Annotated in this window: 40 protein-coding genes (1 of these 40 running past the window's edge); 11 read left to right on the top strand and 29 right to left on the bottom strand. The window is 55.1% G+C overall.

Annotated features, from left to right (window positions below; all coding sequences use genetic code 11):
• Positions 1–3,889 carry the 5' portion of a tetratricopeptide repeat protein gene (locus RDV48_19540; GenBank protein ID MDQ7825003.1) on the bottom strand. The gene continues 815 nt to the left of window position 1, outside the view, so the window shows 3,889 of its 4,704 coding nt (coding positions 1–3,889); the start codon lies at positions 3,887–3,889; its stop codon lies beyond the left edge, outside the window.
• A gap of 194 nt (positions 3,890–4,083) precedes the next feature.
• Between RDV48_19540 and RDV48_19535 the strand changes: the two genes are divergently transcribed.
• Positions 4,084–5,094 carry a hypothetical protein gene (locus tag RDV48_19535; protein MDQ7825002.1) on the top strand — a complete coding sequence of 337 codons (1,011 nt, stop codon included), beginning with the start codon at positions 4,084–4,086 and terminating at the stop codon, positions 5,092–5,094.
• Positions 5,095–5,097: 3 nt separating this feature from the next.
• Here the strand turns inward: RDV48_19535 and RDV48_19530 are convergent, their stop codons facing one another.
• The 7 genes from RDV48_19530 to RDV48_19500 form a co-directional block, all read right to left on the bottom strand.
• The gene (locus tag RDV48_19530; protein ID MDQ7825001.1) at positions 5,098–6,720 is read right to left on the bottom strand and encodes a phospholipase D-like domain-containing protein; all 1,623 of its coding nucleotides are present in this window, start codon (positions 6,718–6,720) and stop codon (positions 5,098–5,100) included.
• Positions 6,717–8,738, bottom strand: coding sequence for a Fic family protein (locus RDV48_19525; GenBank protein ID MDQ7825000.1), 2,022 nt, complete (start codon positions 8,736–8,738; stop codon positions 6,717–6,719). Before RDV48_19525 ends, RDV48_19530 begins: the two co-directional genes overlap by 4 nt.
• Before the next feature lie 28 nt (positions 8,739–8,766).
• Positions 8,767–9,543, bottom strand: a complete 777-nt coding sequence (locus RDV48_19520; protein ID MDQ7824999.1) for an endonuclease/exonuclease/phosphatase family protein — start codon at positions 9,541–9,543, stop codon at positions 8,767–8,769.
• Positions 9,543–11,150 (bottom strand): DUF1957 domain-containing protein, encoded by a 1,608-nt coding sequence (locus RDV48_19515; protein ID MDQ7824998.1) that lies wholly within the window; start codon positions 11,148–11,150, stop codon positions 9,543–9,545. Before RDV48_19515 ends, RDV48_19520 begins: the two co-directional genes overlap by 1 nt.
• A 54-nt stretch (positions 11,151–11,204) precedes the next feature.
• Complete coding sequence (locus tag RDV48_19510) at positions 11,205–12,569, bottom strand: DUF4912 domain-containing protein (protein ID MDQ7824997.1); 1,365 nt, start codon at positions 12,567–12,569, stop codon at positions 11,205–11,207.
• Positions 12,570–12,797: 228 nt separating this feature from the next.
• Positions 12,798–14,168 carry a radical SAM protein gene (locus tag RDV48_19505; protein MDQ7824996.1) on the bottom strand — a complete coding sequence of 457 codons (1,371 nt, stop codon included), beginning with the start codon at positions 14,166–14,168 and terminating at the stop codon, positions 12,798–12,800.
• A gap of 13 nt (positions 14,169–14,181) precedes the next feature.
• Positions 14,182–14,427: a hypothetical protein gene (locus tag RDV48_19500; GenBank protein MDQ7824995.1), complete on the bottom strand. Its 246-nt coding sequence runs from the start codon at positions 14,425–14,427 to the stop codon at positions 14,182–14,184.
• Between the two features lie 293 nt (positions 14,428–14,720).
• On the opposite strand from RDV48_19500, the gene RDV48_19495 reads away from it, so the two are divergent.
• The 5 genes from RDV48_19495 to RDV48_19475 all read left to right on the top strand — a co-directional run bounded on the left by RDV48_19495 (position 14,721) and on the right by RDV48_19475 (position 22,365).
• The gene (locus RDV48_19495; GenBank protein ID MDQ7824994.1) at positions 14,721–17,270 is read left to right on the top strand and encodes a tetratricopeptide repeat protein; all 2,550 of its coding nucleotides are present in this window, start codon (positions 14,721–14,723) and stop codon (positions 17,268–17,270) included.
• A 129-nt stretch (positions 17,271–17,399) separates the two neighbouring features.
• On the top strand, positions 17,400–18,659 hold the full coding sequence (gene hisS / locus RDV48_19490) for a histidine--tRNA ligase (protein ID MDQ7824993.1): 1,260 nt from the start codon (positions 17,400–17,402) through the stop codon (positions 18,657–18,659).
• Positions 18,660–18,664: 5 nt separating this feature from the next.
• Complete coding sequence (locus RDV48_19485; protein MDQ7824992.1) at positions 18,665–19,117, top strand: biotin/lipoyl-containing protein; 453 nt, start codon at positions 18,665–18,667, stop codon at positions 19,115–19,117.
• A gap of 22 nt (positions 19,118–19,139) precedes the next feature.
• Positions 19,140–20,117 carry a Gfo/Idh/MocA family oxidoreductase gene (locus tag RDV48_19480; GenBank protein ID MDQ7824991.1) on the top strand — a complete coding sequence of 326 codons (978 nt, stop codon included), beginning with the start codon at positions 19,140–19,142 and terminating at the stop codon, positions 20,115–20,117.
• A 19-nt stretch (positions 20,118–20,136) separates the two neighbouring features.
• Positions 20,137–22,365, top strand: a complete 2,229-nt coding sequence (locus RDV48_19475) for an alginate lyase family protein (protein ID MDQ7824990.1) — start codon at positions 20,137–20,139, stop codon at positions 22,363–22,365.
• A 6-nt stretch (positions 22,366–22,371) separates the two neighbouring features.
• Here RDV48_19475 and RDV48_19470 read toward each other — a convergent pair whose 3' ends face one another.
• Positions 22,372–24,111 carry an ABC transporter ATP-binding protein gene (locus RDV48_19470; GenBank protein MDQ7824989.1) on the bottom strand — a complete coding sequence of 580 codons (1,740 nt, stop codon included), beginning with the start codon at positions 24,109–24,111 and terminating at the stop codon, positions 22,372–22,374.
• Positions 24,112–24,380: 269 nt separating this feature from the next.
• Between RDV48_19470 and RDV48_19465 the strand changes: the two genes are divergently transcribed.
• A complete protein-coding gene (locus RDV48_19465; protein MDQ7824988.1) occupies positions 24,381–26,618 on the top strand; it encodes a VIT domain-containing protein in 2,238 nt (745 codons plus the stop codon).
• On the opposite strand, the gene RDV48_19460 is transcribed toward RDV48_19465, so the two are convergent.
• Positions 26,607–29,048: an HNH endonuclease signature motif containing protein gene (locus RDV48_19460; GenBank protein ID MDQ7824987.1), complete on the bottom strand. Its 2,442-nt coding sequence runs from the start codon at positions 29,046–29,048 to the stop codon at positions 26,607–26,609. The genes RDV48_19465 and RDV48_19460 overlap by 12 nt on opposite strands.
• Before the next feature lie 348 nt (positions 29,049–29,396).
• On the opposite strand from RDV48_19460, the gene RDV48_19455 reads away from it, so the two are divergent.
• Positions 29,397–29,858 (top strand): hypothetical protein, encoded by a 462-nt coding sequence (locus RDV48_19455; protein MDQ7824986.1) that lies wholly within the window; start codon positions 29,397–29,399, stop codon positions 29,856–29,858.
• A gap of 78 nt (positions 29,859–29,936) precedes the next feature.
• Here the strand turns inward: RDV48_19455 and RDV48_19450 are convergent, their stop codons facing one another.
• From RDV48_19450 to RDV48_19435, 4 genes are all read right to left on the bottom strand, one after another.
• On the bottom strand, positions 29,937–30,326 hold the full coding sequence (locus RDV48_19450) for a helix-turn-helix transcriptional regulator (protein ID MDQ7824985.1): 390 nt from the start codon (positions 30,324–30,326) through the stop codon (positions 29,937–29,939).
• Positions 30,327–30,931: 605 nt separating this feature from the next.
• The gene (locus tag RDV48_19445; GenBank protein ID MDQ7824984.1) at positions 30,932–32,332 is read right to left on the bottom strand and encodes an ATP-binding protein; all 1,401 of its coding nucleotides are present in this window, start codon (positions 32,330–32,332) and stop codon (positions 30,932–30,934) included.
• Positions 32,333–32,499: 167 nt separating this feature from the next.
• Positions 32,500–33,660, bottom strand: a complete 1,161-nt coding sequence (locus RDV48_19440; GenBank protein ID MDQ7824983.1) for a 4Fe-4S binding protein — start codon at positions 33,658–33,660, stop codon at positions 32,500–32,502.
• Between the two features lie 10 nt (positions 33,661–33,670).
• Positions 33,671–34,051, bottom strand: a complete 381-nt coding sequence (locus RDV48_19435) for a cytochrome c3 family protein (GenBank protein ID MDQ7824982.1) — start codon at positions 34,049–34,051, stop codon at positions 33,671–33,673.
• A gap of 231 nt (positions 34,052–34,282) precedes the next feature.
• On the opposite strand from RDV48_19435, the gene RDV48_19430 reads away from it, so the two are divergent.
• The gene (locus tag RDV48_19430) at positions 34,283–35,347 is read left to right on the top strand and encodes a DUF933 domain-containing protein (GenBank protein MDQ7824981.1); all 1,065 of its coding nucleotides are present in this window, start codon (positions 34,283–34,285) and stop codon (positions 35,345–35,347) included.
• Positions 35,348–35,349: 2 nt separating this feature from the next.
• Here the strand turns inward: RDV48_19430 and RDV48_19425 are convergent, their stop codons facing one another.
• The 15 genes from RDV48_19425 to RDV48_19355 form a co-directional block, all read right to left on the bottom strand.
• Positions 35,350–36,114 carry a sugar phosphate isomerase/epimerase gene (locus RDV48_19425; protein MDQ7824980.1) on the bottom strand — a complete coding sequence of 255 codons (765 nt, stop codon included), beginning with the start codon at positions 36,112–36,114 and terminating at the stop codon, positions 35,350–35,352.
• 42 nt (positions 36,115–36,156) lie between these two features.
• Positions 36,157–39,288 carry a CusA/CzcA family heavy metal efflux RND transporter gene (locus RDV48_19420; GenBank protein MDQ7824979.1) on the bottom strand — a complete coding sequence of 1,044 codons (3,132 nt, stop codon included), beginning with the start codon at positions 39,286–39,288 and terminating at the stop codon, positions 36,157–36,159.
• A gap of 18 nt (positions 39,289–39,306) precedes the next feature.
• Positions 39,307–40,764: an efflux RND transporter periplasmic adaptor subunit gene (locus RDV48_19415; protein ID MDQ7824978.1), complete on the bottom strand. Its 1,458-nt coding sequence runs from the start codon at positions 40,762–40,764 to the stop codon at positions 39,307–39,309.
• A complete protein-coding gene (locus tag RDV48_19410) occupies positions 40,751–41,986 on the bottom strand; it encodes a TolC family protein (GenBank protein MDQ7824977.1) in 1,236 nt (411 codons plus the stop codon). Before RDV48_19410 ends, RDV48_19415 begins: the two co-directional genes overlap by 14 nt.
• A 32-nt stretch (positions 41,987–42,018) precedes the next feature.
• A complete protein-coding gene (locus RDV48_19405; GenBank protein ID MDQ7824976.1) occupies positions 42,019–42,378 on the bottom strand; it encodes a hypothetical protein in 360 nt (119 codons plus the stop codon).
• Positions 42,379–42,403: 25 nt separating this feature from the next.
• A complete protein-coding gene (locus RDV48_19400) occupies positions 42,404–43,504 on the bottom strand; it encodes a hypothetical protein (protein MDQ7824975.1) in 1,101 nt (366 codons plus the stop codon).
• Positions 43,505–43,602: 98 nt separating this feature from the next.
• Positions 43,603–45,090: a trimethylamine methyltransferase family protein gene (locus tag RDV48_19395; GenBank protein ID MDQ7824974.1), complete on the bottom strand. Its 1,488-nt coding sequence runs from the start codon at positions 45,088–45,090 to the stop codon at positions 43,603–43,605.
• 1 nt (position 45,091) lies between these two features.
• A complete protein-coding gene (locus tag RDV48_19390) occupies positions 45,092–46,000 on the bottom strand; it encodes a homocysteine S-methyltransferase family protein (protein ID MDQ7824973.1) in 909 nt (302 codons plus the stop codon).
• Positions 45,997–46,656 carry a corrinoid protein gene (locus tag RDV48_19385; protein ID MDQ7824972.1) on the bottom strand — a complete coding sequence of 220 codons (660 nt, stop codon included), beginning with the start codon at positions 46,654–46,656 and terminating at the stop codon, positions 45,997–45,999. Before RDV48_19385 ends, RDV48_19390 begins: the two co-directional genes overlap by 4 nt.
• Positions 46,657–46,754: 98 nt before the next feature.
• Positions 46,755–47,387, bottom strand: coding sequence for a zinc ribbon domain-containing protein (locus RDV48_19380; GenBank protein MDQ7824971.1), 633 nt, complete (start codon positions 47,385–47,387; stop codon positions 46,755–46,757).
• 188 nt (positions 47,388–47,575) lie between these two features.
• A complete protein-coding gene (locus RDV48_19375; protein ID MDQ7824970.1) occupies positions 47,576–47,797 on the bottom strand; it encodes a hypothetical protein in 222 nt (73 codons plus the stop codon).
• A 207-nt stretch (positions 47,798–48,004) separates the two neighbouring features.
• Positions 48,005–49,042 (bottom strand): radical SAM protein, encoded by a 1,038-nt coding sequence (locus RDV48_19370; protein MDQ7824969.1) that lies wholly within the window; start codon positions 49,040–49,042, stop codon positions 48,005–48,007.
• 3 nt (positions 49,043–49,045) lie between these two features.
• Positions 49,046–49,363 (bottom strand): type II toxin-antitoxin system mRNA interferase toxin, RelE/StbE family, encoded by a 318-nt coding sequence (locus tag RDV48_19365; protein MDQ7824968.1) that lies wholly within the window; start codon positions 49,361–49,363, stop codon positions 49,046–49,048.
• Positions 49,360–49,614 (bottom strand): DUF6364 family protein, encoded by a 255-nt coding sequence (locus tag RDV48_19360; GenBank protein ID MDQ7824967.1) that lies wholly within the window; start codon positions 49,612–49,614, stop codon positions 49,360–49,362. Before RDV48_19360 ends, RDV48_19365 begins: the two co-directional genes overlap by 4 nt.
• 84 nt (positions 49,615–49,698) lie before the next feature.
• Positions 49,699–50,220, bottom strand: a complete 522-nt coding sequence (locus RDV48_19355) for a DUF3828 domain-containing protein (protein ID MDQ7824966.1) — start codon at positions 50,218–50,220, stop codon at positions 49,699–49,701.
• A 421-nt stretch (positions 50,221–50,641) separates the two neighbouring features.
• Between RDV48_19355 and RDV48_19350 the strand changes: the two genes are divergently transcribed.
• Both RDV48_19350 and RDV48_19345 read left to right on the top strand, forming a co-directional pair.
• Positions 50,642–55,918 (top strand): tetratricopeptide repeat protein, encoded by a 5,277-nt coding sequence (locus RDV48_19350; GenBank protein ID MDQ7824965.1) that lies wholly within the window; start codon positions 50,642–50,644, stop codon positions 55,916–55,918.
• 285 nt (positions 55,919–56,203) lie between these two features.
• Entirely contained in the window at positions 56,204–57,664 is a 1,461-nt protein-coding gene (locus RDV48_19345; GenBank protein MDQ7824964.1) for a hypothetical protein, read from the top strand.
• The last annotated feature ends 7 nt before the right edge of the window (positions 57,665–57,671 follow it).

The raw sequence follows: 57,671 nt of genomic DNA, 5'->3' as shown, positions 1-57,671 counted from the left end.
AATTTCTCATGAGGTAGAAGGTGATGCCTTTCCCAAGGCTTATCTCGTAATCCAGCGGAAAAGCCACGATGATCCCGTCAAAGAGGGCCAGGGCCTTATGATAATTCTGGGCCCTCAGGTAGAGAAAGCCCAGGCACTTTGCCACGGGAAGGTAGTAAGGATCGGAGAGGTACACACCTGTGATCTCCGCGATGGCGTCGTTCAGCCTCTGTTGATCGGCCAGAATCCGGGCTCTCAGCATTTTAAAAGATATAAGCATCTCGTCGGGAAGTTCTATCCCGCTGCAGTAATCAAAAAACTCGGAGTACTTCCCTAAAGCTGCGATGATTTCAGCCTTCTTCAGGGCAAGGAGGGGAGAAATCCCCTTTCCTGCGAGAAGCTCTTCCACCATATCGAGAGCCTCTTCAGGCATTCCTCTTTTCAGGTAAAGGTCCGCCACGAAAAAGCCTGCCAGATCCTGAGTCTCCTCCTGTTCGAGAAGAAGCTCGTAATATTCCTGTGCCTGCTGGGGAAAGCTCAGGGCCTCGTGGCAACGGCCTATCCCTGTGAGCGTGGTCCTGTCGCTGCGGTCGGCTTCAAGGGCCTCCATGAAGGATTTCATGGAAGAGCTGTAATTCCCCAGGGAATAGTGGAGAAGCCCCTTCATATGGCAAAGCTCTTTCCCCTGGGGACTCCAGGGCATGAAGCTGTTTTTTATCAGGAAGGAGGCAATGATATCGAGCTTCTGACGGTAGTCATTTTCGTAGAGATAGGCGAAATATTCCTTCCATGGAGTCGAATCCTTCGATGATGCGGCAATCCATTTGTGGAAGGTATATTCCACAAAGTTCGGATCAAGGCTTCTCGTAGTCTTGAGGCGCTCTTTCCAGTATCCAATTGAAAGGGGAAACTGGGATATGAAATCTTCATAATAAGGCTGAGCTTTTTCAGGCGAGCCTTGAAGGTCGTAGGCTTTGCCTGTGAAGAATCGGCAGCACTTGAGTCGCGGATCCTTCTGATAAGCCTCTTTAAGAAGCTCTGCCGCCTCCTGTGCCTCGTAGCGCCGAAGCTTTTCAAGGCCCCTTATCAGAAGCTCCTCGGCTGAGCGCTCATCCAGTGCTGATTTTTTGAAGAAAGAGCCGATTAAGCCTCCTTTTTTCACCGGAACATTTCTATTGCTCACCTGCCTCTCCTCGATAAGGTTCCTGAGCATGGTTATCTGGTGGGAGAACTGGTCGTTGCCGATAAGAGGTGCGAGGCTCTTGAGACACTTTTCGTCGTCTCCCGCAATAAAGGCAAGGGAGGCTTTCAGGGAGCTCCTGAGGGGGCTCTCATCTTCGCCATCTTCTATCACTCCGCCCGCCTCGTCGAGGTTGCAGTAGATGCAGAGAAGGCTGTTGAGATCGCTGAAGCTCCTCGGAATGACGAGGAGTGAGCGGATTCTCCTTGAAAAAGATTGCTGCTCTTCAATGAAAAGGGTCAATGAATTCATTATGGAGGCCCCATCCTGGTTATCCGGCTCGGACTCCATCACTATCTCAGTGAGGGCAAGGGCCTCCTCGTAAGAGGCGAAGTGGAAGAGGAGCTCGGCTCTCTTCAGGAGCAGTCTGGTGCTGTCAGGCTCCACCTCAATGGCACTGTCCAGGATCTGGAGGGCCTCTTCGCTGCGGGCGAGCTCCTGAAGAAGGCTGATGCTGGAAAAAAAGGCATCCATGTTGTCCGGCTGGATTCTTATGGCGTTGTTCCAGGCTTCCATGGCCTTCTCGGAGTCGTCCATGTCTCTCCTGCATTTTCCGATAAGGACCCAGGCGTCAGCTGACTCCTGGTCCAGTGCAAGCACTTTTTCCGCGGCGCTCAGGGCCTCCTGGAAGTGACCCAGGTGAAAGAGGGCCACTCCCCTCTGATACCAGGCCTCCTTGAAGCGGGGATTGATCCTGAGGGCCTCATTGTTGCATTCAAGGGCCTCCTCATTCCTGTGGAGCAGGATGAGAAGCCTCCCTTTTTCATTCCATATCTCCGATGCGCGCGGGTACTGCGCAAGAGCCTCATTATAGCAGAGGATGGCTTCGTCGATTTTTCCCATCTCGGCAAGGAGCGCTCCCTTTCTCCCCAGGATGGGCGCCTTGTCGTCAGTGAGGTTAAGGGCGTGCTCAAAGCACTCGAATGCTTTATCCCTGCCGCCAAGCTTCCAGTGGGCCTCGCCGCACTGGAGCCAGAGCTCCCAGTTCCTCTCGTCGCGCCTCATGCCGTCCTCTATGCAGGCGAGGGATTCCCTTATCCGGCCCATCGCTATCAGCGAAGAGCTTTTGAATATATAGGCCCTGAGGGAGCTCTCATTGATATGAAGTGCCTGATCGAAAGTGATAAGGGCTTCCCTGTGGCGGCCAAGTGAGGCGAGGGAGATGCCCTTGTTCACCCAGTCATCCTCGGTAAAGACCGTCTCGTTCCGCAATACCTCGTAATCTGCCCCGGCGGTTTCACGGTAAATGCTTTCAAGCTCCACCTTTATCTCTGAGAAATCGCTGTACCTTCTGTCGGGATTTTTCTCCAGGCACTTCAGGGTAAGGGTTGCAAGGCTTTCAGGGATCTTATCGTTGAATTCCAGGGGATTCCGGGGAGTAAGGTTCTTCTGGTTGGAAATTACTTCCAGGGGGTCTTCGCTGAAGAAAGGATTCGTTCCGGTGAGCATTATGTAAAGAAGCACACCGAAAGAGTAAATGTCGGTCTTGCGGTTCTGCGTCTTGAGGGAGCTGAAGAGCTCGGGGGCCATGAAGGGGAGGGTTCCCACCATTGCCGTGGAGGTGGTGGTGGTCCTCTTTCTTTTCTCCTTTATCTGGAAGCTTATGAGATCGGCATCGGTGCCCGTTTCGTCAAAGATCTTTCCGAGGCCGAAGTCGCTTATCTTGAGGAGGCCCTCCCTGGTGATGAGGCAGTTGGAGGGCTTGATATCGCGGTGGATAAGGCCCAGCTTTTTAAAGGCATAGTGCATGCCCTCGCAGAACTGGATGGCAAACTTCAGGCTCTGCTCCACGGACAGGGGTGATTCTCTGGTAAGCTTCTCAAGATCTGTTCCCTGGATGTATTCAAGAAATATGTGAGGCTTCCCGTCTATCACCTTGACCAGCTCGGCCTGCACGATGTTGATATGCCTGTCAAGCTTGATCCAGATTTCCGCCTCCTTGATGAACTGCTTGACGATTCTCTCGTCCCAGAGGTAGCGCTCCTGGAAGGTTTTGATGGCGAGGAACCTCACGTTTTCGGGATCAAAGACGATATAAACCGTTCCCATGCCGCCTCTTTTCACTTCCTGCACCGTGAATCTTCCGTCAAGCACCATGTCGCCTTCATTCCACTCCTGGCGCTCCCTGGTGGTGACTGCTTTCTTGTTAAGGCTGTCATCCTGGACTTCAAGGAGGGTTGCGCCCTTCATCTCCTCTTCTGACACTGTTTGTATGATCCTGGTGCAGTAATCAGAGATTTCTTTCAGGGTGGCAAAAGAGGGGAGCAGGAAGATATTGCCCCGGAGGTAGCCGATAAGAGGCTTATCTATGTAAGCCTTGGTGAGACGTGCACAGAGCACGGCGAGCATTCTCTGAAAACCAATCTCCCTTGCCTTGCGGGGTTCACGGGAAAGGGTCCCATGGCCGTGGGATTTTGCCTTGTAGGCGCTGAAATACTTCGTCGAGGCGATGTTGCCGTCTATGTAGTAAATCCTGTCCGTCTCCTGGGATATGAGAATGAAAAGGGGATAGGGGATGTTCTTCTTCTTCAGAATCACGCTGAAACAATACCTCAGGGAGTCCCATGGGAAGAAGCGCTCGCCGTAATCGCCTATGAAAAGAAGACCGCTCTCCTCAAGGCTGAAATCGACACACCTGACGAATTTGAGATGTTCAATTATGTCGCTCATGGTGCAATGTTCTGGAAAAACCTGCAGCAGGAATTAAGTATCCATTACCCAGGTATAATTTACTATAATGGCGTTAATTATACTCTTGAGTATAGCACAAAATTGCCCCTTGTGAAAGGGGAGGGCCCCTCTGGAGGATTGTGCCCCAATGTGCGGAATCAATATGAGAGGAAAGAACTGACGGGAGGACAACCATGGCAAAGGCATGTTTCAGGAGGAGATTCCAGATTATCGCGGCGGTGTCCCTTGTGCTGCTCGTCCTCACAGGGGTATCAATCCTTGCACAGATTGATCTTTCGGAGGCCATCCTGGATTTTGGCGTGGTGACGAGGCCCAGGAACAAGACCTTTGCTCTTACGATCACCAACCATTCCACGTCGCCCTTCCTGGGGAGCGTTGACATCGAGAAAGGCTGGCTCACTGCTGATTCCAAGGATCTCTCCCTTGCCTCGGGCAAGAGCAAAGAGGTGAAATTCACGCTGGACAGCAACGCCCTTATTCCGGGAGATTATGAAACGCGGATCTCTTTCAGGGATCTCATGGGCACCCCGAAGGCCGAGATTACGGCAAAATGCATCATCATCCAGGGGAAAAACGATCCCATCCTGAAGATAAGGACCAAGGCCATCGATTTCAAGGAAGTGGAGCGTGGCGCCCAGCCCAGAGAACTGGTCTATTTTGAGAACCCGGGCTCGGGAATGCTTGAGATAAAGATAATCTACCCCCAGTGGATGAAGGGCGAGGAGCAGCTCGAGGTGCATTTCTCCTCGCCCCGGCCTGTCAATATGTGGGCCTTTACCCATGAGTTCTTTCCCGGCGAGTACACCGGCGAGGTAAAAGTGGAGTCCAACGGCGGCAGTGAGACCATTCCCGTGGCCATCAAGGTAAAGCCCCGAAGCGACGATCCCATCATAGGCTTTGACCCCAAGGAAGTGGACTTCGGGACCGTGAAAAAGGGGAAAAAGGGCCGCGTCAAGGTGAAGATTCAGAACAAGGGGAAGGGCCGCCTCTCGGGGGCCATCATCTATCCCGAGTGGATTGAAGGCGACGACGAAATCAAGGAGATCGAGAAGGAGAAAGAGGTGCTCTTTGTCGCCGATGCCGGCAAGCTTCCCCTGGGCCTCACCAGGGACACCGTGAGGATCACCAGCAAGGATGCGGGTCTCGCCGATATCCCCGTCAAGATCTACGTGAAATCCCGCTAGGCCCTAGACCCAGACTTCACTCCCCCTGCGGATGCGGAACTTTTTCAGCATCAGGAACAGCTCGCCGATATACTCGCGGGCAAGGTTCCCGTCCCTGATGACGGAAAAGACCTCGTCAGAGTAAAGGCTCGCAGAGTACCAGTTCGTCGATTCGGCGATGACAGTCTCCTCGTCAAAGACGGCGAATTTGTGGTGAAGGGGCGAATAGGGCGAGTCTTGATAATAGAGGAGAAGCACCTCTATCCCCTGCTCCAGCAGATGCTGGATAACGGGTTTCAAGGGCCTTACCGATTCACCGTCTTCGGGGAGAGGGAGCTCCTGTTCTGCCCTGTAACCGTTCAGAAGGATCACGAGATACACGCCCCTCCGGTGAGCCTCGGTGAGGGCCTCGACAAGGTTCACCCCCCGCGAGTGGGGGCCTTTGAGAGTGAAGTCTCCGAGGTCAAACATGGCAATAAATATGGAGGTCTGTGCCCTGTAGATCTCATGGGCCAGGGCATCACAGGGCGAGATGAGGGTGCCGTCATGCACGTGTGAGACTCCAAGGGTGTAGTAGAGGTTGTACCAGTCGTTCAGCGTAATGGCAAGGTTTTTGACCACCGCTCCCTTGACAGCCTGGTACACGTGCTCATAGAGGAGGCTCACGGGCGGCGAGTAATAGAAGATGCCGTTTTCCCAGTTTCCTCCCCAGCGGTGGAAGTCCAGGTTATAGGAGGCCGACATGACGGCCTGCCCGTCAAAAAGCATGATTTTCGTGTGCATGCTGGCAATGCCCTCATGGGGCGAATAGGGCGTGTTTCTTACCACGCCGTACACAGGGATCCCTCCACGACGCAGCCTTGCCACATCCCACGACCAGTCGGCTGAGCTCACCTGCTCCCACCCGCCCAGGCACTCAACCTCCACACCCTGGGAGTGGAGGTGAAGCAGGTGGTTGGCAATGTGCTCATTCTCAAAGTTGAATATGGCAAGATGCACGTAGTGCCTGCCATGGGGGTCCCTGTGCTTCGCCTCCAGCACTCTGTCAAGCATGGCATGGATCTCCCCTGCAGGGTGCCCCGGCGCCCCCGGATCACCCCTCGTGAAGAAGGGCTTCATGGGCACATTCTGCCTTTCGGTGCGTATTGAGTGGAGGGCATTCTGAAGCGCATGGGAGCTTATGTCCTCTACGTAATAGGAGCTTCTGCGCTTGAAATGCTCTTCGTGGAAATCCCCCTGCTCCACGTAAGCCCTGAAAAAATCCTCTCGGCGGGCAAATTTGTATTCATACTCCGAAGGGATGGCCCGCCCATCCTTATGGAGCAGGTAGGAAAAGGTGACGATGTTGACAGCGCCATGGAGGCTCTCGTAAGGAAAAAGCACGAGCTGATGGGTCTGCCATTTTTCATGCTCTTGACCCCATGGCTCGACAAAATAGGCCCTCATGAGATAATACTCAATGGTGTTATCCTCCCTGTAAAGTGAGAGCCTTATCACCAGTGACTTGGAGGGGCCGTAGTTTCTGACCCTGAAGCCTATTCCCCCGTTGAAGTGCCAGAGTTCCATGCCGTGGATGTTCTGCACCTTTCTGGGCTCTTCTATCCATTTGTAGGCCGGCATGGCAGAATGTTCAGCGGTTTCGCTCATAGGGGCCTCTCAGTGAAGAAGGTGGAGCCGACAAGGTAGGCGGTGGCAGGGAGAAATGCCTGGATGCAGTGATGGACCGCCAGCAGGTTGTCCCCGTCGGCAGGGTCTTCCCTTCCCGTGAGATGGTGCTTCCCGATCAGATGGAGGAGCTGGGGAATGAATACTGTCTTGAGGATTTCGGCGATATCGCTGTTTTCCATGAGAGCCCGGGCCCTGTGGAGTGCCATTTCTTCAGGATCATGGAGGCGGTAGCCGTCGATCACCTCGCAGGAGCGCCATTCAAGCCTGTCCCTCGCGGCGCGCAGCGGGGCAAGCTCCTCGTCATTCAGGGCCCGGGTATCACCCAGAAGGGCCGCTATATGGCTGCCCACGATCTTCATAAGGTGGGAGCGGTCCATACGGTAGCGATAGTTGAGATCCTTGTTGAGAAAACCAAGGTCTTCGGGGGGGCACGCCAGGGAGATTTCCAGGAAATCATATGAGGCAAGATGCCATCCAAGCTCAATGAAGCATGTCGCGCCGAAGTAAGGGATGTCATTGGCATCCTTCCCGCGGAACCACCACACCCTCAGGGGCTGCTCCGCCTCGTGCTCCCATTCGGGGGAGCCTTCCCTTGTGAACCCGTAATAGATGATGAGCGACGGGATGAGGTCCTCACGGGGGACGGCTATGCGGCATTGATTGATATAGTGCTGCCAGAGGTGATGGGAGCGGTCCAGGACATAGACCTTGAAATCCACCTCAATGAGCGGGAAGATGCCGTTCAGGTGCCTGAAATAGAAGCCGGCGTCAAAGTTGACGCCAAAGAAGTGCTTTTCAAGGTTCCCGAAGTGTACCAGCTTCTCTCTTTCAAAAAAGTAATGCTCGAGCGAAGAGGCGATTCTGCGGTGGAAATAGTGCTGCATTTCCAGTATGCTGCCGCCGTAACGGGGAAGCGAGATTACCTCGTCATGCATGTGGAAGATGATGGGCGGAAGGCCCCGCCTCAGCATGAGGTGGTTCACGAGGCACTTTGCCGTTCTCCCGTTGCTGTCCAGAAATGGGTGGATCCCGATGAGGAGGTAGTAGAGCCTGGCAAGGCTGTAGGTGAACCTGTTGAAGTTCTCGATGTCCCAGTCTACCTTGCCGAGGAACTCTGAAAGCTCCTCAAGGCCTTTCTGGAAGTTTCCAAATTCGAAAGTGAGGCCGCTGCGGTCCTCGAAGTCCTCCCCGCGGAACTCGCCTGCCCTCCATGTGTGGGAATGATCAAGGTCCCGCGTGAGAAAAAAGTGGATTTTTCTTATCCAGTCCAGGTCTATCCTGATCTCATGGCCGATGGTGTCGTAGAGATAGCCGAAGAGCTCCCTCAGGTTCCTGGAGGCTATATACTTGAGGTGCTGCGGTGTGTCCACGTTCACGGCGCCGATTGAGCCCTCCATGATGGTGCTCGATTCCTCGGTGAGCTCAAGGAACATCCTGTTGAGAAGGGCCATGTGGGCATGGGGCGGTGTCTCTTTTGCCATCCTCAGGAAGAGGTCAATGGGGAGCCTCGGCGCAGGCTTCGCCGCAGCGGGAGTCTCCGAGGCGGGGTCTTTACCCAGCTTTTTACAGAGCTCCCTGATGATATACGAAGAGTTCCTGTTTCGCTCCTGGGCCTGAGGGAGATAGATTGAGGCCCGTACTTTCCCGATGGGCACCGAAAAGGTATAGAGAAGGCCCTGGAGCCGCCACTTGAGCTCCTTCATCTGGAAGGAGGTCATATCCTTTGCCAGGTCAATGCTCACACCGTACCCTTTTTTTGAAAGGCTCTCAATGACCTTTTTTCTGGAGACCACCTCCTCCTGGCTCTGTGTGAAGAGCTCGTTGTTGTAATGCCATTTCTTGTAGTAATTGAGGAGGTCCCCGAGGCTCTCCGGCACCCCGCAGTGCTCAAGCTCATAGAGCTCCCTTCCTATGTGGGAAAAATTTCTCTCGAGCGTTTCGTGGATTCTCTGGCAGTTGTGGTCCCATTCATAGACCGGCGCGGTCCTTGTGTTCATTCCCTCTCCCCCCTTTCCCGGAGCGATTTTACCTAATGATGGAGAGGACGCCTGCATGATCGCTCATCCAGGAATCCTTGAGAATCAGGTAGCTGTTCAGGATCTTCATTCTTCCTTTCAGCAGGATAAAATCAATCCTGCAGGAAGGGCTGCAGGAGGGAAAGGTATTCCCTCCCCAGCCGTTGATAAGACGGTAAGTGTCTCTGAAGCTCCTTCTTTTCATCAGATTGAGCGGGCTTGACCACTCCGAGGCGTTGAAGTCGCCTGTTACCACCGTTCCCTGGATACCCCTGATGCCGTAAAGAGAAGAAAGCTTTCTCAGCAGCAGCGTCAGCTGGGCGGTGCGGACTGCCGCCATCCGGTGGTGATCAAGATGGAGGGTCACAAAGATAATCCTTTTTCCCCTTACTGCAATAGAGGCAGCTAGTGCCTTCCTGGGCATGAGGGGCTTCGCCCCCCTCCTGAGCGTCACGTCCAGGTCTATCACTGATGGTGAGGTGATGGGAAACCTCGAGAGAATGGAGATTCCCTCGGGATAGCGGTCATAGAAGGGATGGCAGAAAGCCCAGTAGGTGTGGTACCTGGTTCCCGTGAGGTGTGAAAGGTACCGGGCCACCTGGTAGCTTGTATCCTCTATTGTCTCGCTCTTTACCACCTCCTGGAAGCCGCAGATATCGACACGGTGGGCTGCAAGCTCCCTGGCAATGGCGGGAAATCTTGAAGAGTCGTTGTCCTGTGTCCCATGGAGGTTATAGGACGCCACCACGACTGGTTGTGCGAGAGGTCTTGCTATTCTTCTTCTCATCAGGCCTCCTGCGCCGGTTTATCCGAAGCATAAATGCGATAATCTATCTCACTGAAAATGTTGTTTTTCTCTTCGAGCTTTATCAGGGAGGTTTCATTGACGCGGCGATCCATGATCTCCTCGTAGAGGGTGGTAAAATTGAGCACATGCTCTTTTGTGCGCATCGCGGCGTATTCGACGCATGTGGCGGTCTTGATGATGAAGGCCCAGTCGCTGCTCTGAGCAAGGAGCAGTTCCCTCGCGGCCTGGTTGAGAGCCCTCACGGTGAGGGGATCGCTGGCGTCCCTGAAGGTCGTGGCCAGAGCATTCATCCGCTCCGCTGCCTTGTGGAGGTGGCGGTAAATCCAGTCATTGCACTCTTCAAGCCAATATTCCGAGTAGCCCTTGTGGCCCCAGCTTGAGTGGCTGGGAGTGGCAACGGGGTTCTCGGGGTATATTTCCAGGTAATCCATCGGAGTTACAGGCTTTATGGGGTATTGCTCTTTTGCAATCCCTTCAAAGACCGCTTTCAGGAATTGGGGGCCCTCGTACCACCAGTGACCGTAAAGCTCTGCATCGTAAGGGCAAGTGATGACAGGGAGCCGTCCCATGATCTCTCTCAGGTACTCCGACTGCTTGACCCTGCTCATGATGAAATGGTGGGCATGGATTCTGGTCTTTTCGAGAGCCCGCTCCTCGGCATAAGGCTTTTTCTGGTCCGTGGGACCGGTGATGCGGTAGTATTTGACGCCCGTATTGATCCTTATGCCGCTCTCGTGGATATAGGGGGCTATATACTCCATGGGCAGGTCGTATCCCACGTCGCGGTAGAATTCGCGGTAGTCGAAATCTCCGGGGTAGCCTTCCTTGGAGCTCCAGACCTGCTTAGACGACTCGGGGTCGCGGGCGAAGACCGCAACGCCTGAAGGGCAGTACACTGCCGAGTAAAGGGCATACTTGGGCCGTGGCGTGGCAAGTATCAGGCCATGGGAATCCACGAAGAAGAATTTTATTCCCGCCTCCTTGAGGATCAGGTCATCCTGAGGGTAATAGCCGCATTCGGCAAGCCATATGCCTCTCGGCGAAGAGCCCATGTGCTTGCGGTAGTTTCTGACGGCTATGAAAATCTGCGCCCTTACGGCTTCCTTGTGGAGGGCCATGAGGGGCAGGAAGCCATGGGTGGCACAGCAGGTCATGATCTCAAGTGACCCGTGATCCTTGATTTCCTTGAAAGCGGTGAGGATGTTCATCTTATAACGGTCCACGAAGACTTCCCGGGCCTCTTTGAATTTGCGCTCGTACATGAGGGCCAGAGGGTAGAACTCCTGGTCATTGCGCGTTCTTGTTTTTTCCTTTTCCGCAAGCTCTATGAGCTTCTCGATATGGGCCACGTAGCGTTTCTGGAGCAGTTCGTCGGCAAGCATCTCCATAAGAGGCGGAGTAAGCGACATAGTGATCCTGAAGTTGATATTCTGCTCTATAAGCTGCTGATAGACGCGGATGAGGGGGATATAAGTCTCTGTAATTGCTTCATAGAGCCATTTTTCTTCAAAGGAGTCTCTGTACTCGGGGTGCCTTACAAAAGGGAGGTGGGCATGGAGGACCATTATCAGATAACCCTGTTCCATCGAGCTTAACGCCTCCGGAGGGTAATGCCGGGATGGGGTGGCGCGGAGTGATTCTCAGGGCTTTTCATCAGGGAGAGGGGGGGGAGCCCCATGGGGAAATATCGGGCCATAGATGCCTCCGGAAGGGGTCTGCTTCTGTATGTAGAGTGCCACAAGACGCCTTAGAATCTGAGCCCTTTTCTCGGTCCTTTCGTGGCGGCGCTCTCTTATCGCGACAAGCGTCTCCTTGGCAATGCCGGTCTCAGCCGCTATTCTTTCAATATGGCTTTCAATCTCTCTCTCGCTGAGGCTTTCAAGGCTCTCAAGGGCATCAAGCTCTTTCTGTGCCTCCCTTTCAGCAGGCACTTCCTCCCAGGCCAGGGGCTCCCTGAGGGCAGAAGCTTCATACACTTCTTTCTGGAGGGAGCCTTTTTCTTCCTGCTCGGCGGAAACGGTCTCTAACATCACCTTCTCGATCTTCTCTTCCCTGTCAAGATCCTGGAGCAGCTCAATCTCCTCAAGCTCCTCCTTGGTGATCATCTCTTTGATCTGCTGGTCCTGGGTCTGCTCTCTCTTCACAAGCTGATAGAAGCGCTTGTATATCCTCTCGATTGCCTTCCATTCCTCATCGAGCTCTCCAGACATCGAGGCCTTGGGAGGCGTTATGGTGTTTGAGCGGGCAATTGTCAATGGCTCGTCAAAGAAGGGGACAAATTCAATGGCGCCGCAGTAAGCGTCGAACCCTTCATCAATGGCGAAGTAACAGGAGCGGGTCAGGCCGGTGATGGGGAGCTCGGCGTGGATCTGGGGATCGCGGAGAAGCTCGGCCCTGTTGAGGCCCTTGTATACTTTAAGGAAAAGCTGTCCCTGGGGCACTTCAAGCTCGGGGAGCTGATAAATCAGCTCCTTTCTCTGGAGGCTCAGGTCCCAGTAAGCAAAGGCCATGAAGGGATCGCGCACGAGAAATACCAGGATATCTTCGTTATAGGATTCAGGGAGATCATTATTTCTTGAGGGAGCTGCCCGTTGCGGGACCTTTCCATGGCCGCCGGGGATTTCTTCGCTTTCCTTGGCAGAATCGCCATCGGAGTCCCCGTTCAGGCCTTCGTCGCGGTTCCTGTCGTCTTTGCTCTCCTCGTCATCCTCTTCGTCGCTGTCCTCGTCGCTGTCCTCGTTGATGTCCATGCCGATCTTCCCGGCACTTTGGAGCGGTTCTCTCTCTTCTTCAGGCTTTTTATCTTCTGAAGAAGGTTCCTCGGCCAGATCATCTTGAGCAGGCTTCAACAAAGCGGCGGGAGGGACAGTACCTTCCTCAGCCTCTTCCAAGTCGGAAGCACCGAGCTCCTCAAGTGACGGGATAGCGTCAATAATAGGATCCAAAGGGAAAAGAGCATCGTTTCCTTGTTCGCTCTCAGGATCCCGGCTCTCTTCGTGAAGCATCCATATTCCTCGCTCTTGCGATCTATTCTTGCCTGTTGAGAAATACATAATAAAAACCACAAATATGACGTATTTTCATGAATTCTTGTAATCTCCGGAGAATCCTCTTGGCGCGGTGAAGGCGGGAATTGTACAGGGCACTGTTTCAGGGGGCCATGACGCGGTCTTTTACTCCAGAACTTACCAGACGGCATCATTATACTCGAGAGTGTGACGTTCGTCAAGGTATCAGGAGTGTTTCTCCATATAGCGCTGCACTCTCCCTCTGTCAAGTGTTGCGTATTTTTCCTCAATTCCGATCTGCCGGAGGAAGCGCCTGTTGATGGAAGAGGTGAGATCCTCGAATATTTCCACGAATTTCACGAATTCCACGCGGGGTATTTTCTCATTGAGGTAGATAAACCTTGAAGGGTCAAAGCTGCCGAGGGACATTTCCAGGGCACCCCAGTCCATATCTTCTCCCACCAGTCCTCTAGATGCTGCATATTCCCAGACGGCAGAGCCCGGATAGGGGGTAAGGGGCGCAACGCGCACCGTGGCCAGTTTTCCTGCTTTATAGTTATGGTAGATGAATTCATAGGTTGCCTTGAAATCCTCTCTTTCTTCATAAGGGGCGCCGATGATAAAGGAGCCGTCCACGAGAATCCCGGCGCCGTAGCAGAGATCAAGGGCCCGCTGGTTCTGGGCCACGGTGACAGTGCTCTTCTTGAGGTAGCCGAGAGTGGTGTCGGACCCTGATTCGAGGCCGATATAGACTTTTGCCACATGGAGGCTTTTCAGGATCTCAAGCGTCTCTTCCCTCACCAGGTCGGCTCGTATGGTGGCGCCAAGCGACATTTTCCGGTGGAGCCCCCTTTCCTTCACCATGCGGGCTATTGCTTCAAGCCTTTTTATATCGGCCGAGAAGAGGTCGTCCACGAGGGAGAGCTCCGTAAAGCTCTTCCCCCTGGTATTTTCCTCCAGCTCTGAGACCACGTAGCCAGGTGAGAAGGTCCTGTATGTCCTGTTGAATCCCACGAGGGCACAGAAGGAGCATCTGAAGGGGCATCCCCTTGAGGTTTGCTGCAATATGAAGCGGTTTGTTTCTTCAAGGAGGTCTCTCTTTGGCGGGGGGATAATATCGAGGGGCCTTATAAGAGGCCGCGGATCAGTGATAATGACTTTACCACCGTGGTGAAAGGCAATACCTTTCACCAGACCCAGTTCATCGGCGGGCAGGGCTCCGGTCCCCTGGAACAGCCTCACAAGCTCGAGAAAGGTCTCCTCGCCTTCGCCGATCACCCCGATATCAAAAGCATCGTCGAGGGTATGAGGGAGGGCCGTTATATGAATTCCCCCGAGCACGACGGGAAGTGCAGGCCTTGTGAGCTTCAGGTTCTTCGCGATGGAAAGTGCCTGGGGATAGAAGAGGCTTACTGTTGAGATTCCCACGAGGTCGGCGTCGTCATCGGCGGAGCTTTGATAACCTTCTTTAATCACTATCTGGCATTCAGGGATGTGGTGCTGAAGAAAGGCAGCGAGAGAGCAGAGCCCCAGGGGCATGGCGATGACAGGGGGATAGTAAGCGGTGTCTCTGGCGTCGATGAGGACTATTTTCAAGCGGTCTCCCCGGCTATAATTTCAGTTTTTTCATGATAGCGATGACGATGCTGTCGGTCTTTTCCCTGAAGATGTCCAGGAAGGACTTTTTCACCGCAGCCTTCTGGTCAGGGTTTTTGAAAGTCTGCTCAATGGAGAGGACTGTGAGGCCCATTGCCCTCAGCTTTGCCATGGCATCCTTGCGGTTCTCGGCCTCTATGGTGCCCTTTGTGAGTTCCTTTGCTTCATGATCTCTGGCATGGTATTTGAAGAATGCCATGGCGCCCCCCTCCTAAAAGACTGGGAAAGCCCTCTCTGGTAAATGACAGCGCCTCGCTGCGGCAGCAGAGAAAGAGAGCATATCTGTGTTACACACAAATCATTGAAATCCTCCATATGCTCTGAAAATGGAGAGAAATTCCCCCTGTGCCAATGGAGGATTTTCATTGTGCAAAAATAGAATACTTATCTGCCCGCACAAGGCGGGAGATGATTTTTACTTTTGTGGCGGACCCATAAGGCATGCCAGAGGATGCCATGGGTTAGTTGTTATTTTGTTGCTGGAAGAATACTATGGAGACTCAGAAGATACCGCAGGAAATCACCACTCTGATGGAGATGAGGCGCTGGGAGGATGCTCTTGGGGCCATCAAAAAGCTGATGGAAATCCGCAAGGACGACAGCCAGCTCCTTCTTAAAAAGGCTCAGATCCTTTTTATCCTGAACCTTTTCGCTGAATGTAAAGCACTCTGCCAGCTGAGCCAGGGAGGCGATAACGTGGCAGGCCATCTGGTGCTTCTGGATGCTGCCAGCGAGAACTGGCTCTATAAGAGAGATACCATTCTTTCTGAAATCAGGAAGTATGCCCCTCTGACGCTTGATGATATCCACCGGGATCTGGCTACGATACTGGCCGTGTTCTGTGATATCAAGGAAGCCACCTATTATCTTATGACGGTCCTCAAGAGCAACGACAACCCCCATCTCTGGTTTCTCCTCGCAAGCATTCAGAGGGCTTCGGGGAGGCTGAAGGATGCCCTTGGCTGCCTTGAGAAAGCGAGGGATTACCCGCCTGCCGTCGAGTTAAAGGAGAAGGTGAGGGTGGAAATTCTCCGGAGCGCCCAGAAGACACAGAAAGTCGATACCTACCAGGATACGGTAGTGGTGCAGGAGGCAAAGGCCGGGTACACCGGTGAGGACTGGATGGTCCGCGGGCTTACCAGCACGGCGGAGAAGAACTACGTCGAAGCGCTCAAATCTTTCGGCGAGGCCCTCAAAGCCGATCCCAAGCTGATGGTCTGCTGGTATTACGTGGGCAGGATTCAGCGCCTCCTCGGGGCAGAGGAAAAGGCGGCGCAGTGCTTCAAGAGGTTTATCGAGGGCTTCCCCCAGTCAAGCGGCTTCTACCGTGAAAGGCTTGAGGCCCTTGAGGGATCTGGCGACAGGGAGCAGGTGGAAGACATTTACCACCGCTGGATTGGCTATTTCCCCAGCGATCACCGCTCCTGGATGGCATACCTGAAATATCTCCTTGAATCTCACGATCTCAAGGGAGCCCAGCTTGTCTGCTCTGAGATTCTTGAAAATTACATGAAGAGGTGGTTCCTTCCTATCAACACCTCTCAGTTTCACGTTCTGAAGGGCCTGCTTGAATTGTGCGTGGGAAGGACCTCGGCGGCAATGGAGTCCTTCCGCACCTCGCTCCGTTTTGAGGGCCCTCAGAGCGTTGCCCTCCTGGGCATGGGACGGTGCAGTGAGAACATCGGCCGCCTCATAGAGGCCCAGGAGTTTTATGAAAAAGCTTCCCGCCAGGATAATACCAAATTCATCGGCCTCTATCAGAAGATTGGCATCCATATCAAGAAGAAGGAATTCAGAAAGGCCCTCACTGCAACCGATGAAGCGGTGAAGAGCACGGGAAGCTCCTCGTATTTTCTTGGCAGGAAGGCGGAGATTCTTATTGAAGCCGGTGATTATCAGGGTTTTATCGATTTTATAGCACAGAATGGCATTCAGGAAAGCCTGCCTGTCCATCTTGCCCTTCAGAAAGTGATGGTGCTCTGGAGGGCTGCACGGCTCGATGATGCCCTTGCAGAGCTCGAGAGCCTGGAAAGGAGATACCCCGGAAATTACCTCGTGCTTAAGAATCTTGCCGTGATCCACCTCAAGACCACTCGCTACCTGCAGGCACTGGAGGCCATATACCATATCACTGACAAGATAAAGCGCTTTGAGCCCGAGTTCTTCCTCATGGAGGGAGCCGCTCTCTACCATCTCAAGCGCTACGAGGATGCCCGGGAAGTGCTGGAAGGCTATATGAATCTTTACCCCTTTGATTACCGCCTCTGGATCGTTCTCGCCCTCACGGAATACGAGCTTGGGAACATTGAGGGCGCCGGGCTGTGCTTCAAGAAGGGAAGGGAGTTCTCGGGCGGCACCTATCACACATCCCTTAACCATGGGATTTTTTACTCAATCCGCGGTGAGTTTGAAAAGGCCCTCAAGTGCCTTGATACGCTCCGGGACAGCGGGAGAGCCGATGTACTCTATTATCTGGCAAGGACATGCTGCCACCGGGGGCTCAATGAACTTGAAGAAGCCCACAAGCACATACTTATGGCCCTCAGGATAGAGCCCCAGAACATCACTGCTCTGATGTTTTACGGGATACTGGAATTTGAAAAGGGCACCAGGGAGCAGAGTCTCGAGGTCTTCTCAAAGGTCATCGTACTCGACGGCTCCTATGCAGATGCATGGTACTGCAAGGGCTTTGTAGCCCTTCATCTCAACAATACCGCCCTGGCCAAGGAGTGCATCGACAGGGCAATCGAGCTTAATCCCTCCTTCTATGATGCCTGGATTGGAAGGGCAGTGCTCAACTGGGTAATCAACAACGAGGAAGAGGCGAAGAAGGCCCTCAAGGGAGCAAAAAACATCAAAGCAAAGGACTTCAAAGAATGGCTCCAGTACGCTTCGACGCAGCGGGATCCCATCTCCACCATCAAGATCTATGACAGGATCCCCATTCCTTTTTATATCCCGGAGCTATTCTCCCTCAGTATAGAGGAGCCTATGCATATATTCAATTTTGAAAGGCTTGACGGACTCTTCAAGAAAGGATAGAGAAGGGCCGACGACTCAACGAGCTGAAGGGCAGGCACCGGCAGGAGAAGAAAGCCGCAGCGAAGAAAGTCTATTTTTCTCATCGAGCCAGATTCCCAAGGATAAAGAATCCTCCGGAGGACCAGTGAAATGAACATTAAAGCACCCCGTGGAACCTTTGATATACTTCCCGGGGAGACTCCCCAGTGGCACCACGTGGAGAAAACGGCGCGGGAAATTGCTCACCTGCACGGCTACATGGAAATAAGGACGCCGGTCTTTGAGCATACAGAGCTTTTTGTGCGGGGAATCGGCGAGGGCACCGATATCGTCCAGAAGGAGATGTATGTCTTCAAGGACAAGAAGGGGAGGAGTATGACCCTCCGTCCCGAAGGCACCGCTACAGTGGTCAGGGCCTGTCTTGAGCATAACCTTCATGCCGCCGGCTTTGTGAAGCTTTATTACATAGGCCCCTTCCTGCGGTATGAGCGCCCCCAGGCAGGAAGATACCGGCAGTTCCACCAGTTCGGCATAGAGGCTCTCGGCTCGTCGGCGCCTTCCCTCGACGCGGAGGTCATTGAGGCCACGCACCAGTTTTTCAGCGTCCTTGGCCTCAAGGACCTCCATGTAGAGATAAATTCTATAGGCTGCAGGGAATGCAGGCCGGCATACCGCGAATCGCTGCAGAAATTTCTCAAGGGAAAAGCCGAGGAGCTCTGCGATGAGTGCGGGCGCCGCCTGGAGCACAACCCCCTGAGAATCCTTGACTGCAAAAACAGGCAGTGCCGTGAAATATCGCAGGTGGCTCCCTCAATCTTCGGCTTTCTCTGCCAGGACTGCAGGAACCACTTCGGGAGGCTCCAGTCCTCTCTTGAGGCGGTAAAGCTTCCTTTTACCATAAATCCCCTCATAGTCCGTGGGCTCGATTACTATACCAAGACGGTCTTTGAAGTGATTTCGCAGGATCTGGGAGCCCAGGATGCCCTCTGCGGGGGAGGACGTTATGACCATCTCGCCGAGGAGCTGGGAGGGAAGGCTCTGCCTGCTGTGGGCGTGGCCATAGGGCTTGAGAGAACCCTGAGCATCATGAACAAGCTGAAGCTGCCCTTTCCCCCTGTAAAGCCCCTGGCTGTATACCTTGTGGCGCTGGGCGAGGATGCGGACCTCCCTGTTCAGAAGCTTATGGTGGAGCTTAGAAGGAAGGGATTTCTCGCTGAGAGGGATTACCAGGGAAGAAGCCTGAAGAGCCAGATGAAGGACGCCCATGGGAAAAATGCCCGGTGTGTGCTGATCCTTGGCTCTGACGAGCTGAAGACTCGTTCGATAACGTTCAAGGACATGGTAAGCGGGGAGCAGCAGGCCGTGCCGCTCCCCGCAGTCGTGGAGTTTATTGAGAAACGATTGGAGTGACTCCCATGGAGCAGAAGATTGATACGGAAGTGATACGCCAGCTCATCGAGATGGTGGAGAAGAATGACCTGGAAGAGCTTGATGTCCGGTATGGAAATTACCGTGTCTACCTGAAAAGGGGCTCGTCAACGGCGCCGGTGGCGGTAAAGGTCTCTCCGGAGCCTGCGGCTTTCTTCCCTGAGAGCGTCGCGGAAGAGGAGGCCCCGGTGCCTGAGAACTTCTTGACGGTAAAAGCACCCCTGGCCGGAATTTTTTACCGGGCGCCCGCCCCGGGCGCCCCCCCCTTCATTGAGGTGGGGAGCAGCGTGGAGCCGGGCCACACGCTCTGTATCATAGAAGCGATGAAGATGATGAATGAGATCGTGAGCGAGGTAAGCGGCGAGATTGCTGCAATCCTGATAGAAAATGCAACGGCCGTGGCGGCCGAGCAGGTCCTTATTCATATAAAGCCTTCGTAGCACCCATTGAGGAGGAAATCGCTTGAAGAAAGTAGCAGTGGTAGGAAGCGGGAAATGGGGCACCAATCTTGCAAGAAATTTTCTTTCCCTTGGGGCCCTGGAGGTAATATGTGAAATAAGCGCCGAACGTGCCCGCGAGCTCCAGAAACTTTTTCCCGGCGTTCCCATCTGCGACAATGTGGATTCCATACTCTCGAAGAGCACCATAGAGGGAGTGGTGGTGGCCACGCCGCCCTTTCATCATTATGAAGTGGCGGTGAAAGCCCTCAGGGCTGGCAAGCATCTTTTTGTGGAAAAACCCATGACCATCGATCCCGGGGAGTCTGAGAAGCTTATCGAAGAGGCAGGGACAAGGGCGAAGGTCCTCATGGTGGGGCACATTCTCCTCTACCATCCCGCCTACGCCGCTCTTGACGAGGTGGTGAAGCGGGGCGACCTCGGTGAAATCTGCTCTCTCCATGCCCAGCGGATCGGGTTTGGCAGGGCAAGGAAAGAGGAGGATGCCCTTTTCAGCCTCGCCCCCCACGATATCTCTGTGATGATATCCCTTTTCAATGAGCAGCCCTGCGCCCTCAGCTGCGTGGGGATGAGCTATCTCAACAGCGGCATCGCCGACATGGCTCATCTCCATCTCATGTTCTCCGGGCAGAAATTCGGCCATATCCATGTAAGCTGGCTCTCACCCGAGAAGGTCCGCCAGCATACTGTCGTGGGAACCCGGAAAATGGCGAAAGTTGATGAAGTAAGCGGGCCCAAGGGGACCCTTACGGTCTTCGACAGGCACATTGACGGCGTAACGCTTGCCCATCACAACGGGAGCGCCGTGACAATCGAAATTCCCGATAAAGAGCCTCTTCTTGAGGAGTGCAGGCATTTTCTCGAGGCAATGGAGCATGGGAGCACCCCCCGAAGTGACGGCCATCAGGGGCTCACTGTAGTTAAGATTCTCAATCTGGCAAAAGAATCCATGGAAAGACGTGGGGAGTGGATCGCGCTGTAAGCCCTTTAAAGGAGAGATAATGTTCAAAAAGATACTCTCAGGATATTTCTCGCGCCTTTCGGAAGGAAGGATTCTCCTTGAAGATCTCTTCAGAAAAAGAAGCGCCCGGAAAGGCATTCCGCGCCTTTCTGACGGAGAGCTTTTCTCCTATCTGAAGCTTGACGACGACGATCTCAAGGCCATCAAGGATGCCTATCGCGAGAGGGATTTTTCGCTGGCAAAAAAAGAGCTCGTGGCCTATCTGAGGAAGAGAAACTATCCCCGATTTTTCTTCTCTTACGGCGACAGCGAGAAGCTCCGGAAAGTGCTCAAGGAGTTCAGCCACTCTTACCGCCATACCACTGAGGCTGCCGACAGGGTATGCTCCCATGTGATTACCGTGCCCACAGGCCTTACCGGCACTTTTGGCACCTTCATTGACTGGTTTTCCGATTTCAACGGCAAGAGCTGGAGCTACTGCCATGTTTCGGACCTTGGCAAGAAGCTCCAGGACCGGCACGTGCAGAAAATGTACGACCTCGGGTATCTGCCCACAACGCTCGAGTTTAACAAGCACCATCATCTTGTGGACCTGGGGAGGGCTTACTTTCTCACCCATGATGAGAAATATGCCCAGGAGTTCATCATCGAGCTCGAGGACTGGATAGAGAAAAATCCTCCCAACTGGGGTGTCAACTGGCTTGATCCCCTCATGGTGGCTCAAAGGGTCATCTCCTGGCTTTTCGCTCTGGGTCTTTTCCTCCCATCACCCCACCTGTCGGGCGATGCCTTCTGCACCGTGCTGAAAAGCCTTTTTTTCCACGGGACTTATCTCGTGGAGCAATGCTCTGATAAGACCCTCAAGCCGGCCAAGCTCATCGGCGTGGCCTCAGCCCTTTACTTCCTCGCATCGCTCTTCCCGGAGTTTGAATCGCTCAGGTCCTGGAAGGATAGGGCTCTCAAGGTTCTTGAGCATGAAGCCCAGGCCCAGTTCAGCTCTGACGGCATCCACAGGGAGCGCTCCCTGGGGCTCCAGTGCCTCCTCACTGAGTTTCTGATGCTCCCTCTTCTGCTTGACAGGCTCAACAGCCAGCGCACCTCATCCATCATCAGGAGCCACGTGGAGCTCTCCCTGGAGTTCCTCATGTACACCATTCAGCCAGGGGGAAGGTCCCTTATCTTCGGGGAGACGCCTATTACAAGGGTATGGCACTTTGGAGGCACCGCCCATGAGGACTATAAGAACCTGCTCTGCCTCGGGGCCGTGCTCTTCGAGCGCGGCGATATGAAATCCATTGCCGGCGAATTCTACGAGGATGTGCTCTGGTTTTTCCATACCGAGGGCTACCGGACCTATGACAATGTCCTCAGCCGCCCCCCCGAGGAGTCCTCCCGGGCTTTTCCCGAGGGAGGGTATCTCACGTTCAGGGATTCATGGGAAAAGGACTCGACGTTCTGTTTCTTCTACGGAAATCCCAGGAAGAAATTTGCCAACCTGGACAAGGGCATGGAAGGCCTCCCCCTCCACAGGGATGTCCTCAGTTTCGCCCTTTCCGTGAGGGGAGAGCCCTTTATCATTGAGACAGGCTCTTACAGGGGAAAGAAGAAGTTCAGCACCTACTTCAGCCGCTCGCAGGCTCACAATGTGATAGTGATTGACGGCAAGGAGCAGTCCCTTTCGAGGACTTTCAAGGGGAGCAAGAAGTCTCTTCAGCTCGTCAAGACCAAGTGGGCCTTCAAGGAGGACTGCGCCTACGTGATGTCGGGGAACGCTGGATTTGACGATTTGAAGAGCCTGGTGGTGCACAGGCGAGAAATGCTCTACCTCAGGGACAAGAGGTGGTTTCTTATCAAAGACACACTGGAAGGTGCCGACGAGTTTCTCGTGGAGCTCAATTTCCATTTCGCTCCCGAGCTTGAGATAATCCTACGGGGTGACTATGGCTGCTTCATAAGGGGGAGGAAGGACTTCGTGAGGCTCAACCCTTATTTCCCCGGTGATTTTTCCTGCAGCCTCAACAGGGGCAAGCTCGAGCCCCTGTCGGGATGGTATGCCAAGGACTGCACCAGGGTCGAGCCCTGTTACCGTCTTGAGTACTACGCCCGCCTGAGGCTCCCCTCAGAGATATTCACGTGGGTGAGCTGGGCCCGCGGCGAGTTCAGGATCCCCCACCGCGATGAGCTCGCCGAGCTTTTTCACGCTGTCGGCGATCTCAAGGATGTGAAGGAGACGGAGCTGCTCCTGGAAGCGCTTGAAAAGGAGCGGTAGCCTCTATCACGAATCCTTGTGCTGGAAATAGCACTCGTAAAGTGACGTGTAAACGCCGCCCCGCCCTATCAGCTCGTCATGGGTTCCCTTCTCCACTATCTCACCTTTATCGATGACTATGATCATGTCGGCGCGTTTGATAGTAGAAACCCTGTGGGCGATGATCAGAGTCGTGCGCCCTGCGAAGAGCTTTTCGAGGCTTTTCTGGATGAGCTCCTCTGACAGGGAGTCCACGGAAGAGGTGGCTTCATCGAGGATAAGGATGCGGGGATTCAGCAGTATGGCCCTTGCGATGGCGATGCGCTGGCGCTGCCCCCCCGAGAGGGTGGTGCCTCTCTCTCCCACGGGGGTGTCATAGCCGTGGGGGAGCTTTTCAATGAACTCATGGGCATTGGCCGCTTCTGCCGCCGCCTTTACCTCCTCGAGGGAGGCCGCCCGGTTGCCGAAGGCGATGTTATCCCTTATGGTGCCTGTGAAGAGGATGGTCTCCTGGGGAACGACGGCGAGCTGGCTCCTGTACGAGTGGAGCTTTACCTTGTGGATATCGGTGCCGTCCACGAGGATTTTCCCTGAACAGGGGTCATAAAGCCTTGTGAGGAGATGTACGGCTGTCGTTTTGCCTGCGCCGCTCTGGCCTACTATGGCGAGGACCTTGCCCGGCTCTATCTCAAAGCTCAGGTCCCTGAGCACGGGGGACTCGGCAGCGTAGTGGAAGCTCACGGAGTCGTACCTTATGTGGCCTTTGAGAGGCGCAATGGCGGGGAGAGAGGGGTCTTCGTCCTTCTCCTTCGGCACGTCAAGGATTTCAAAGATCCTCTGGGCCGACACGATGCAGCCCCTTATGGTGGAATAGGCCTGCGAGATGCGGTTGAGCGGCGTCGTCGCCATGATCATATAGCCCCAGAAAGCAAATATGTCGCCGGTGGAAAACTTTCCCTGGAGGACCTGGTAGCCGCCGTACCATATGGAGACGGCAATGCCCAGCGCGGCGAGGAACTCGATGACGGGGACCTGCATCACCTTGTACTGGATGACCTTCATTATATGGTGAAAAAGGGTCTGGTTCTGCTTTTTGAAATGCTCGATCTCCTGGTTTTCCTTCACAAAGCTCTTGATGACCCGGATTCCCGTGATGGATTCCTCGATGGTATTGTAGATTCTCGACATCTGGACCTGGTTTCTTCTCACGGCCTTTTCCACGTACTGGCCGAAACGATGTACGGCAAAAACCACCAGGGGGCTTACCAGAAAAATGAGAAGGGTCATCTGCCAGTCTTTATAGATCATCCAGCCAAGGGCCCCCACAAGAATGAGGCAGTCGTTGACGAAGTTGATAAGCCCCAGGCCCAGGACATTGCCAAGATTTTCCGTGTCGTTGGTGATGCGCACCATCAGGTCGCCGGTCCGGTAGCGCTCGATGGAGCGGAGCGGGAGGAACTGGATGTGGCCGAATATGCCGTCTCTTATGTCCCTGATGGCCTGGTTCACGCCGTAGGGGAGAAGATACCCCTGGAAATAGGCGAAGATGCCTTTTACGATGATGAGAAAAAGGAAGCCTGCGATGACAAGGTTGAGGTATCTGAAACTATCGGGCCCTTTCCCAAGGATTACGTGATCCATGATGACCTTGATAAGCTGGGGCTGCAGGAGGGTAAAGGCATTCAAAAGGATGGTGCAGATCCCCGCCGTCATGATATACCACCAGTATTTCCTGATATACCGCAGGACTCTCAGCAGCGCTTGCATGGCAGGGCCTTTTCGGAAGTGATAGTCATCGGTTTCTCAATTATAAGGGATTGGCCCAGAAAAGTCAATTTTACCGGCTGCCATCCTGATACTGCGCCGACTGCGACCACCTTCTCCAGATAAATTTTTCAGCTCTGCGCCCGCAGGCAATTTATGATTTTATACATAAATCATCTTGACATTATGAATAAAATCATATATAATATAAATATGAAAATAATCATATGAATGCCGGGCGCCCAAGAAATCCTGCAAGGAGGAATCAGACAATGCCATACCGTGACGGAAGCAAGGAGTATCTTCCCCTCTTTGAGCCTGAAGATTTCGCAGAGGCGAGGGGATCGGGAGCATTAAGCGCGATTATCGCCCAATCAAGGAAAAAGGTGGAATTTCCCCTTGAGAAAGTCGAGTATATCGCCCACATAGCCGATGGGATTGCCTGGGTCGAGGTGAGGCAGTCGTTCCGGAACCCCTATGACGAGCCTGTGGAGGCAGTGTATACCTTCCCTCTTGCAGGAGGGGCCGCCGTGAATCATTTTGAGCTCAGGGTGGGCGAGCGGGTAATCACGGGCCGGGCAAGGGAGCGGGTCCATGCGAGGGAAAGCTATCACGAGGCGCTCCGCCAAGGTAAGAGGGCAGCCCTTCTCGAGCAGGAGAGAGATGAAATATTCACTATGCAGGCGGGAAACATACCTCCCGGCGAGAGTGTCTCCGTATGGCTCACCTACTCAGAGCGGCTCCCTCTCTACAACGACGGCTTTACCGAGTTCCGCCTTCCTCTTGTGGTGGCGCCCCGTTTTATACCCGGGGCACCAATGGGACTTGACCCCTCAGGGAGGGGAGTGGCCAGTGACACCGACATAGTGCCTGACGCGTCCCGCATCTCTCCCCTGGCACTTCCCGCAGCCTGCTGCCCCGCGGTGAAGCTCTCCATAGAAGTGCTGCTCCGCCATCACGGGAATGATGGCTCTTCAATGACAGCTTCCACTCTCACCTGTTCCCAGCATGCCATCACGCTCAGCCATGACGACGGGTCGGTGAAGGTATGGCTTGCCTCCACAAGGGAGCTCATGGACAGGGACTTCGTGCTCAGGTGGAGGTTTGCCGGGGAGAAGCTCAGCTCAGCCTTCTGGTGCTATCGTGACAAAGAGAAAGTGTACGGCATGGTGACCCTCATCCCTCCCGCAGAGAAGTGCTTCACGGCAGCGCCCCGTGACGTGGTGTTCGTGCTGGACCGCTCCGGCTCGATGGAGGGCGCGAAAATGAAATCAGCGGCAAAAGCCTGCGCTCTTCTTCTCAATACCCTCGGGCCTCATGACCGCTTCGCCATCCAGGCATTTGATGACAGGGTCCAGTGGATGACGAGGGGAGAAGCCCTGGCCTGGAAGCAGCTTTTCTTCAGCGCCACTGAGGCCGGCATTGCCCGCGGGGAAAAGTACCTCCGCGGCCTCAGCGCGAGAGGAGGCACCAATATATTCGGGGCTCTCAGATCAGCGCTTGATGTTCTTGAAAGAGACAACCTGCGGAAAAGCGCAGGAGTTCCCGTGATAGTGCTCATCACTGACGGCGCCGTGGGTGATGAAATGCAGATCACCCGGTATGTGAGATCCCGTGGAGAGGGGGTCAGGATCTTTGCCGTCGGTGTTGACACCGCGGTCAACAAGGGCTTTCTGTCGCATCTTGCCTCGCTGGGAAGGGGCACTGCCTCTTTTGTGCACCCCGGCGACGGCCTTGAAAATGCGCTGCGCTCGATTGCGAGAGAGATTGGAGAGCCTGTCGTCACCGGCCTGGAGGCACGGAATCACGATGGGAGCCTTGATGACCTCAGCCTTGCCCCCGGGAAGATCCCGGACCTCTTTGCAGGGCGCGCTTCGACCTTCTTTTTCACGATGAAAAAGGAGGGGCATATCATCATCAAGGGCACCTGTGCCGATGGAAGGGAATTCAAGGAGCTCCTCGCTCCATGCCTGGAGGGGCCTCCCGCCATTTCCCACCTCTGGGCGCGCCTGCGCCTCACTGACCTGGAAGACCGTTACTTTCAGGATATGCAGGGCTCCACGGAAAAAGAGATTATCAGGCTGGCCATGGAGCACAACCTCCTCTCCCGCTTCACCGCCTTTGTCGCCATAGATGAAGCGGAAGTGGCAAGCCACCCTGGCGATTGTATCCAGGTGGCCCAGCCTGTGGCATACCCTGCCGGGTGGGCAGCCCCTTCCTGGTCGCCTTCGCTGAGCGGAGGAAGCGGCGGCGGCTTTATCATGGTCGATCTCCTCCCCACGGAACGCAGGAAATTCGGCTTCAGCCCTGTCTTGGCCATCCTGATTGTTCTTGCCGCTGCTGCCCTCACGGTGCTTTCTCTTTATCCCGCGCTGTTCAATGCAGTGGTGCTCATGGTGCTGGGCGCCGTGCTGCCTGTCTTTCTCTTAATCAAGCTCTGGAAATGGATCACGACACAATATCGCCTGCACAGAGCCCGCTGCAGGGGAACAGTGGCATTACAGCATTGAGAGGAGAATGTTTCCTGGAATCCTGGAGCCTTTTTCATAGATGAGGAAGGGATCGCTTTCCGCCAGGGAGCCGAAGGTGAAGGTGAGTTCATAAGGCGCTCTGCCCCGCACGGTGAGGGTTCGCAGATCGTGGAGGAGGTGGAGGTGGCAGGCCTCGCAGAGTACGATGAGATTCCATTCGTCATCGGTGCCGCCCTGAGAGCGCCTGATGATGTGGTGCACGTGGAGGCCCCGCCTGCAGCGGCAGCCGGGGACCTGGCAGCGGAACCTGTCGCGCTTCAGGATCTTATGATGATGAGCTGCATGCTTCAATGTGTCCTCTGTCATGAGATAGTCGGCAAGGAGTGCTGCAAGGAAAGTCTCTTCGGGGAGTCCGAGGCTGTCGGCCTCTTCCGCATGGGCGAGCCTGGCGAGAAAGGTGTGGGCTGCCAGATTCCAGAGCACCTCAAGCTCCCGGGGGAGAAAGAACTTGATCGTCATGGTGCCCTTCACTGCCCGGGAGGGGTCCTGTGAAGAGAGAATGTCCCTGAGAAAGACCTCTTCGGGGCGCTCACCCCGGGGGATGGTGCAAGCCTTCAGTGTTTTTTTCAGTGACTGATGACATGAGCACAGGGCATTTCCGCATCCTTGCCCATGGGGTGCCTGCCCTTTCCCATTGCCTGCCCCCCCATGCAGATGATCGCTCCCCGACTGGTTTCCGAGGCCCGCACACAGGGTGGAGTTTTTTTCAATTTTCATGGAGGCCTCGGAGGCCCTCATCTCTTCCACATCGTTGAAATACTTCCAGGGCGCATCGAAGCGCCTGTCGCGGGAAGCGATGATCTCCTCGTCGTCTGACTCAAGAGGCCACGAGGAATCAAGTGAGGGCCCCTTGTACCACGAGCCGTCACGTATGCAGTCCTGCACCTCCTTCTGCAGGCCGTGAAACCTCTCGTCGGTGACGTAGCGGAAGCCTGGAAGCAGAGTGTAACTGTGGGGGACCAGGCAGTCATACTCCAGGATCCTCGCGCAGCGCCCTGCCTCTTCCCGAAGGTCCGCCGTGGGCACGCTCGCGGCGTAGGCAATCCACTGTGACTCATTTTTAGGGTCCACGAAGGGGAGGATGAGGCGCGCCTGCTCCCTGGTGATGACGCCCTTCCTGAAGGCGTCTTCGGTGAGGGAGTGGCGGCGGAATCCCTCGGCGAGCCTGATGAGCTGGCGGGTCTGCGCCATCGAGAAGCCGCAGCGCTCCCCTGCATAGTCCTCGATGAACTCATAGCCGAGAAGGCGGTGGAGCTGCCGATCATCCATCGCCCGAAGGAGCATTCCCGCGGCCACGTCAAGCCTCTGGCGGATGGAGGCGGCCCTCCGGAGGCGGCCCGCAAACGCCCTGGCGGAGACCCCGGCGTATTCTCCGCCGGACCGGGCCTCTTCCAGCCACGACGGAAAATGGATGCTCCAGGGCAGCTCCCAGGGAGCGCCGCAGGAAGGGCTTCCGAAGGCCTTCCCGACACCCTCATCGGGATCGCTCACACGCCGGTTTCCCATCCTTCTCTTCATGAGGGGCACCCGTGAGAAGAGGGGGCGATTTCCCTTGGCATCAAGGGCCGGAAGCTCCGGGGCGGCTTCCCCTGAGGCAAGGAAATTCGCAAGGAGAGCCTCGACAAATCCTGAGACAGGCCCGTCATAGTGCTCTTTGTCCCGGAAGAGGGAGAGGGCGAAGTCCCAGGTGAGGGCAAGTGAGGGCGGTACGCTGAAATACATCATTGTGCCTTCGGACCCGGCTTCGGGACCATCGCCGGAAGGGGTCGCCGATCCGGCCTTCCCTTCGGCGAGAGCCCTTTTCACTTCCCTCTCGAGGCCGCACAGGGAGCGCTCCCGCGCAATGGCGAGCCACCAGGACTCATTCTCAGGCGTGATGACTCTCGAGAGATGCCTGAGGGCGCTCTTTGCGATCCTGCCCTCAAGATAGGCCTCCCGCGTGAGGGGGAGCGCCCTGAGAAGCTCGAAGTTGTGCATCAGCTCCGACGCGGTGCGCCCAGAAAATGAGAGATGCTCCGTGGCGAAGGTCCCCATGGAGCGGTATCCTACCAGATCAACTCCTTTCGATTTCAGAGTAACGAGAAGGCCGCCGAGCAGAAGATCAAGCGCCAGGCGGCCGCGGACTGCCTCACAGAGGGTGAAATCTATCCTGAAAGCCCGCTCATCCCTGTCGATTGAGCCGAAGGAGATTTCCTCCGAGAGCTTTTCCGCTTCGGGGATGAGGCCTTCCCTGGTGATTTTCGCCATGTGATCATAGTTATAAAGGGTACCCTCGGGGAGCTCAAAGGGCTCCGGGAGGAGGAGCATGTCCTCATAGTCCTGTGACGGCAAAGAGGCACTGAGGTGAAGAAGCTCCTCTTCATCGGGGAGGAACAGATCAGAGATTGTATGGGTCTCATGCGTATCCATGGTTTTATTTTATCATATCGATAATGAAATATCAAACAGGTCACCCCTAAAAAACCCATTCATTGCAACGATAATAGGACGTCGCAGGATACCCTCAAGCCGGTCTGAAAAGGGTGGAAAGGTCAAAAATGACCACCAGGGGCAAGAACCTCTCACCAACGGAGGTTTTGGGCGCCTTCCGGCCCTGCCGAGGCGCCTCCGTGGTCACAAAGGGGTATCGGAAGTTTTTTTAATCTGCATGCATATGTGATCGTTTTAGCATTGTAACCCAGCCATAATGGACTTTCTACCTATATTAGGATCAATTATCTCCTCCACGACTTCTCTTTGCAGCTTGTCAAGAACATCTTGAAGACGATAGCCTTCTGTTTCCATCTTCCGGCCGCGATGGATAAGGTTGGAGCTTATTATCAAAGGATTGGCGTTGCTCTTGAGGCGGCTGATGAAATAGCCGTCAAGCTTCTTGATCCTGGCAAACAGCCTGAAGCTGTAATAGCCGAGGTCGAAAAGGATCAATTTCTTCTTTATCCATTTGAACCTTTCAGGTTTTTCTCCTTAACCGATTGCATATGTAGAGATAACGAACCTCTCTCCCCCGGTTCATTCTATCCGGACAACATTTCACTTGGCTTCTACCGCGCTCTTGCTGTGGCTCTGTATTTAAGATCCACCTCAGATCTTAAAGAAAGGAACTTCATGGTGACGAGCACTGGGGAAAATGCTCCGCTCTTCCCCAATGACACACCTGAAAACTGCAAGAAAAACCGCACCGTGATAATACAAATAACTTCATTGGACGTGGCAAAGTAAGCTATTGCAGGGGTTTCAGCCAAATTGATGCTCATTCCGGTCAAGGAACAATGACGCGGCTGCTGCCCGGCAGGTGCCCTACGCGGCTTTCTCTTTCCCCGGGCCCTGTGCCTCCGGCAGCAGGAGAATTTCCAGCTCTGAATCAAGGCTTGAGGCTATTTTCACGAGCGTCTCCAGGGTAAGATTGGCGGAGCCGTTAAGAAGCTTTGTGATATAAGCCCGTGAGCTTCCAAGACGTCTTGCAAGCTCGGCCCGGCTTATACTTTTATCTTTCATGAGGGAACAAATCTGCTCAGTGACTTTAATCTTAAGTACCTCTATCCTGTAATCGCAATCGTCTCTCCATTTCTCTTCATAAGCTTCGAGTGCTCCTCTCTTCATCAAACCCGTCCTCCTTGTTATTCCGGCAAGAGTCCTTCGCTTATCTTCTTTCTTGAACGTGCCCTTTTGAGTTCTTCCTGGGGCCATCTGGCTGCTTCTTGAAAAACATGTGGGTCACCACAATGCTGTTCCGGTGCCAGCGATGATAGAAAAAAGGCATCCGCACCTTGCCGGATTTCATCTCGAAAAGTCCGGTCTCTATATTTTTCCACCGCTCCTCATTTGAGCCAGGTCCCAATTCAGCCGTGTGCCTGATCAGGGCAAGAACCTTTTTCTTTTCTTTCTCGCTCAGATTTTCAAAGGAACTTTGTACGTCGCATGGTTGTCCCAGATCGAGGCAGAATATTCGAAGCTCTCTCCTCCGTGAAGTAAGAGCAGCCTCGGCGTTGTGGCCATATGCCTTCTCCTTCTATGTTAACATATAAGTTAACGGTCGTCAATATACTCAAGGGAGCCTGGTGGCTCCCTCTATGATCATACAGGAACATTATTGCCACAATATGAAAGCCCTGTTTCATTTCCTCGAAAAAGGTTAAAATATCACCCCTGATATAATCTATCCAGCCGACTTGACCGCTCATTCCGGTCATAGAATGATGACGCGGCTGCTGCCCGGCCGGTACCCTGTGATATAGGCCCGTGAGATCCCGCAGCCCCCCCTCAACGGTGGGCCAGCCGCAGTGCTGATGAATTTACCCGACGGCGTGCTCCTCTCTGCAGATTTCTTGGAAATCATAGAGCAACACTCTCTCCCGGGAGGCTCTCTCCTTCAGCTCTCCTGTGAATCCCGCCCTGCTGAAGAGGGCATAATACTCCCTTCTTCGAGGACGGCCCCATTCCACGTTCACAGCCTGCTCTTTCAGGTGTGCCAGCACATCGGTCCCCACTTTTCTCGTGCTCCATTTCGCTTCCCCCAGAAGGATGGCATTTTCATCTTCATTCAATGCCACCACATCTATCTCCGCTCTTCTTGACCACCAGCGCCCCACTTGGTGAAATCTGAGCTCCTGCGCGCCTCTGCGCCTCACCAGTGACCTGCAGATCTCTTCGAACACCGGGGAGACGAAATCATCCATCGAAGGCCTGATCTTCCTGTCCAGAAGGTAAAGCTCCTCACCCTCCAGGATAAAGCTCCTGCCCGGAAAGACATAGTCAAACCAGAATCTGAAAAAGTGGTCATTGACAAGATGTATTCCCTGCTTGCTTTTTTCGGGATTCTTTTCAGTCACGGGGACTTCCCGTCGGATGAGCCTGAGATCGGCAAGCACAGAAAGGTACTTCCCGATGACATTTTTTTCGAGTCCAGTCTCGTTTATTATCTCGCCCGCCCTCCTCTTGCCCAGCGAGAGCGCCCTCAGAATAGAGAAATAGTGCCTCGGTTCCCTCAGTTCTTCCCTCAGAATGAACTCCGGCTCAGCAAAAAGGTAAGCCTGCGGATTGAGAATATTCTTTCTGATATTTTCCCATAAGCCGGTGCCGGGATCGAATTTCATAAGATACGCGGGCACACCCCCGAGAATCGCATATATGTAAAGGAATTCCTCAAAAGGCAGGGAAGGAAAGAACTTCTTTGCATCCCAGAATGAGAGCGGCTCAACGAGAATCTGCCCCGTCCTCCTCCCGAAAAGAGGGGAGCGATAGCCGAGGACTTCTGTTTCCATCATGCCGATACTCGAGCCGAGAAGGACAAGAAAGACCTGCGAATCTTTGAGCTCTTCATCCCATCCGCTCTGAAAGATCGATGGAATGGCGGCGTTGGATTCAACGAGATAGGGATATTCATCTACGACGACGATGATTCTGCCCTTGTCTCTGACGTAACGGAAGAACTCGCGCCATGCTCCGAAACCTCTTGAGAGGAGAAAGTCATCCTGAAATGCGAGCCCGGTCTTCTCAGAAAGCATTACCATCTGATCCTTTTCGGAAGATTTCTCGGCGAGAAAATAGATATGGGGAATGCCGGTGAAGAAGCGCCTGACGAGCTCCGTCTTGCCCACCCGCCGTTTCCCGTAGATCACGATGAACTGTGAGCCCTCCCTTTGATAGGCTTCATTCAGGTACATGAGCTCACGCTCGCGATCTATGAAGTGCATGGAAGCGTCCCCCCCCAACAAAGTTACTCATGAGTATTATACTCTAAAGTAACATTTATCGCAAGCCCATAAACGGGACCGCATAGAGTTTTTCAAAATGCCTGGCGGACCTCTGCGAGCGCATCAGGAGCAGTATTGTCGGCTGAGCCTCCCGCGGCGAAGCGCGGCTAGCGGGCCCTCAGGACCCTGAAGGGCGCTGCCTCCTCCCCCGTCTCCGGGTCCCTCATCGTCCCCTCGATGCATTCCCTGATGTCCTGCTCCCCGAGGAGGCCAGGGTCATAGCGGACAATAAGCTTTCTCTCCGAGGCGTAGGTTTCCATCTCATACATGCCGGGGAGATACCTGAGGTTCTCCGAGAGCATCAGGGACTTTCCCCTGCAGGTGAGCCCCTCCACGGTGAACACGGTCTCCTTCAGGGGCGCTGCTGCAGGACGGGCGGGCTTGAAAGTGCTTTTCAATGTGGGCACGCGGAAAAGAGGAGCAATGAGATGGGAAAGCACAAGGAATGCCAGGACAAGGACCGGGAGCACCCAGGCGGCAGGCCTTTTCACCGGTCCCCTCACCTGGAGGGCATCTTTCTCCGGGCAGTGCGAGGCGCATTGCAGGCAGAGCGTGCAGTTCACCTCTCGCACCTCGTCCCTCCGGCTCACGGGGATTGCCATAGGGCATGTCCTGTCGCAGGCTCCGCACCCGGTGCAGGAGCCGCGATCCCTTGTGACTCTTATGAGCTTCACCAGTGCCGGGAGATCCATGGCGCCCCCGAGGGGACAGAGGTATCGGCACCATGCCATCGGAATGAAAAGGGCGCCCGCCACGGTGAGCCCCAGCACCAGGTAGGAGGTCCAGGCGATGCCGTGGCCGTGGAGGCTGAAGAGGGCAAAGAAGGGGTCATAGCCCCTGAAGACCAGGTCGCCTATCTTCCAGGTCGCATACAATATGACCGCGATAACAAGATAACGGAGCGCCTGGAGCGCCCTGTCCACACCCGGAGGCGGCAGCTTTGCCTTGATTTTCCATCGGAGCCTCAGGGCATTCATCTTCTCATAGAGAAGGCCGAGGGGGCAGAGATAGCTGCAGAAGAGCCGCCCCGCCGCAAGGGCAAGGAGGAGAAGGGCAATGAAGAGCGCCACGTTGTAATAGGAGAGCACGCAGAGATACTGCCTGTGCGTGAGGAAATAGATCATCCCCTCGGCGCCGCCGAAGGGGCAGATGCTCTCACAGGTGTCAAAGCTCTGCCCGAGGCGGCCTCTCACCGCGACGGCCGCAATGAATACAAGGAAGAAGAGCTGGAACAGGAGCCTGAGGAGCGCGATCCTTCTATAGGTCATTGCAGCGGCGTCACTCGCACTTGGTGCATTTCGTGCAGTCACCCGGGCATCCGGTCTTCACCGCAGGCTTCTTTGGCGGGACATGGCACCTCACGCAGTTCTTCACCGCGAAGCTTACGGTGCCGTTGTGACAGGTGCCGCATTTTTTCCCCGCCGAGATGTCCTCCATGGTAAAGGCGGTCCCGTTCCTCTTCATGGCGAAGAGCTCCGGGTGGCACTTGCTGCAGTCGAACTTCTTGCTGTGGCCTGCACAGCTGAAGATGACATCGGCTTTCTTCTTGTTTTTGAACACTATGCGGGAAGGCGCGGTGATCGCATAGACAAGGGAAGCGCACAGGAACAGGGCGAGGCAGAGCAGCAGGACAGGGCGGGCGAGCTTGATTTTTTTCATTTTCTCCTCCTGGAGCGCCCTCTTGTTCCACGTCACGCCCCTCTTTTCCTCTGAATCGGGGAAAAACTCTTTTTACCCGATACGGCAGGGAATCTCAGCAGGATCATCGGCTCTGCTCTTCCGCTCACGGGCCCATGGTGACGAGCTCTCGAATCCGGGGATTTTGACATTGGGCCTCAGGTGGTTTATAATGTGCGTCAGTATAGTACATCATTATAAGGAAACCCTGCCATGAACATAGTACTTGTCGGACTCTCCGCATCGGGAAAATCAACTCTTTTCACATCTTTCACCGGCACTGTGGCGCCGGAAGGAGGCCATCACCGCGGCGCCGTCGGCGTCGTGAACGTGCCGGACCGCCGTCTTGATGCTCTTTCCGAGGTCTGCAGGCCCGAGAAGACTGTCTATGCCAACGTCAACTTCATTGATTCGGCCCCCCTTGAGACACCGGTGAAGCAGGACAGGATTGCCCTCTTCGACACCATGAAGACCGCGAGCGCCATGGTCTGCGTGCTCGGGGCCTACAGGACCTCCTCGGCCGGAGAACTGGTCTCCGAATTGAAGAAGGTGAGGCTCGAGCTCCTGATCAGCGACCTGGACCTTATCGCCAAGAGAAAGGAGCGCCTCGAGAGGGAGATCCAGATCTCGGCGCAGAAGGCCCAGAAGCAGAAAGAGATGGACATGCTGGAGAGGATTGAGCCTCTCCTTGAAGCCGAGAAATTCCTTTACGGGATGACCTTTGACCGCGAGGAGGAAGCTCACCTCAACAATTTCAGCCTTCTCTCCCTCAAGCCCTTCTGCTACGTGATCAACTGCCATGAAAACACCACACCTTCGGCGGTGAAGGCTCTCGAAGAGGAAGTGAAGGGCCACCTTGCCACATGGGATGACCCTTCGCCTGTCATTGCCCTCAACGGGCAGCTTGAATCGGAGATAGCTTTGATGGAGCCCGGGGACCGGGAAAAGTACCTCCAGGAGTTCGGCATCGCCGAGCATGGAAGGTACAGGGTTATCAGGGCAGCTTACGAGCGCCTCAGTCTCATCACCTTTTTCACCATTGGCGAAGATGAGTGCCGGGCCTGGAAGGTCAGGCGCGGCGGCACGGCACTCGACGCGGCAGGGACCATTCACAGCGACCTTGCCAGGGGCTTCATCAGGGCCGAGGTCATTGAGCACGACCAGTTCCTCCACTTCGGGTCGCTCCAGGAAGCGCGGAAAGCCGGGAAGCTGAGGCTCGAGGGAAAAACGTACGAGGTGAGGGACGGCGAGATAGTCCACATCATGTTCAATGTGTGAGGCTAGAAGCGTTCCCACAGCTTCCTCACCTTGTCCCTGGTGAGGAGAGCGTAGTCCCTGTCGCGGGAAAAGACCTCTATGGTGATAGTGCCGTCGTAGTAATATTTCAGCGTTTTCAGAGTGTCCTCCCAGTCCACGGTGCCGCAGCCCATGGGGAGGTGGAGGTCCATGTTCCTTGTGTTGTCATGGAGATGGACATGGACAAGCTTCCCATGAAGGGCCTTGATGAACTCGCCGGGCTTCCTGCCCCAGAGGTTTGCATGGCCGATGTCCAGATGGAAGAGGAGGCCATCGACTTCGTTGAGGAGGGCTGTCACGTTCTGCACTTTGTCCTCAGAAGTGTCCACGGGCTCGTACATAAGAGATAAATGGTAATCCTTCGCTGTTTTTACGAGCTTCCTGAGGGTCTCGGACTGGAAGGCGAGCCCTTCTTTCACGCTGAAGCCGCCGCCGGGCCAGTGGGCGTGAATAGTCACCAGGCGCACACCAAGTTTCTGGAAGACCTCAAAATAGCGGGCAGCCTCTTTTACCGCCGCCTCGCGGATGGTCCTCATGGGCGACCCGATGGGCAGATACCATGCCGTGTGGCCCACTCTCTCCAGGTTATATTTCAGGAGGAGATCGCTGATCTTCGGGCAGTCTATTTTATCAGGCGTCGTGGCGCTCTCCTCCAGGAAGAGGTCCACGAAATCAAAGCCGTGGCTGCCTATCCATTCAATCTCTTTTGCAAGGCATCTCTTGGGATTGTTAGGAAATCCGAGCTTCATGGTAACCTTTTTCTGAGTGCCCGCCTCTTTCTCCTTCTCAGGTCAATCCCCGCTGCAGGCCGGCGCAGACTCCCCATCCCTTCCAATGAATGTCTGGTAGAGCACGGGGAGAAGGAACACCGACATGAACGTCGAGGTGATAAGGCCTCCCACGACGACAATGGCCAGAGGCTTCTGCACCTCGGAGCCGGGTCCCGTGGAGAAAAGAAGGGGGATGAGGCTGAAGACGGCAATCCCTGCCGTCATGAGCACGGGGCGGATCCTCGTCTCACAGCCCTTCTGGATGGCCTCAGGGGGGGGGAGGCCTTCTTCTCTCAACTGGTTGATTGAGCTCATCAGCACGAGGCCGTTCAGCACCGCGATGCCAAAGAGGGCAATAAATCCTATGGAAGCAGGGACGGAAAGGTAGGACCCCGAGATGAAAAGGGCGAAGACGCCGCCGATGAGGGCGCAGGGAAGGGTGAGGAGGACCAGGAGAGCCATCCTGAGGGAGCCAAAGGTGGCAAAGAGGAGAAGGAAAATGATGCAAACAGCCACCGGCACGATGAGGGAAAGCTTTTTGAAGGCCTTTTCCTGGTTTTCAAACTGGCCGCCCCATTCAAGGTAATACCCTGCAGGGATTGCTACCTTTTCTTTTATCCGTGCCCTGCATTCCCTTACAAAGCTCCCGATGTCCCTGCCCGAGATGTTGCACTGGATGAGGATCTTTCTCTGCCCGTTCTCATGGCTTATCTGCACGGGCCCCTCCTCCTGGACGATATCAGCGACCTCTTTGAGGGGGACCTTGAATTCCTGTCCCGGCACGTCAACGGGGAGGCTTCCGATGACCTTGATGTCATTGCGGCTCTTTTCGTCGCACCGCACCGCGATGTCAAAATACGTAGTCCCCTCGTAAAATTTTCCGGCGGCTTTTCCCCCCACGGCGATCTCCACGATGTCCTGGATATCCCTCACATTGATGCCAAACTGGGCCATTTTTGCCCTGTTGCTCCTTATGATGATATACTGCTGCCCCTTTACCTGCTCCATGATAAGATCCTTTGTGCCCTTCACGCCGGAGATCTCACGGGTTATATCGCTTGCCACCTTTTCAAGCGTATTCAGGTCGCTCCCGAAGAGCTTAATGACTACCTGCGACTTGGTACCTGCAACAAGCTCGTCGATCCTGCACTGGATGGGCTGGCTGAAGCTCACAAGGACTCCCGGCAGCTTTGCGAGGGCGTCTCTCATTTTATCCATGAGCTCTTCCCTGGTTTTCGCATTTTTCCATTCATGGCGGGGCTTCAGTTTCCCCACTGAGGCGCCGCTGTCCATGTCTTTCGCCCCGATCCCCGTGCCGGACCATCCCAGCTTTGAAACGACCGTATCAAGCTCGGGGAAGCCCTTCACAATCTCCTGGACCTTGCTGTTCACCTCGATGGACTTTGAGAGGGATGTGCCCGGCAGCAGGACGCTGTCCATATCAAAGGCCCCTTCATCCATGACTGGGAGAAACTCAGTGCCCACGAAGGGGATAAGGGCAATGCTTGCCGCCATGAGCGCCAGGGCGGCGAAAATCAGGAGCCTTGGCCGGGAAAGGCACCAGGTGAGCACTGAGCCGTAAGCTCTTCTGAGGGAATCCATCAGGGCGTTGCTTGATTCCTTGAGAGGCTTCAGGGCCAGGAGGCAGATGACGGGGATTATGAACACCGAGAGGAAGAGGGATACCATAAGGGCAATAAAGACCGTGACGGCCAGCGGGGTGAACATTTTTCCCTCCATCCCCTCGAGGGCCAGGATGGGGAGGAAGGTGAGGGCAATGATGAGCTCGCCAAGGATGCTCGGTTTCCTTACCTCCAGGACGGCTTTCTGGACGATGCAGAGCTTCTCGCCAATGCTTTCTGCTTCTTTCCCCGTGAGGTGGCGCTGCACATTCTCTGTCTGTATGATGGCCGAGTCGATGATCATACCAAGGGAGATGATGAGGCCCCCGAGAGTCATGAGGTTTGCCGTCATCCCGGCAAGCTTCATCACGGCGGCGGCGCCGAGCATGGAAAGGAGCATGGCGGTGATAATTATGAAAGGGCCCCTGAAGGTCCTGAGGAAGAAGTAAAGCACGATAACGATAAGGATGATTCCCTCAATGAGCGCCTTTCCAAGAGTGTGGCTTGCCTCTTTTACTATTTCGGAGCGGTCATAGTAAGGCCTGATTGAGACTCCTTCGGGGAGAAGGCCCCCTTCGTTGATTTCCTTCACTTTTTCCTTGACTGCTTTCACGACGAGCCTGCTGTTGCCCCCTTGGAGCATCAGGACGCTTGCCCCTACGATCTCGCCTTTTCCGTCCTTTATTGCCGCACCGTGCCGCACCGCTTCGCCCTCTTTCACTTCCGCCACGTCGCTTATAAGCACGTGAGCACCGGCCTCGCTTGCAAGGGTGATGTTTCTTATATCCTCAAGGCTCTGCACAAGCCCGGTGCCCCTCACGAGGTAGGCTTCGTCGCCTTCCTCGATAAACTCGCCGCCCACATCGGAGTTGTTGCTCTCGATGGCCTCATAGACGCTGCGCAGTGACAGGCCGTATTTTTTCAGCTTATCGGGGTTGATGATGACCTGGTACTGCTTGATTGCGCCGCCGAAGGGATCAATCTCGCTCACTCCCCTGACGTTCTTGAGCACCGGTGAGATTACCCAGTCCTGGAGAGTCCTGAGCCTCATAAGGCGCTCTCCTGCTGTTTCAGTGCCTTTCCTTTCCGAGGCGTCCTCGAGGGTATACTGGTAAATCTCTCCCATGGCCGTCGAAATGGGTCCCAGGGAGGTTTCCGTTCCTGCGGGAAGCTCGTCCTTGGCTTCGATGAGGCGCTCGAGGACCTGGCTCCGCGCGAAATAGATGTCGGTCTTTTCCTCGAAGACGGCCGTGATGACCGAGATGCCGGGCCTGGAGACAGAGCGGATAAGGGTAAGTCCCGGTATACCCCGGAGGGCAATCTCCAGCGGTGTCGTGATGGTACGCTCCAGCTCGGGGGGGGATTTCCCCGCCACCTTGCTGATTATCTCCACCTGCACGCCAGTCACGTCGGGAAAGGCGTCGGTGGACAGGCTCGCGATTGAATAGGCTCCCAGAGCGACAAGCAGGAGCGCCACGAAAACCATGAGCCACCGCTGCGAGAGGCAGAAAAAAATGATCTTTTCAAGCATTGCCCCGAGGCTCCTTTTTCAATGTTCGCACCCGTCGCCTTCCATTGTTGCCTTTTTGGCCTCGCTTTTGAGAGTGAAGCTCCCCTTGGTCACCACGTCCTCGCCATCGCTTAATCCCTCAAGGATCTCGATATTCCCGTCGTACTCCTCGCCGGTCTTCACCTGGCGGGGGAGAAAGGTGCCGGGAGCTTCCTTCCGGATATAGATGATTTGTGCGTTTTCCTGGTGCTGTACCGCGTCTTTGGGGATGATGATGGCCTTTTTCCTTGAATCTATGGTGATTGAGCCCTTGGCAAACATGTGCACCTTGAGCTTCTTTTCGTCGTTAGGCACCTGGATGCGGGCCTTTACGGTCCTGGTCTTCTGGTCCATCGAGGGGCTCAGGTAAGAGACCCTCCCGTAAAAGGCCCTGTCAGGGTAGGCGCTTACGGTGAAGACTGCCCGGGCGCCCATTTTAACCTTCGGGAGATCCTTTTCGTACACATCGGCCATGAGCCAGAGCGTGCGGGGATCAATGACGGTCATCAGCGGCGTCGTGGGGACAATGGCTTCGCCCTGGGTTATCTGCAGCGCAGTGACCACCCCGGAAAGAGGCGAGGTTATGGTGAAGGCTCTCCCGTGGTTTTCCTCGCTCACTCCCAGGATGGTGAGCATGTTTTTTGTGGACCGGTATTTTGAAAGGGCATCGCGGTAAGCCTGTTCGGCTTCCGTGACCTCCTTGGAGCTCAGATAGCCTTTACGGTACATAAGCTCCTCCCTTGCAAGCCGCGACGAGGCAGATTCGGCCTTCACCCTGGCGCTCTCTACGTCGGCCCTGGCCTTGATCAGGTCGGCTTCAGCCTTTTCCAGGTCTTTCCTTGCGGCGATGCCTGCCGCCTGGAGCTCTTTCACGCGCTCATACTGCTTCTGGATCATAAGGACGTTGGCCCTTGCCCCTTCGAGTTCTGCACGGGCCGAGGCGGCGTTGTTTTTTGCCTCCTCGAGGGCGGACTTGCTGTACGACCCCAGGCTTGCCATGGCCTTGACGCGCTCATAATTCTTCTTTGCAGTTTCAAACTCTGTCTCGGCCTGGTGAAAGGAAGCGTCAGCCTGGGCAAGCTCAACGCTCTCGAGCACGGCGAGAGGCGACCCGGCCTGCACAGAGTCTCCTTCCTGGACCATGAGGCTCACCACTTTTCCCGAGAGCCTGGAGGTGATTCTTACCGTCCGCTGCGGCACCGCTTCAAGCTCGCCAGTGATGGCAACCCTGTCCTTCACCAGCTCATGAGAAACCCTTGAAGTCACAACGCCTGCCGTCTTCACCTGCTCTTCCGTGAGGACGATGGTGCCAGCCTCATGAGTTTCACTTTCAGAGTGCTGTGCATGGATCTCGTGGCTCTCTGGGCTTTTTTCTGCTGTTTCCGGCCTGCGGCTGCAGGAAAGGGAGCAGAGGAGCACTCCTATGAGAAGCAACAAAAGCAGGCTATTTTTTTTCATGGGAATGTTCCTTTCTGCTGAACAGGGAAGTGCAAGAGGCCCTCTCGAGGCGTATCGACGCTTTCTGGCAATCGGCGAGGGTCTCATTGTAGTTCTTTTTTATCTCCCTGAGAGAGCGCCGGGCCTCAAGCACCTCAAGGTAATTGTTGAGCCCTGCCTCATAGCCCCGCTGCACCATGGAGGTAATCCTCTCCTGGCTGGTGAGCACGGTGTCATTGAGAATGGCAAGCCGTTTGCGGGCATTGGTCACCTCGTTGAAAGCCTGCTCTGTTTCCCAGGCAACCTGGAGCTTCATGTCTTCCAGGGTCTTTCTGGCCGCCTCCTTTTTCTTCTCCTGGGCCTTGAATTCGCCTCTTACGGAGCCCCAGTCAAAAAGGGGGAAGCGGAGTGAGACGCGATAGCCCTGCATGGATTCGCTGTCGAGCTTTTTTCTGTAGGTGGAGAGAATCACGTCAGGCTGGAGCTCGCTTTGGATAAGTGAGCTCTGGGCCGCCATCTCTTCCTGCTCCCACCGCGCCATGGCAACTTCGGGCCTTTCCGCCACCGCCCTGTTTTTCAGCGTGGCGATGTCGGGATAGCGGTCAGGGATCGCAAGGGGGAGCTCATTCAGTGATGAGAGGGGATTTAATGGCTTTCCCGCAAGCCTTCCCAGGTAGACCAGGGCATTCTGCTCTTTGAGCGTTGCCTCTTCAAAGAGGGTCTGCGCCCTGGAATACTCCACCTGTGCCTCCAGGAGCTGGTACTGGGGGATATCACCTACCTCGTAGCGCTTTGTGGCGACTTTCAGGATATCAGCGGCAAGCTTCATGTTCTCCTCTTCAATGATCCTGAGGTGCCTGGCCTTGAGAGCGTCAACATAGGCGAGGGATACATCGCTGAGAAGATCGAGAAGGGCTGTCATGTAACGGGCCTCACTGGCATTTTTCGCGGAAAATGCCACGGATTTGCGCCACCTGGGGCGGCCGAAGAGCTCCAGAGGCTGGCTGAAGATGTTTGAGTCTTCGGGATAGACCTCATAGGGGGCCGCCAGGATCACCTCGGGGTTGGGCTGGGAGCCTGAAAAGCGCCAGCGCTCCTGGGAGGAGAGGAAGAGCTCATAAAAAGAGGCAAGGCGGGGATTGCTCTCAAGCGATATCCTCACCACCTCTTCAAGGGAGATCTCGTCGGTGCCTGCAAAGGCAGCGACACTGGAAACCAGAAAAAGGAAAAAGATCAAGAGCACTCGGGACAAGAAAGGCACCTCCTGTTTTGGGATCAGAAAGAGTGCCGTGAGGGAGGCGCCCTGAGGAGGTGCCTGTTTCTCAGGAAATCAGAGGGGACAGGCCTGGCCCTGTCGTCAGGAGCGCTGCTGAAAAATGTGCAGGGAGGCTGAGTGAAGGTGACGTCAGCTACAAGGCTGTCGCATGTAACTATCAGGGGCAGAGGCGTTGAGGAAAGGCAGAAGTTCCTTTCGCCGTGGCATGTGCTTGTCATGCCCATGTCGTGATGGCAGCCTTCCAGGAGGCAGTCCGCATCAATGGCAAAAGCCCAAGTGGTGGCTGAGAGCAGAAGGAGCGCTATGAGCGCCCCGCAGGACCTGAACCGCCTCAAAACTTTCATACATAGAGTATTCAAAAGAGAGGTGCCTTACTCCTCCTCCTCACTCCCCTCCTTTGCTGCGCCTTGCGAGGACGGCGTCATAGGTCCTGCTTGAGCCGGGGAGCACAAGGAAAAAGGCGCGCATGAACGATGCCTTGTCAGGGGAGAGGGCCTGCTTTTTTGCGGGTTTCATGGCCTTCACAAGCTCCTCTTTTTTCAGCTCGAAATCCTCGGCAGAGAGTGCCCGGGCTTTTTCCATGACCTCCTGGGCCCTTTCCCTGAAAGCGCGGGCCTCTTTCGATGAAAAGTCAGGCCTCTTGAGGACCTGCTGGCTCTCAAGGGCGCCGAGGATCTTCTCCTTCACGGGGGGCCACTGGGGTTCACTGACGGAACGCACGGCATCAAGAAGCTTCACGTCCCACTCCGAGACCTCAACCTGCCCGATTCTCACGGGATCGGCAAAGCTCTGGGGAGGGATGAGGCAGCACGAGAAGTCCTCGAGAATCACCTTCTGGTTGTCCGTGAGGAGGGCGTCCACTTTTTCTTTCCTGGTCCAGAGAGTGAAGGTCCCCTTTTTCCCCAGGTAGCCGCTCATGTGGGCTGCTGCCTGTTCCTTCCGGACCGCGGGGTTCGCGGCACATTTCCTCTCGTAAAGGTCCACGCCTCCTCCTTTCCCTGCGAGCGCAGGGTCGTAATGGCACCGGAGGCAGTCCTTTCTCGATGAATCATAGCCCAGAGTGTCCCTGAGCACCTTCGACTCTATGCTTCTCGCTTTTGCCACGCGCTCAATGAGCTCCCTGGGAAGAGGCCTGTTCCTGAGAAGCTCCTGCTGAAGCTCGCGGTAAGCACTCTCCACCTTTGCGAGATCTGGTGCCATGCTCCCCTGCAGGGTAAAGGGCGGCGATTCCCTTTCCACTTCAATGGCAATGGCTCTCAGACCCTTCAGCTGCTCATCGCTGAGGTCTAGGCCGTTTATCACGTTGATGTTTGAAGTCCTGTAAAGGAGGGAGCCCATTTCTTTGAGCTGATCCTGCCAGGAGGCTTTGCCCTGGCCTCCCGCATATGAAGCGCCTCCTGGCTTTCCGCGATGCCGCGCGTACAGGAGAAAAAGCAGGGAGAGAAGGGCGAGGCTGAAGAAAAGTACATTGAATGCTTTTTTCATGATGGCCTCCTTTGCAGGGGAAAGAAGAATCTTCCTCCTTTTATTATAAGGGAGCCTGGTAAAGATTTCCCGTTCTTAAGTAAAGAAATTGTAAAGGTTTACCGGTGAAGGGCCTTCTCATAGAGCGGGAGGGCCGGCAGCCTCTCGAGGCCGAACTGCTTTGCATTGGCGAGCATAATCTCATGGAGGGCCCTGGACTTTTCCTCGGCAAGCCTGTAACTCTCGGCGGCAAGAATCTTTTTGAGACGGTCGTCGATCCTTGCGGGGAGCTCGCGCTTTTCCTTTTCCCAGTCTCCCAGGTTTGCCCTGTCGATGACAGGCGAGGGGAAGTAGAACTCATGGCGGAACTGCGAGAGTGTCGTGGGATGGGAGAGGAAGTTCATGCCGCGGTGCGTCACGTCCATAAGGATGTCAAGGGCCATCGGATGGCTTACTGCCTCGACGCCCCTTGTGAGCCTCTTTGCCATCCCACATATCTCGTTGTCCATAACAAGCTTCTGGATGCTCTGGCAGCTCTCAAAATCGTGCATTCCCGCGCCGGAGATCATGTTGATCCCCGTAAGGGCAGCCAGCATGATGCCGGCGCTCGACTCAAGCCCTCCCTGGTAATCGAGCCTCTTGGCGTCCGAGAGGCCCATGTAGGCATGGGTGGGAAGGCCCAGGAATTTGCCCACCTGGGCATAGGACGCATCGATCATCATGGTCTCTATGGCTCCCATGGGTGTCGTGCCCTTCCTCATGTCAAAGACTGAAGGCGATCCCCCGAATATCACCGGCGCGCCGGGGGCGGCAAGCTGGCTTATCACGACGCCGCTCAGAGTCTCGGCGACATGCTGCGTGATGCTGCCCACGAGGGTGACGGGGCCTGTGGCTCCTGCGAGGGGCATCGAGATGAATTCCGAGGGGATGCCGCTCCGGGCGGCATCAATGACGCTCTGGCAGGTGAGGTGGCTCCACTTGAGGGGAGGTGAGGGGCAGGCGTCAAAGATGGCGAGCGGCTGCTCGCGGAGCTTCTCTTCGCTTCCCCTCATTGCCACCAGCATATCCTTCATGACCTTGAAGGCATCTTCCCTGAAGGTGCCCGTCACCACGGGTTTCGCGCAGTAATGGAGGGCTACGTAGAGGCGGTAGCGGTCTGCAAGCTCCTCGGGCACATCGGCGCATATGATGGAAGTGCTCTGCGCATCAATATGCTCCAGGGCATTCACCACCCGGGAAAAAGTGGCGTAATCCTCGGTGCGGGGCTTCCTGATGGCGCCGCTTGAAGGATCCAGCACGTTGAGGGCTGCCGATCCCGGGACAAAATGGCTTCTGTCACCTTCCATATGCACCCTGGGTGCTCCATTGACATCGTAGAGCACCACTTTCCGGGGCGCCGAGGCCAGGGACTTCTTTGCAAGATCGGCAGTGATGAATACCCTCTTCTTCTCCTCATCGGCCTTCATGCCGGCTTCTCTCAGGAGCCGGTAAGCCTCTTCGTTCTCAATGAAAACGCCGGCACGCTCCAGTATCGCAAGAGCCTCTTCATAGATGGAAGAGACAAGGGATTCGGGGAGGAGGCGCAGGGTGGGTCTGAAGGTTTCCATTCTAGTTCTCCTTTTCTCCGGTGTTCCCGGTTCGTGTTGTGCTCTTTATCATGCCTCTTAGGGTCTCGATAAAGCGGGGAGAGGTGCCGCAGCAGCCTCCTGCGAGGCGTGCCCCTTTCTCTATCATCTTCATCACCTGGGAGGCGAACTCGGCGGGATCAGCGTCATAGACTGTCTTGTCGCCCTCCATGCGGGGCTGGCCTGCATTGGGCTTCACAATAAGAGGGACGGGAAGGGGGGCGCCGAGGCTTTCCACGAGAAGGAGCATGTCGGCACAGTCCAGGGAGCAGTTGCATCCTACAGCCTGTGCGCCCTCATCGGCAAGAATGCGCAGGGCCTTCCGGGGCTCGTCACCCATCACGGTGAAGAATCCTCTTTTCTTTTTTGTGAAGGTCATCGTCACAAAGACGGGGAGGCCCGCCCCAAGGGCTCCTTTCAGCGCGAGGCGCGCCTCCCTGAGGTCATACATGGTCTCTATGATTATGAGATCAACACCGCCATCACAGAGAGCCTTGGCCTGTTCCTGGAAAGCCGCCTCAAACTCTTCGGGCTCGCAGGGCCCTACGGGCTTCAGGAATTTTCCCATGGGGCCCATGTCGCCGGCCGAGAGAGAGCCCGCGGGGCACGCGGTCTTCAGCAGGGAAGCGCCGGCCCTGTTGATCTCCTCCACCCTGGCGTCGAGGCCGTAGGGCTCAAGCTTTATCCTGCTTGCGCCGAAGGTGTTGGAGAGCACAATATCGCTCCCGGCATCGTAATATCCTTTATGGACCTCCTTCACCTTTTCCGGGTGGAGGACGTTCCAGAGGTCGGGGCACTCGCCCTGGGTGAGGCCCTGTGCAATGAGCTCGGTGCCCATGGCGCCGTCAAGCACTATTACAGGCTTTTCCCACAGTTCATCCCAAGGTTTCACAGGAGCACCCTCCCTGCGAGGAGTTTTTTTACCGAGGCCACCGCCTCAAATGCATCGGGCGGTGCGTCATCGGCGCCGATGCTGAGGGCCCACTCTTTCGTCACCGGGGCGCCTCCCACGATGATCTTGACCTTATCTCTCAGCCCTTTTTCATTAACAAGATCTATCACTTTCTTGGCATTTACCATGGTAGTCGTGAGGAGCGCTGAAAGGCCGATGACCTGTGCTTCAAACTCCTGAGCCTTCTCCAGGAACCTCTCGGGGGGCACGTCGGCTCCAAGGTCCAGGACTTCGAAGCCATGGGCTGAGAATATTGATGCCACAAGAGTTTTCCCGATGTCATGGATGTCGCCTGCCACGGTGCCGATGACGATTTTTCCCTCGGAAAATGTCTGGCGTCCTGTCTGGATGTTTTTCTGAAGCACCTCCATGGCGGCCTTCATAGCTTCGGCGCCTGCCACCAGCTCGGGGAGAAAATAGTCCCCCTCTTCCCAGAGCTTCCCCACCTTCTCTATGCCTTTTGAGAAGCCGTGGACAATGGCATCCTTTGCCTCCACACCCTCGTCAAGGGCCTTTTGCGCGTACTCCCTTGCAAGAGGGGGATTTCCCTCAATGACGGCCTTTTCCATCTGTTCGTAGAGCGCTTTTTTTTCCATGGCGGTGTCCTTTCTTGGAATATAATAATGCCACAGATAAGGATTACATCCCCCGCTGTGGCATAAAGGCTTCTGTCTCTCGAGGCATCTGGGAGCAGTCAGGCCTCGGCCTCTTCCTGGGCCGGCTTTTTCGAGTCTATCCTGGCCTGGAACTCCTCGGCGCGGGATTCCATCTGGCGGCGGGCGATCTCCTCCTCCATAATCTGCTGGTGTATCCCCAGGAACTCCTCGGCGAGACCTATCTGGTTTACGCCGTCCTGGAGCTTCTCGAGCCCGTCCTGCATGGTGGCGGTCTGCTCAGGGTTGTCAAGGCAGGTCCTTATGATCTCCATGCCTTCACCCATGAGCTGGAAGCCCTTGGTGAGGAGGTAGGTCATCTGCCTCGAGTATTCCTTGCCGAGCTCGGTGTTGCGCCACCCGTCGAGCTCGTTGAGGAAATCGGGAAGCTCCTTGTTGTCAAAGCTCTCATATATCTTCTTGATGTTCTGGTATACCCTCTTTACCTCGTCGATCTCAACTTCGCCATTGGTATAGCGGCTGATGGAGTCCACGAAGTCGGCAAGCCACTGGCATTCGTAGTTCCTCTCGGGGGAAAGATATTCCATTCCCTCTTCCACGTCAATGGCCGACGTGGTGGTGGTTTCCGGCGCGGCCTGGATCATTACGGCATTGCACTTTTCGCAGTATCTTGCGCCTGATGCACTGTTATGTCCGCATTTTACACAAAGCATGCTCTTCCCTCCATATCTCGTGGGTAGTTCTTTTATGGTCATATTCTTTACCAGGGGCATGATATCCTTTAATAGGAGTGCCATGGGTTGGCGTGCCATGCTTCCCTGTGGAGGGATAAAAGGCATGAGGCAGCACATAAAAACAAAAAAGACCGCGTGGCGGCCTTTTTTGTTTTCCTGTAAGGGACTTAGGATTGCGCGAGCATCATTGCGGTATTGCCGTTCCCTGACTGCTGCAGGAATTGGCAAAGCTGCGCCCTTCTCTGGGTATTCTCCTGGCTCATCATCTTCAGGTACTCCATGGTGTCCTTGCGGCTTTCGCTCTGCTGGTGCATGAACATCCCTGTTCCAATAAGATTGGACACCGCACCCACTCCTGCAATTACTATCGCCACTGCTGGCAGAGGCATATTTCCTTCCTCCTTTCGGGTTATACTATATCCTTTACCTTCATTATCACGTAAACAAGGCGAAAAGTAAAGAGGCAAATCTTAAAATTTTGTAAAAAAAAGATTGCCTAAATGTAAACAATTTAAAATGTAGACATTAAAAAGAGTCAAAATTTGGGGAGCGGAGAGAAAAACCCCTCCACAGAGCCGATGGCACGGCATGGCAGCTTATGGTGAAAAAAGCCCTTCAAGTTCCTTGTCCAGGCTTATGGTATGACAGAAATGGCAGGCACTCCCATAGCGTTTTCCCCTGTAACGGGGAAAGTGTTTTTCGATGATCTCCTTGAGGCCCAGTATGCCTATCTGCGCCACGGCTTTCAGGAAAGGATCGCTCTGTGCTTTTTCCACGAGGGCGGAGAGGGGCTCTTCGGCTATGTTCCCCAGCGACAGGTGCCCTTCCCTGGCATAAAGAGAGCAGCAGGGGAATGCCCGGTAATCGGGGAGCACGGTGAGCACCTGCCCCTCCTGTGAGATGGTGGCACCTTTTTTCTGCAGGATACAGGCATCTTTCCAATCACCGGTGAGATCGTACGATCCCATATACTCTGCCGGCAGACCCGAAGCCCTCCCCGCAGGCGTCACCTCGCCGTGAAAGATCGTGATCCCTTTATCGCGGCCTTTATAGCCCTGAGCATAGGCGAGATCATACTCCCTGGTGGGCCTGCCTTCTCCCACCGCTTTCATAAGTGCAAGGACTACCTCAGGCAGCGCGGCGCTCTGGAACAGATCGTGAGGGGAGATGACATTCACCTGGACGGTGATCCTGAGAGAAAGAGCTGCCTTTATGGCATTGATGACCTGGGCCAGGGGAATATAGGCCTGGTGGAAGGCATCACAGCTTATACCGATGAGGTTAAGGCCCGCCCCGGAGAGGGATTCAAGCACCTCCCCGGCCTTTGTCTCTGAAGAAGCCCAGAAGCAGTTCGTCACTACGCCCCGTATCTTGAAGTTTCCTTGCTGCGAAGCCTGTGATATGATGCCGGCAATGAGGGGGACATTTAGAAAGGCCTCTCCCCCGCTCAGGGTGATTTTATTGAAATCCTGGCATTGTGCGATCAGGGTGCCGATTTTCTCAAGCTCCATTTCCACCCTCTCTTCCGGCGAGCATGAGAAACTGCAGTGGTTGCACCGGGCAGGGCACCTGAAGGTGGTGATGAGGGAGAGAATCCGGGGAGAGTAAAGGCGCTCAGTCATAGTTCCGGGCATATCCTATGGAGCAGTTCTGTAAGTCTCGTCGTGGGGGCCGAGATTCACGAATTTCACGGTCTCATCGGGAGACTCCCCGCAGTCTGCGCAGGCCACCACTCTGTCGTCCTTTCTTCTTCTGCAGGCGTGGCAGTAGAGATAGATGATAAGGAAGTTCTTTTTAACCGGGCAGCTGTAATATCCCTTCAGGCTCCCCCTGAGGGGCTCGCCGAGTGCGAGAGGCTCCTCGAGAATCATATCCACCTTTTTCTGTATCGCTCTTTTTATCGATGCAAATTTCTGCACAGCCTTTTTGAAGTCCGCGCTGAAAAGGGCTCTCATTTGAATACCTCATCATAGCCGAGCCACTTCATCTTCCCGTTCTGTATCTTTGCGATGCACTCAAGCATGCTCTCTCTGAAGGCAGGGTCGGAGAAGATTATCTCTGTGGGGTCCTTTTCCCTCGTTCTCTTGAGGTTCAGGAGGAACTGGCCCACTACTTCCGATACCGTGGTTCTGTTTTCGCTCGCATACATCTTTACATACTCAATGAGATCGGCATCCAGGGTGATATTGAGTTTTTCTTTCGCCATGGGGCTCCTCCCGGGATTTGTGCTACCATTATACGCCTTTTGTGCGCCTATGTCAAGGAGCCTCAAGGCTGATAAGTCTCTGCCTCACTCTTTGAAGTACTTCATTTTCTTAAGAAAGCGGTAAAGGTCGAAGTCCTTGTCATAGAGGTAATTGGAGATTCGCCAGGTCCCCCCTGATTTGGTGAGCTCCACGGGGATGTCCTTCCATGTGGAGCCCCTCCCCGGCAGGATGGAGACGGTGACCGTCGCTCTGTTGCCCTTGAGTGCGGATTTTCCCATCTTGTAGCCCCTCGCGCCCATCTGGGCGTTGATGAAGGGGTCGAAGTCGATCCAGTCGCCGTCGGAGGGCCCTTTCGTGAAGGCCATGGAGAGCATGCGATAGAGGTCGGGCTGGAAAAAGTCCTTTGCCTGCGAGAAGTTGTCGCGGTAGGTGAAAGGCTTGTGTTCCGGCCCCTTGACGGGGTCTATCGCCGGCACATTCTTGAAGTACCACTTATAGAAGCCGTCAAGGACCTGGGCGGGGGTCTTTTCAGCAGCCTGTGCCGGGGAGAAGGTCATGGCAAGCACCAAGAGGACAAGGAATGAGAGGGCCAGTCTTTTTTTCATCAGACGCTCCTTTCATTGTGCGGGGCCATCGTGGGGGGGATGGCTTCATTGCGCGGGTCCCGGTGATTCTCTGAAAAGGCGGGGTCCCCAAGTGTGGTTTCACCATCTGGAGGCTCTTGTCCTTCCGCCCGGGCGGCATCAGGGGGGAATGTCCTGGCAGGAAAAGGAATTTATCCGGTTGTGTGAGAAACATTTATAAGGCAGGCATAGAAAAGCTCATAAGCTCTCCTTTGCCAGGGTTCAGAGGGGAACCGCCTATCCAACAGATTTAGCAAGAATCTCCGCCAGTCACCGCACTTCAGAATGATATCTTCGTCAAGCTCTGACTCACTGTTTTCCCGCCATGCTTCTGCAATATCTTGTGAGAGAACAATGCCATCCTTGAAATATCATTCTGTGACTGGGGGAGGTGCGAGGTACTATGGCATACGAAGATTCTGGAATCAAAAGAAGGTATGAACAGGGTATATTTATTGTTCTGCTTCTTTTCCTCTGCTGCGTCCGTGTTTCTGCAAGCACAGCCCAGGAGGCTCGTGTACTTCTCATAGATACCACCTATCGCGATGATCCAGGACTTGAAAATGACAAGGAGCTCATCGAAAAAGAATTTTCGCATGTTCTGGAGGCGAGGACCGTTGAAGACGGCCTGGACAGGATAAGGCAGATAGGAAGGAAGGAGAAAATAAGGAAGCTCGTCTTTCTTGGCCACGGCAGCCAGGGTATTGCGGAATTTGGCAATCAGGCCATCGATGCAAATTTTTTAAGAAAGATAAGAGACACTGCCTATGAGGAGGGGGACAGCAGTCTCCTTGATGCCTTCACGGAAAATGCAGAAGTCATTTTCTACAACTGTCATGCCGGTTCTGACCCTGATTTTCTTCAGTACGCCGCCGAGGCTTTTCTGGCTTTCAGCGGGGGTGCGGTGTATGCGCAAAATGACTTCGTCTATTCTGATGCCAGACTTCCAAGCAGAATAATAATCCAGCTCTACGGTAAAGGTCTTCTTCCAAAGTCCTTTGCGCGGTATTTATCGGAACATACTTCGGTATCTGTCGTTCCCTACACCGAGTTCCAATCATACCGGCTCAGCCCCTTTGTGCAAAGAAACCTGCAGCCAGGACAAGTGGTCCTCAACGGTCCGGGAGTCTGTGCAGTGAATGTGAGCGGAAAAGGAGCATTTTACTCTCCGTTGACTCTTGTCTCCGAAGTGCCATCTTCCTGGAAGAGTGATGAGTATTTGCCTTATGTCGAGTATGAGCTGAGCAGGTGGATAGAGAAAGGAGCAGGCAGGAGGAAGGTAAGAGAAATACTTGAGCAGGGCATTGGAAAGACCGGATTCATCATAAGCTCAGAAGATAAGGACACTCAGACATATTTTTTAAGGGTATTTCTTTCAAACAAATATGGAAGGCGCCTGCTGGGGGAAGCCCGGCACACCATAGCCTTCTATGGGGCCGATATTCAGCTTTCAAGCCAGGCGCCCAAGAAAGGTGAAGTGATTACGGCAAAGGCTCTCTGCTTGAAAGGTGCCGCCCCGAAAGGCAGTCTGTGGAACTGGAAGACCACGGGCGGCCTTCAGATGCTCTCCCGGGGAGAAGGGGCGAATAATGACGAGAAGCAGATAAAGATCACCGGTATGGGGGAAATCATCGCAACTCTTTATGATATAGGCAGTTTTGGGAAAGACCAGGTGCTTGCAAGAGCTCAAAAAAAGATCGATCCTGTCGGGGTCGTCACCCAGGAGCCCACTCCCACACCATCTCCTTCAGCCTCACCAATTCCCCGTCCCACCCCCTCACCTGAGCCGCGGGCCACTCCTGAGCCACGCCGCAGCCCCGGCGTGGCTTCCTCCGATCCCCTTTCCGCCCTCAGGCTTCCCGCTCACTGGAAGCGCTCAGGCAACGATTATCTGAGGGACCTTGCATCAATTAAAAGGAAAAAGGAGCCCCGCGACAAGGTACTAGGCACCGTGGGAGAGGATTTCAGGCAGTTCGGCGATCATGTGAGCGCGCGGCTTGCGGTGCGCTATGACAGGGCGACTCCCTCAATGGCCGATATGGAAAAAAGGGTGAACAGTTTCACCGGGAAAGGCACGAAGGCTGTCAGGAAAGTTAACTTTGGAGGCTTTGAGGGATATATTGCGCGGTTCACTGAGGAAGAGAAAACGGTCAGGATGAAGGGAAAGCAGGATACCCTCTCCGAATGCCTCATCGTTACTGCCGAACATGGGCTTCTCCTGAAAGACGGCCGGTGCATTGAGATGGAAGATACCGTGACAGGCCGGGTCATGGAAGATCAGTCACATGGGCTTGGCACCTATGACAGGATGCGGGATGAGATGGCACGGGCGCTTTCAGAGGTGGAATCGATACTCTCGGGCGTCCCGGTGAGCCCTCCCGTCGCTCAGCCTGAGCCTCCGCCCGCAGCGGAGGCCAAGGTGGTCATTCGCGCCCCCCGCAAGACGCTCAGCATGGGCGAGAGCGTTTCGGTGGAGGCTATTGTGGAAAACGCCTCGCCCGACAACAAGCCCTCGAGCTATACGTGGAGCGGCGACTGCGAGGGGAGCGGCGCCAAGGTGAGCTTTAAGGGGAAAAAGCCCGGCACTTACAAGCTCTCGGTGAAGGTAAGCGGCCCCCGCGGCCCCATCGGCACTGCCTCCATGAGCTTTGAGGTCGGAGAGGTGACGGTCACCATCGCCATGACTCCTCCCGAAAAGAAGCTTCCCGTGGGCTCGAAGGCGGCCTTTACCGCCACGGTCCTCTCAGGCGGGAAACCCATGGCGGGGAGCTTTGTCTTCCGGTGGCAGACCTCGAGCGAGGTCTCCTTTTCTCCCAACGAGAGCGACAATGCAAAGACTGCCGCCACCTTCAAGAAGCCGGATACAGTGAAAATTTGGGTGGTTGTGCTGAAAAAAGAAGGCGCCGCCCTTTCGACACTTGTCGAATCGGAGCAGCTTGTTCTTGAGATCGGCGAGCCCAAGCTCTCCATGACCTTTTCTCCCGCGAGCCCTCTCGTGGGGCAGGAGGTGAAGGCCCGGGTGGCAGTGACCCCCGAGTCAAAGGACATCGACTTCCGGTGGGAGCCACCCGGCAATGTGCGGCTTGTCACCGAGTCACAGGATGCGAGAGAGATTGTCTTTGTGCCCAAGGACACAAAGCCCGCCGTGATTATCGCCCGGGGCAGGGTCCCTGGCACAGGTGACGACCTGGGCGAGGCCCGGGGCACGGTGACTGCCCGCCCTTACAAGGTGACCGTGAAGGTCATCGGCCCCCTGGGCCCTCCTCCCCTGGTATGGGACGGGAAGCAGCACGTGGAGAAGAAAGGCGAGATCGCCGTGCACCAGAACGTGCGCCTCACCTGTGGTATTGAGCCCAATCCTCCCGGAGAACCCCGCTGTCAGTGGAGCCTCAACGAGGACTCCCACTTTGACGGCAACAATATCACGAAGGATGTGACGGTAAAACGGAGCCGCGTGGGTACCTGCGTGGCGACGGTGGTCTTCCGCAATGCCGAGGGCCTTGAGCTCGGAAGAGGGAGCGGGAGCTTCAGCGTCTCCATCTCTGATGAAGCGCTCTCCAAAGGCAAGGAGCAAAGAGAAAAGGCCGAAAAATTGAAAAAGGAGGCGGAGTCCCTGATCTCACAGGGCAAATTCGATGCCGCCGAAAAGGTGATCAAGGAGCTTGAGAAGCTCGACCCGGCCGCGGCAGGGGAGCTGCGTGCGAAGCTTGCGGCGGCGGTGAAGAAATCACAGGAGTCGGCTGAGTTTTACAACCAGCGCGGTATTACGAAGGGTAAAGCCGGAGATTCCAAGGGAGCCATCAAGGATTATACCGAGGCAATACGCCTCAAACCGGATTTCGCCGATGCATATTATAACAGGGGCATAGATCGCAGGGTGACCGGTGATACAAAAGGAGCCATTGAAGATTATACCATGGCCATCAAGTACAACCCGAACTATGCTTCAGCATATAACAACAGGGGATTTGCCAAGGAGAAGTTAGGTGATAATTATGGCGCTATTGAAGATTATACCATGGCCATCAAGTGCAATCCAAACCATGCTTCAGCATACAACAACAGGGGAGTCTCCAAGGAGAGCCTCGGTGACATCGAGGGCGCCATCGCTGATTACAAGAAAGCATTGGAAGTAAAGCCTGATTATGAAAAGGCGAGAGACAATCTCGATGAGCTTCTGGCAAAAACTTCAGGAAAAGAATTCAAGGTGGCCCTCACCTCAACGGCGGGCACGGCCTCCCTTGGTGACAAGGTTGATTTCAAAGCGACCGTCAAGGGAGGCACGCCCCCCTACCAGTATGACTGGTTCAAGGACAGGGAGAAGAAGAAAGACCTCTGCAGCAATACCCCGAAGACGACCGACGGGATCTCCATCACTATCAGGAACGAGGGGAGCTATACTTCCACCTATACGGTGCGCGTCACTGACAGCAAGGGAAAAGAAGCAGAAGCCAGCACTACTCTGAAGGTCGTGGCAGCCGACAAGCCCTCTGCTTCATCTGTTTCTGCACTCTCAGTGAGCTTAAAGGAGTTGCCGAAACCAGACGAAAGCAAATACAAAGATGTCGTCATGTTCGAGGCGGAAGTCAAGGATGGGACTCCTCCCTTTACCTATGAATTGATGCTTGACGGGGCAAAAAAAGATACTCTCACGAGAACCACAGGTTCATCTAGTGAATTCACGGGGATGAAAATTACCGAGCCGGGAAGCCATACGGTAAAACTCCTCGTGACTGATGCAACAGGGAGAAAAGGTGATGCTTCTGTCAGCGTCACGGTAAAAGAAGCCGCTCCCCCCGCAGTCCCTCTCTTTGTATCGGTCACCCCTTCCAAGCGTGTTGCCGACGTGGGTGAAGAGATTGACATTGACGGAAAAGTGAGCGGCGGCAGGCCTCCTTACAAGTACACATGGTACACCGACAGGGGGAAGAGGGAGGACCTGAATGCCAAGAGCATCACCACCAGTCTGAAAAGCCCGGGAAACAGGACTTACGAGCTTCTCGTCACTGACAGCGCGGGGAATTCCGCTAAGGCCCAGTGCTCCTTCAGCGTGAGGGGCCAGAGGAGCACTCCCCTAGCGCTTGCCTTGACGCCAGGAAATGTCAATGTCAATGTGGGAGAGAGGGTGTCGCTTTCGACAAGAGTTCAGGGAGGCACACCGCCGTATCGCTATGTATGGTATGACAACGGCGTGGAGCACAGGGATTTCGCGAGCGACACGAAGAGCATCACCTGGACAGTGAGAGACCCGCAGAGCAGGACCATAAAGGTGGTGGTCACCGACGGCGCAGGGAACTCCAGCTCCGCCCAGAGCTCCATCAACGTGAGAGGCCATGCATCAAGGCCCTCCACCCCGCCTGCCGGGGACACCGGTTCTTCGGGAAGCGATCTGGTGAGAAATCAAAACGTCTATGTCACTTACAAAAATCGTTCATCGGGAAATATCCATATGTTTGCAACAGGACAGACCTTCTCACCGGCAAACCGCCTTATGCCCGGCGAGGAGAAGATGCTGAGGTTCCGTGTGGGTTCCGACGGCAGAGTGACAATATATGCAGGGAGGGACGGGCATATAATCACGCAGAAGCATTGCGTGGTCACCGTGAAAGGAATACAGGACAGGCCTTATGTCATCTTCAGGGATGGAGGAAGGCTGGAAGTGGAGTTTGATAAAGACTGAAATTATTTTAAGCAAGTCCTGTTTTTCCCAACCCCCCCCTCTCCGCGCCAGCACAGAGTGCCCTTTCTCTCCGCTGGAGGGGCTTTAAGGGCCCGGGACAGGAAAAAACAAAAAACAACCCTTCCCAGCCCTCTGGAGGGCATCCTGTGATGGCCTTAAATGCCAATAATAACAAGCATTTCAGCAGGTAACTATTTTGACTTAATGATATTATTTATGTATAATAGTGACAGGGATACAAAAGTATCCAAATAATATGCAAAAACTCATGAAAGGAGGACTATAGTGAATACCGGCGCGATCCGCGAGTATCCCGGCTACGAGGCCACCATGGAGGGCGGGCAGGTCTTCAAGGCCATCCCCGGCCTCCCGCTGGTCACGTACGGCGCCGACGAGGTGCTCTCGCGGTCGAACTGCCGCCACATTTTCAGGGATCTCACGGCGGAGGTCCTGGACTGGAACCTCTGGTGCCTCTCTTCCGCCGGGGTCAGGCTCGATCTCCTCATCGGGGAGGCACTTCTCTCCCTCAACGGGAGGCTCGAGAAGCTCGGTTATGTCCGTGTCGGCGACTTTGTGCTCGAGGAGCTTGGGATCTCATCAAGGAGCGGCTATGAGCTGATGCGGAATGCCAAGGAACTTCAGAAGCTCCCCCTCATCAGGGAGGCTCTTGAAGAGGGGCACCTGCGCAAGAGCGCGCTGCGGTATCTTTTCCAGGTCGTGACACCTGAGACCCAGGAGGAGTGGCTCTCAAAGGCCATGCAATGCACCATAAGAGAAATTGAAGAGGAGGTGAAGCGTTTTAAAGCCGGTGCCGAGGGAAGCGGCATCAATTCATTCGCTGCCGCCGATGACGATGAAGAGGACGCAGGGAGCCTCGCCGTAAACGTGCGGGTTCCTTTTTTCGTTGCCGCGAAATGGGACAGGGCCCTCGAGGTCTTCCGCAGGATGGAAGAGGCAGACCTTCCTTCTGATGCTTTCGTGGAGGCCCTTCTTGGGGAGTTCGCCGCTTCGGCGCCGCTCGAGGATCTCGGGGCACAGGGCACAACGGTGCAGTCTCCGGAGGATTCCGATTCCGGGACAGGGAAGCCTGAGGCTCGGGAGGCCGCGGGAGCTTCTCTCTGCCGCTCGCAGGGGAAAGACTCCCAGGGAGCCTGCGTCACCCACGGCGAGGGGGCATACTCTCGGAATAGCCTTGATGCTTCCGGCACCAAGGAGAACGGAACCGATCCCGCCATCGAGAAGAAAGCCCTTCTCCTTGGCGCCCTGGCGGGTGCCATCGGCTCCCTCGATGACGAGGCCTCCTTCGGCGAGCGGGACAAGGAGCTTGCCCGCCAGGTCCACAAGGATCTTGAAGAGGTGTCGCACCTGTGGGAATTTCTTCCCTGGAAACCTGTCACGGTGGAGCTTCCCCAGGAGTTCCAGGCTCCCGCACCTCATCGGCCCGATGCCGATACTGCCGTCATCCCTGACGGTACCCTGGTGCATCCTCCCGCCGATCCTTTCGAGACGGTCGCAAGGCTCCGGAAGATGGCTTCGCTGCGACACTCCCTCTCCTTCTACCAGGGGAGGCTCCTTCGGACCCTCAACAATTTCGGCCTCTATAAAGACATGCTCTTCCTCTCCCTGGGCCACTACTCCAGGGAGCGCCTCGGGATGTCCCGCAGCACTGCCTATTCACTCATTAAAATGGAAAGGAGCTATTTAGATAAGATGAGAAGGCCAACCTCCCCGGCAGAGTTTCTATGACCGATAT

The sequence above is a fragment of the Candidatus Eremiobacterota bacterium genome, assembly GCA_031082125.1.
Classification (GTDB): domain Bacteria; phylum Vulcanimicrobiota; class CADAWZ01; order CADAWZ01; family Ess09-12; genus Ess09-12.
Note: the sequence above shows the minus strand (reverse complement) of the source record. Positions and strands in the feature narration are given on the sequence as shown.

What these genes read in the sequence shown, in the direction of transcription:
- RDV48_19450 (MDQ7824985.1), bottom strand. Translation starts at nt 30,326, where the DNA reads ATGGCCCCAGGAAGAACTCAAAAGGGCACGTTCAAGAAAGAAGATAAG.
- RDV48_19360 (MDQ7824967.1), bottom strand. Translation starts at nt 49,614, where the DNA reads ATGGCGAAAGAAAAACTCAATATCACCCTGGATGCCGATCTCATTGAG.
- RDV48_19425 (MDQ7824980.1), bottom strand. Translation starts at nt 36,114, where the DNA reads ATGAAGCTCGGATTTCCTAACAATCCCAAGAGATGCCTTGCAAAAGAG.
- RDV48_19375 (MDQ7824970.1), bottom strand. Translation starts at nt 47,797, where the DNA reads ATGCCTCTGCCAGCAGTGGCGATAGTAATTGCAGGAGTGGGTGCGGTG.
- RDV48_19485 (MDQ7824992.1), top strand. Translation starts at nt 18,665, where the DNA reads ATGGAGCAGAAGATTGATACGGAAGTGATACGCCAGCTCATCGAGATG.
- RDV48_19365 (MDQ7824968.1), bottom strand. Translation starts at nt 49,363, where the DNA reads ATGAGAGCCCTTTTCAGCGCGGACTTCAAAAAGGCTGTGCAGAAATTT.
- RDV48_19445 (MDQ7824984.1), bottom strand. Translation starts at nt 32,332, where the DNA reads ATGCACTTCATAGATCGCGAGCGTGAGCTCATGTACCTGAATGAAGCC.
- RDV48_19535 (MDQ7825002.1), top strand. Translation starts at nt 4,084, where the DNA reads ATGGCAAAGGCATGTTTCAGGAGGAGATTCCAGATTATCGCGGCGGTG.
- RDV48_19380 (MDQ7824971.1), bottom strand. Translation starts at nt 47,387, where the DNA reads ATGCTTTGTGTAAAATGCGGACATAACAGTGCATCAGGCGCAAGATAC.
- RDV48_19470 (MDQ7824989.1), bottom strand. Translation starts at nt 24,111, where the DNA reads ATGCAAGCGCTGCTGAGAGTCCTGCGGTATATCAGGAAATACTGGTGG.
- RDV48_19385 (MDQ7824972.1), bottom strand. Translation starts at nt 46,656, where the DNA reads ATGGAAAAAAAAGCGCTCTACGAACAGATGGAAAAGGCCGTCATTGAG.
- RDV48_19465 (MDQ7824988.1), top strand. Translation starts at nt 24,381, where the DNA reads ATGCCATACCGTGACGGAAGCAAGGAGTATCTTCCCCTCTTTGAGCCT.
- hisS (MDQ7824993.1), top strand. Translation starts at nt 17,400, where the DNA reads ATGAACATTAAAGCACCCCGTGGAACCTTTGATATACTTCCCGGGGAG.
- RDV48_19400 (MDQ7824975.1), bottom strand. Translation starts at nt 43,504, where the DNA reads ATGAAAAAAGCATTCAATGTACTTTTCTTCAGCCTCGCCCTTCTCTCC.
- RDV48_19525 (MDQ7825000.1), bottom strand. Translation starts at nt 8,738, where the DNA reads ATGAACACAAGGACCGCGCCGGTCTATGAATGGGACCACAACTGCCAG.
- RDV48_19355 (MDQ7824966.1), bottom strand. Translation starts at nt 50,220, where the DNA reads ATGAAAAAAAGACTGGCCCTCTCATTCCTTGTCCTCTTGGTGCTTGCC.
- RDV48_19515 (MDQ7824998.1), bottom strand. Translation starts at nt 11,150, where the DNA reads ATGGAACAGGGTTATCTGATAATGGTCCTCCATGCCCACCTCCCTTTT.
- RDV48_19500 (MDQ7824995.1), bottom strand. Translation starts at nt 14,427, where the DNA reads ATGGCATTCTTCAAATACCATGCCAGAGATCATGAAGCAAAGGAACTC.
- RDV48_19350 (MDQ7824965.1), top strand. Translation starts at nt 50,642, where the DNA reads ATGGCATACGAAGATTCTGGAATCAAAAGAAGGTATGAACAGGGTATA.
- RDV48_19370 (MDQ7824969.1), bottom strand. Translation starts at nt 49,042, where the DNA reads ATGCCCGGAACTATGACTGAGCGCCTTTACTCTCCCCGGATTCTCTCC.
- RDV48_19440 (MDQ7824983.1), bottom strand. Translation starts at nt 33,660, where the DNA reads ATGACCTATAGAAGGATCGCGCTCCTCAGGCTCCTGTTCCAGCTCTTC.
- RDV48_19475 (MDQ7824990.1), top strand. Translation starts at nt 20,137, where the DNA reads ATGTTCAAAAAGATACTCTCAGGATATTTCTCGCGCCTTTCGGAAGGA.
- RDV48_19520 (MDQ7824999.1), bottom strand. Translation starts at nt 9,543, where the DNA reads ATGAGAAGAAGAATAGCAAGACCTCTCGCACAACCAGTCGTGGTGGCG.
- RDV48_19415 (MDQ7824978.1), bottom strand. Translation starts at nt 40,764, where the DNA reads ATGAAAAAAAATAGCCTGCTTTTGTTGCTTCTCATAGGAGTGCTCCTC.
- RDV48_19495 (MDQ7824994.1), top strand. Translation starts at nt 14,721, where the DNA reads ATGGAGACTCAGAAGATACCGCAGGAAATCACCACTCTGATGGAGATG.
- RDV48_19420 (MDQ7824979.1), bottom strand. Translation starts at nt 39,288, where the DNA reads ATGCTTGAAAAGATCATTTTTTTCTGCCTCTCGCAGCGGTGGCTCATG.
- RDV48_19530 (MDQ7825001.1), bottom strand. Translation starts at nt 6,720, where the DNA reads ATGAGCGAAACCGCTGAACATTCTGCCATGCCGGCCTACAAATGGATA.
- RDV48_19395 (MDQ7824974.1), bottom strand. Translation starts at nt 45,090, where the DNA reads ATGGAAACCTTCAGACCCACCCTGCGCCTCCTCCCCGAATCCCTTGTC.
- RDV48_19435 (MDQ7824982.1), bottom strand. Translation starts at nt 34,051, where the DNA reads ATGAAAAAAATCAAGCTCGCCCGCCCTGTCCTGCTGCTCTGCCTCGCC.
- RDV48_19430 (MDQ7824981.1), top strand. Translation starts at nt 34,283, where the DNA reads ATGAACATAGTACTTGTCGGACTCTCCGCATCGGGAAAATCAACTCTT.
- RDV48_19460 (MDQ7824987.1), bottom strand. Translation starts at nt 29,048, where the DNA reads ATGGATACGCATGAGACCCATACAATCTCTGATCTGTTCCTCCCCGAT.
- RDV48_19510 (MDQ7824997.1), bottom strand. Translation starts at nt 12,569, where the DNA reads ATGCTTCACGAAGAGAGCCGGGATCCTGAGAGCGAACAAGGAAACGAT.